Here is a 56,614-nt window from a genome sequence, read left to right on the forward strand (position 1 = left end):
CGCGGACCATGCGGGAGATCTTCCGGCTGGGCACCAACGACACCCGGTACGGCCTGCTCTCGGTCGGCCTCTTCGTCGTGATGACGGTGCTCGGCCTGGACGGCGCGGTGCTGCCCTGGCTCTGGGCCGACCTGGTCGGCGGCGGCGACCCGTGGCTGCCCGCGCTGGGCATCGTGGCCGCGCTGCTCGTGGTGCTGCCGCTGCCGTACCTGACCAACCTGTGGTTCCCGCAGTGGTGGATCCGGCAGATGCTGCGGATCAGCGCCCGGCTGGTGCACGGGCAGACCGGCGCGCGCCGGGTCAGCGGGCACACCCCGGCCGAGGTGGTGGCCCAGGGCGGTGACACGGACCGGGTGGTGCACCTGGCCGACAACCTCATGGACCAGTTCATCTCGCTGGTCATCGTGGTCGCCATGACGCTGGTGACGGGCAGTCTCGTACCGGCGATGTTCTTCGTCGGCACGATGGTGGTGTCCGGCCTGGCGGCGACGCTGTTCGGGCCGCGGCTGGAACGCACCGCCGCCGGCACGGTGAAGGCGCGCGCCGCGTTCGCCACCGCGCTGGTCTCCGCGCTGTCAGCCGCCCGTACGGTGAAGCTGGCCGGCGCCACCCGCCCGGTGCTGCGCCACCTCGCCCGGCTGGACGAGGTCCGCAGCGAGCGGCAGCGGCGCGAGATCGCCATGCAGGTGTGGGCCCGGTCCACCCCGTCGGTCGCCAGCGGCCTGCTGCCGATCGGCGCGTGGGCGCTCTACCTGGCCGGGGAGCTGTCGGCGGGTGCCACGCTGGTGGCCGTGTCCACCCTGGCCGCGGCCCGGTGGTTCGCGTGGACCACCGCGTCGCTGGTGTCGCAGTACCCGTCGGCGCGGGTGTGGACGAAGCGGACGGTGGCGATGACCGGCGAGGCCGTGTACGCGGCGCCGGTGCCCGGCCTGGACCTGGTCGCCGGCACCGCGCCCGCGCCCGAGCCGCCGCCCCGGCACCCGCTGCGCCGCCTGGAGCTGGCCGGCTTCGGTGCGCTGCACTCCGACGGCACGCTCGCCGTCCGCGACGTGGACCTGGTGGTCGAGCGCGGGCAACTGGTGCTGGTCGTCGGCCCGGTCGGGTCCGGCAAGTCGTCGCTGCTGCGCGCGCTCGCCGGGATCGTGCACCACGTCGGCGAGCTGCGCTGGAACGGTGACCCGGTGACCGAGCCGGAGATGTTCCTGCGTCCCAACCAGGTCGGGTACGTGGGCCAGATGCCCCGGGTGCTCTCCGGCACGGTGGCCGACAACATCGCGCTCGGCCACCAGGTGGACGCCGCCGGGGCGGTCACCACCGCCCAGCTCGAACACGACCTGGCCGCGGCCGGGGGCGGGCTCGGGTTGCTGATCGGGCACAAGGGCACCCGGCTGTCCGGCGGTCAGCTCCAGCGGCTGGCGCTGGCCCGGGCGCTCGCCCCGCGTACCGAGCTGCTGGTGGCCGACGACGTGTCGTCGGCGCTGGACGTCAGCACGGAGCTGGCGCTGTGGTCGGCGTTGCGCGAGCACGGCGTGACTGTGGTCGGCTCGACCGCGAAGCGGGCCGCGCTGGTCCGGGCCGACCACGTGGTGGTGCTGATCGACGGCACGGTGGCCGACCAGGGCACCTGGACCGACCTGGAACCCCGCTGGAACCACCTGGCGGGCTGACCGCCTCGGGGGTCCTCCCCGTCGATCATGAAGTTGGCGGCGACAAATCGGACGCAGAACGCCGCCAACTTCATGATCGACGCGCACGGTCAGAGGGCTCGGGCGTACTGGTTGGGCCAGGTGGGGGTGGCGCCCAGCTTGGCGGCGGCGCGGTGCGGCCAGTACGGGTCGCGCAGCAGTTCGCGGCCCAGCAGCACCAGGTCCGCCTCGCCGCCGGCCACGATCTGCTCGGCCTGCTCGGGCTCGACGATCAGGCCCACGGCGCCGGTCGGCACCCCGGCGTCGCGGCGGATCCGGGCGGCCAGCGGCACCTGGTAGCCGGGTCCGACCGGGATGGACGCCTGGACCGCCGCGCCGCCCGAGGACGTGTCGACCAGGTCCACACCGGCGGCGGCCAGTTCCCCGGCGAGCACCACGCTGTCGTCGACGGTCCAGCCGTCGTCGGTCCAGTCGGTGGCGGAGATCCGGGTGAGCACCGGCACCGACTCGCCGACGGCGGCGCGTACCGCGCGGGCCACGTCGAGGGTGAGCCGCATCCGGGCGGCCCGGTCACCGCCGTAGCCGTCGGTGCGCCGGTTGGTCAGCGGGGACAGGAACTCGTGCAGCAGGTAGCCGTGCGCGGCGTGGATCTCCACGGCGGCGAACCCGGCGTCCAGCGCCCGCCCGGCGGCGGTGGCGAAGGCGTCCACCACCGCGGCGATGCCCGCCTCGTCCAGCGCGGTCGGCGTGCGGTACTCCGGTACGAACGGCTGGTCGCCCGGGCCGACCGGGGTCCAGCCGCCCTCGGCGTCCGGCACGCCGCCGCGCGCCGGTGCCCACGGCCGGTACGTGGACGCCTTGAACCCGGCGTGCGCGAGCTGCACGGCCGGGACCGCGCCGTGCGCGGCGACGAACGCGGTGATCGGCCGCCACGCGTCGACGTGCGCGTCGGACCAGAGCCCGGTGTCCTGCGGGCTGATCCGGCCCTCGGGCACCACTGCCGTCGCCTCGGTGATGACGATCCCGGCCCCGCCGACCGCGCGGGAGCCGAGGTGGACCCGGTGCCAGTCGGTGGGCAGGCCGTCGGGCCCGGCGCTGTACTGGCACATGGGCGCCAGCGCGATCCGGTTGGGCAGCGTGACGCCGCGCAGGGCGAGCGGGGTGAACAGGACGCTCATTGTCGAAGATCCTCCGGTCATGGCAACGGGTGCGTCCCCGTTCCGAGGGACGCACCCGTTGAGTGTGGGTCAGGCGGGTACGGGGTCGAGCCGCTCGGTCTCGGCCGGCTCGATCAGGTCGCGCTTGCCGGCCGAGTCGTACGCGGCCCGGTCGAGCGTGCCCTCCCGGGCGGCCACGATGGTCGGCACCACCGCTTGCCCGGCCACGTTCGTGGCGGTACGGATCATGTCCAGGATCGGGTCGATGGCCAGCAGCAGGCCGGCCCCGGCCAGCGGCAGGCCCAGCGTGCTCAGGGTCAGCGTCAGCATGACGATCGCGCCGGTCAGGCCGGCGGTTGCGGCCGAGCCGACCACCGAGACGAACGCGATCAGCAGGTAGTCGGTGACGCCCAGGTTCACGCCGAACACCTGCGCCACGAAGATCGCGGCGAGCGCCGGGTAGATGGCGGCGCAGCCGTCCATCTTCGTGGTGGCACCGAACGGCACCGCGAAGGAGGCGTACTCGCGGGGGACGCCGAGGCGCTCGACCGAGCGCTGGGTCACCGGCATGGTGCCCACCGACGAGCGGGAGACGAACGCCAGCTCGATGGCGGGCCAGGCACCGGCGAAGAAGCGCAGCGGGTTGAGCTTGCCGGCCACCGCGAGCAGCACCGGGTAGACCACGAACAGCACCAGCGCGCAGCCGACGTAGACGGCCGTGGTGAACTTCGCGAGCGGGGCGAGCAGGTCCCAGCCGTACGAGGCGACGGCGTTGCCGATCAGGCCGAGCGTGCCGATCGGGGCGAGCCGGATGACCCACCAGAGCGCCTTCTGCACGATCGACAGCAGCGACCGGTTGAGCGACACGAACGGCTCGGCGGCGTCGCCGACCAGCAGCGCGGCGGCGCCCACCACCAGGGCGAGGAAGACGATCTGCAGGACGTTGCCCTCGACGAACGCGCCGACCGGGTTGGTCGGGACGATGCCGGTGAGGAAGTCGATCCAGGAGCCGGTGGTCTTCGGCGCGCTGGCGCCGGCCGGGTCCAGGTCGACGCCCCGGCCGGGGTCGGTGAGCAGGCCGATGCCGATGCCGATGCTCACCGCGATGAGCGCGGTGACGGCGAACCAGAGCAGCGTCTTGACGGCGAGCCGGGCGGCGTTGGCGACGCCGCGCAGGCTCACCACGCTGACCACGATGGCGGTGAAGACGAGCGGCGGCACGGCGAGCTTGAGCAGTTGGACGAAGAGGCCGCCGACGGTGTCGAGCGTGCTGGTGAGCCAGGCGAGGTCGGCGGCGCGGGCGAGGAAACCGAGCGCCACGCCGAGCACGAGGCCGAGCAGGATCTGGACGGAGAAGGGGATTCTGCGCAGGGCGGAAGTCATGGGGACAGATCCAAGGTCTGGAGAGGGAAGGCGGGCGTCGGGGGCGTGGAGCTACGCCGGACAGACGCCGCTGGCCTGCCGTCGCAGATCGACGTACAGGCGCTCGGTGAGGCACCAGACATTGGTCATCGTCGCGACACGTTACTCCCGTCGCGGGCCGGAACGGAAGGACCGTCGCCGGTGAGGCTCCTTACAGCCAGGTAGCCGGAGGTGACCAGTCCCCAGGCCGCCACCACGACCAGCAGCACCCGTTCCGACACCCCGAGCAGCGCGCTGCGGCCGACCAGCAGCAGTGCCGCCGCTACCACGGCGGCCACCGGCAGCGCCAGTGCCGCGCCGACCGCGGCGATCCGCCGCAACCCCCGATCCGCCGCCGGGGAGAACAGCAGGACGAGCATGGCCAGCACCACCGCGGCGGTCGCCGCGATGCTGGCCCCGCCGTGCACCAGGTCGGCCACCGTCGTCGCCTCGAACGGCGGCAGCGGGCAACCCTCGCTGCACGTGACAGCGCCGGAGAGCACCGTGGCGACCGCGCCGACGCCGAGCAGCCCGGCCGCCGCGCGTACCCCCGGTGGCAACGCCCCGGCGAGCAGCAGCAGCGACGCGGCCACCGAGAAGATCCCGATCCGGTACGCCCCGGCGTACCCGCTGTCGGTGATGCCCGCCTCACTCACGTACGCGATGGGGCCCGGACCGGGACCGGCGATCACCGCGACAGTCACCGCGGCCGCGCCGGCGGCCAGGCAGACGGCGGCGAACGCGGCGGCGATCCGGCGGGCCGTGTCCTCAGCCACGTCCGTGCGGGGTGGTCCAGCCGGACAGGTCGGGGCCGAGCGGCACGATCCGGGTCGGATTGATCATGTCGTGGGTGGCGTAGTAGTGCCGCTTGATGTGGTCGAAGTCCACCGTCTCGCCGAAGCCGGGCGTCTGGAACAGGTCCCGCGCGTACGCCCACAGCACCGGCATCTCGGTGAGCTTGCGCTGGTTGCACTTGAAGTGCCCGTGGTACGCCACGTCGAAGCGCACCAGCGTGGTGAACAGGCGCACGTCCGCCTCGGTGATCGCGTCGCCCATCAGGTAGCGCCGGCCGGCCAGCCGCTCGCTCAGCGCGTCCAGGCGGGCGAACAGCGCGGTGAACGCCTCGTCGTACGCCTCCTGCGAGGTGGCGAAGCCGCACCGGTAGACGCCGTTGTTGACGTCCCGGTGGATCTCCGCCATCAGCGCGTCCATTTCCGGGCGCAGCTCGACCGGGTAGAGATCGGGCGCGTCCGGCGCGTGGAACCGCCGCCACTCGGTCGAGAAGTCCAGCGTGAGCTGCGGATAGTCGTTCGTCACGACCCGTCCGGTGAGCGTGTCCACGAGCGCCGGCACCGTCACCCGGCCGGTGTAGTCCCTGTCGGTGGACAGGTACGCCTCGGACAGGAAGCCGATGCCGAGCACCGGGTCGAAGCCGTCCGGGTCGAGCGCGAACCGCCAGCCCCGCTCGTCCCGGATCGGGTCGACGGTGCCCAGCGAGATCACCTCGTCCAGCCCGAGCAGGCCGCGCACGATCCGGGCCCGGTGCGCCCACGGGCAGGCCCGGCACCAGATCAGCCGGTACCGGCCCGCCTCCAGCGGCCAGCGTCCCGCCTCGTCCGGCCCGCCGCCCTCGGGTGACGTGGAGTGCGGGGTGACCCGGCCGGTGAACCGGTTGGGCTGGCGGACGAACGCGCCGCCGCCGCTGGTCTCTGCGCTGAACTGGGCCCCGGACATGCGGCAAACCTATCCGCTCCGGTCACGGATATCCTGGCGCCGGGTACCCCCACCGACCCCTTCCCACCCCCGAAGGACGTACGCGCGATGACAGTGGCCTATCTCGTTGCCGGAGTCCGCACCCCGATCGGCCGGTACGCCGGCGCCCTGGCCGGGGTGCGCCCGGACGACCTGGCCGCGCACGTCGTCCGCGAGCTGGTGGCCCGCCACCCCTCGGTCGACTGGGCCCGCACCGACGACGTGATCCTGGGCTGCGCCAACCAGGCCGGCGAGGACAACCGCAACGTGGCCCGGATGGCCGCGCTGCTCGGCGGCCTGCCCGAGGAGGTGCCGGGCAGCACCGTCAACCGGCTCTGCGGCTCCGGCCTGGACGCGCTCGCCTCCGCCGCCCGCGCGATCGTCGCCGGGGAGGCCGACCTGGTGGTGGCCGGCGGCGTGGAGAGCATGAGCCGCGCGCCGTTCGTCATGCCGAAGGCGGCCACGCCGTTCGCCCGCACCGCCGAGGTGTACGACACCACGATCGGCTGGCGGCTGGTCAACCCGCTGATGCGCAAGGGCTGGGGCATCGACTCGATGCCGGAGACGGCCGAGAACGTGGCAGCCGAGTTCGGCGTGGACCGGGCCGCGCAGGACGCCTTCGCGTACCGGTCGCAGCAGCGGGCCGCCGAGGCGCAGGCCGACGGCCGGCTGGCCGAGGAGATCGTCCCGGTGACCGTGCCGGCCGGCAAGCGCGAGACGAAGCTGGTCGAGACCGACGAGCACCCGCGCGAGACGACGCTGGCGAAGCTCGCCGCGCTGCCCACCCCGTTCCGTGAGGGCGGCACCGTCACCGCCGGCAACTCCTCCGGCGTCAACGACGGCGCCGTCGCGCTGCTCGTCGCCTCCGCGGCCGCCGTCGAACGCTACGGCCTCACCCCGCTGGCCCGGGTACGCGGCGCCGCGTCGGCGGGCGTACCGCCACGGATCATGGGCATCGGCCCGGTCCCGGCGACCCGCAAGCTGCTCGACCGGACGGGCCTGTCGCTCACCGACGTGGACGTGATCGAGCTGAACGAGGCGTTCGCCGCACAGTCCGTGGCGGTGCTGCGCGAGCTGGGCCTGCCGGAGGACGCCGAGCACGTCAACCCGGGCGGCGGGGCGATCGCGCTGGGTCACCCGCTCGGCGCCAGCGGCGCCCGGCTGGCGTTGACCGCCGCGCTGGAACTGCGCCGCCGGGGCGGCCGGCGGGCGCTCGCCACCATGTGCATCGGCGTCGGCCAGGGCATCTCGCTGCTGCTGGAATCGGCCGCCTGAACCGGGCCGCCGGCATCGCCTCCAGTGGATCTCCCGAACCCGGCCGTACCGGCCTAGAGTGGTCTGGACCACATGATCCGCCATCGACGGCGGACGACGACCTGGGGGACCGAGCGATGCAGACGCCGGAGAGCCTGCCCACCGAGATCGACCTGAGCCGGCCGAGCGCCGCCCGGGTCTACGACTACTTCCTCGGTGGGGCGCACAACTTCGAGATCGACCGGCAGCTCGCCGAACAGATCGCGGCCATGACGCCGAACCTGGCCGCCACCATGCGCTCCGGGCGGGAGTTCCTGCGCCGGGCCGTACGGGTGCTGCTCGACGCCGGCATCGACCAGTTCCTCGACATCGGCTCCGGCATCCCCACCGTCGGCAACGTGCACGAGGTCGCCCAGGCGGCCGACCCGGACGCCCGGATCGTGTACGTCGACATCGACCCGGTCGCCGTGGCGCACAGCCACGAACTGCTCGCCGGCAACGACCGGGCCACGGCGGTCCTGGCCGACCTGCGCGAGCCGAAGCTGATCCTGGACCACGCCGCCGCCAGCGGCCTGATCGACTTCGACCGGCCGCTGGGCATCCTGCTCGCCGGCGTGGTGCACTTCGTGCCCGACGCCGACCGCCCGGCCGACATCCTGGCCACCCTGCGCGCCGCCGCCGCGCCCGGCAGCTACCTGGTCATCTCCCACTCGACGTTCGAGGACCAGCCGCAGGAGATGCTGGACGCGCAGCGGCTGTCGGCGCGTACCGCCACGGAGATCACGCTGCGCTCGCGGGCCGAGATCACCGGCTTCTTCGGCGACTGGACGATCCTCGAACCGGGCGTGGTGCACATGCCGCTGTGGCGGCCCGACTCCCCGTCGGACGTGGACGAGCACCCGGAGCGCTTCGGGGCGTTCGGCGGCGTCGCCCGGCACGACCGCGCCGCCGGCTGAACCCCGTGCGCGCCCCGGACAGCGACGGGGGAGACGTCAGCCGGCCCGGCGCCGCCGCGTACGCCGCCGAGTGGGCTCGCGCGGTGCGCCGCATCGGGTTCGTGCCGCTGAGCGCGGCCGAGACCGAGCGCCTGCTGGTACCGCTCACCGAGCGCCTCGGTGAGGCCCTGCTCGCCCCCACCTTCTCCGCCGGCCCGGCGGAGGAGGTGGGGCGTGCCCTGGTCCAGGCGCACCTCACCGAGCCGGGGGTACTCGACTGGTCGGTGCAGGCGCTCGGTGACCGGTTCCTGCCCTGGGTGCTGCCGTCACGCACCGAGTCGCCGGAGCTGCGCGAGCGGGTGGCGCTGCTGCAGGGCGCGTTCGCCGCCGGGTTCGCCCGCGCGCTGCGCGACCGGGTCTTCAGCCAGCAGGAGCGGATCGCCCGGTCGGCGTGGCAGGCCCGGGACACCGTCGAGCAGGCGCTACGGGACAGCGAGGCCCGCTTCCGGGCGGTCTTCACCGGCGCCGCCATCGGCATCGGCATCGCCGGTGTCGACGGGCAGATCATCGAGGTCAACCAGGCGTTCGCGGACATGCTCGGCTACACCGTCGCGGAGATGCGGCGGATGAACGTGTCGGCGTTGTTCCACCCCGACGACGCGGCCGGGATGTGGGAGCTGTACAAGGAGCTGATCGAGGGCAAGCGGGACAGCGCCCGGGTGGAGAAGCGCTACTACCGCAAGGACGGCAGCGTGGTCTGGACCGACCTCGCGGTCTCGCTGATCCGGCACGACGACGGCCGGCCCCGGTTCACCGTCGCCATGGTGGAGGACATCACCCAGCGGTACGAGTTGCAGCAGCGGCTGCGTTTCCAGGCGCTGCACGACCCGCTGACCGGCCTGCCCAACCGCACGCTGTTCTTCGACGAGCTCGGCGCGGTCTTCGACGCCGCCGGCCCGGACCAGCGCGTCGGGCTCTGCTTCATCGACCTGGACGGCTTCAAGGCGGTGAACGACAGCCTCGGCCACGACCTGGGCGACCGGCTGCTCAAGGTGATCGCCCGCCGGCTCAGCGACTGCGTGGCCGGACGCGGCCACCTGGTCGCCCGGATGGGCGGCGACGAGTTCGTCATCCTTGTCGACTCCGACGGCGGAATCGACGACGCGGTGGAGGTCGCCGAGCTGGCCCTGGCCGCGGTGTCCGCGCCGGTGCACGTCGGTGACCAGCAGCTCGCCGTGTCGGCGAGCATCGGCATCGTGGAGTGCCCGGCGGCGGAGACGAGCGTCGGTGACCTGATGAAGGCCGCCGACACCACGCTGTACTGGGCCAAGGCGGAGGGCCGGGGCCGCTGGGCGGTGTACGACCCGGAGCGCAGCGCCGCCGACATCGCCCGGTCCGCGCTGGCCGCGAACCTGCCCGCCGCGCTGGACCGGGGCGAGTTCGTGCTGCACTACCAGCCGATCGTGTCGCTGCTGGACGGCACGATGGTGGCGGTCGAGGCGCTGGTGCGCTGGCAGCACCCGGAGCTGGGACTGATCGGCCCGGACCGGTTCATCGGGCTGGCCGAGGAGACCGGCCTGATCGTCCGGCTCGGCGCCTGGGTGCTGCGCCAGGCGTGCCGTGACGCCGAGTCGTGGCGGCGCGCGTACCCGGACACCACGCCGGTGGTCAGCGTCAACCTGGCCGCCCGGCAGGCCGACGATCCGGCCATCGTGGAGACGGTGGCCGAGGCGTTGCAGCACACCGGCCTGCCGGCCGAGCTGTTGCAGCTGGAGCTGACCGAGAGCGCCGTCATGGGCAGCGCCGGCGAGCCGCTGCGGACGCTGCACCAGCTCGCCGGCCTCGGGCTGCGGCTGGCCATCGACGACTTCGGCACCGGCTACTCGAACCTGGCGTACCTGCGGCGGCTGCCGATCCACTGCGTGAAGCTGGCCGGCCCGTTCGTCGAGGGGATAAGGGGTGACGGCGCGGACGCGGTCGCCGACCACCGGGACGAGCGGATCGTGGACGCGCTGGTCCGGCTGGCGCACGCGCTGGAGCTGTCGGTGACGGCCGAGGCGGTGGAGACCGAGGTGCAGGCCGAACGGCTGCGGGCGCTGCGCTGCGACACCGGGCAGGGCCGGCTGTTCGGCGCTCCCATGCCCGCCGACGGCATCCGCGCCCGCCTGGGCGGGTAAGGAAGGGCCCCCTCTTAACGCCTCCGGTAGAGCAGGGGGCCCCGCTTAACACCTCCCGCGAACGCGGCAGGCGAGGAAGGGAGAACCGGTGAGTCTCACCGATTCGCAGGCCGTGGTGTCGGTGGTCGCCGCGCTGGCGATCGTCGCCGGCCTGGCCGGGGTGGTGGTGCCCGGGTTACCGGCACTGCCGCTGTGCTGGGGCGGCGTACTGGTGTGGACGCTGTTCGGCGACGCCGGACCGGGCCGCTGGGCGGTGCTCGCCGCCGCCACGGTGATCGCGGCCGGCGGCACCGTGCTCAAGTACCTCTGGCCGGGGCGCAACCTGAAGCGGACCGGCGTGCCCACCACCTCGCTGCTGGCGGGCGGGCTGCTCGGCGTGGTCGGGTTCTTCGTGATCCCGGTGATCGGGCTGCCGATCGGCTTCGTCGGCGGCATCTTCGGCGCCGAACGGCTGCGGCTCGGCGACACCCGCCTGGCCTGGCCGGCCACGGTGCAGGCACTCAAGGCGGCCGGGCTGTCGATGGTCCTGGAGTTCACCGCCGGTCTGATGATCGCCGCGCTGTGGGTCGCGGGGCTGCTGTTCGTCTGACCGTCGCCGGGCCACCCGGCGAGCACCCCACCGGTACGGTCGACCGGATGCGGACAACCGTCCTGGGCGGCCTCGGCGCCTACCCCACCGCCCACCAGGCCTGCGCCGGCTTCCTCGTCGAACACGACGGCTTCCGGCTGCTGATCGACCCCGGCTACGCGACGCTGCAACCGTTGCTGGCGCTCACGCGGGCGGAGCACGTCGACGCCGTCTACGTCAGCCACGGCCACCCCGACCACTGCGCGGACCTGCAACCGCTGATCCGCGCCCGGGTGCTCGCGAACCGGTCCGGGCCGCCCCTGCCGGTGTACGCCCCCACGGGCAGTCTCGCCGGGCTGCTCGCGATCGACGAGCCGGGTCTACTCGAACCCGGGTACCGGCTGACCGGGTTCACCCCGGGGGAGACGCTGCGTCTGGGGCCGTACGAGGTGCGGACGTTCGCGTTGCCGCACTGGGTGCCGAACGCCGGAGCCCGGTTCTCGGCGGCGGGCCTGGTGCTCGCCTACACCGGGGACACCGGACCCAGCCCGGCGCTGGTGGAGCTGGCCCGCGACGCGGACCTGCTGATCGCGGAGGCGACCTATGCGGACGAACTCCCGCAGCGGCACGAGGGCAACCTGTCCAGCGCCGTCGAGGTCGGCCGGTACGCCACCGAGGCCGGGGTGCGGCGCCTGCTGCTCACCCATCTGTGGCCGGGGACGGAGCCGCGGGAGGCGCTGACCGCCGTACGGCGCGGGTTCGCCGGCCCGGTGGAGGTGGCAGCGCCCGGGCTGACGCTGACAGTCGGCCGTTAGGGAGCGGCGGCGCGGGGCGTCCGGAGGGTACGGCCGATCGCCGTACTTCAGTGAGAGAGAGGTGGACGCCGCGCGCCGCCGCGGACCGGGCGTTGCCGAGCGCCCGGTGCCGGCCCGTCGGGTCGGGCCTGGTCACGCCCACAATGATGCCCCGGGTGGGATCGGGCGACAACGCAATTACCGGCGTACGTATTGACCGCCTTGATCGGCCGGGAGCACACTGCGAGCACTCGCACGAGCATCGCCTCGAGGAGGTGTGCAGTGGCCACGACGCCCGCGCCGACCGCCGAGCAGCCGATGGACGACGACGCCCGACGACTCGCCGAACTCGGCTACAAACAGGAGCTGCGCCGCAAGTGGAGCGGCTTCTCCAACTTCGCGATCTCGTTCTCCATCATCTCGATCCTGGCCGGCTGCTTCACCACGTTCGGCCAGGCGTGGAACAACGGCGGCCCGGTGGCGATCTCCTGGGGCTGGCCGCTGATCTCGCTGTTCATCCTGATCATCGGCTTCTGCCTGGCCGAGCTGGTGTCGGCGTACCCGACGGCGGGCGGGATCTACTGGTGGGCGGCGACGATGGGCCGGCCGGTGCACGGCTGGTTCACCGGCTGGCTCAACCTGATCGGGCTGGTCGCGGTGACCGCATCGGTCGACTACGGCTGCGCCACGTTCCTCAACCTGACGCTGTCGGCGCTGTTCGACGGCTGGGCCGGCACCGGGCACCAGACGTTCGGGCTGTTCGTGGTGATCCTCGCGCTGCACGGGCTGATCAACATCTACGGGCACCGGATCATCGACGTACTCCAGAACGTCTCGGTCTGGTGGCACGTCGCCGGCGCGGCCGCCGTGGTGCTGATCCTGGTCCTGGTCCCGGACAACCACCAGAGCTTCCAGTTCGTCTTCACCGAGCGGTTCAACAACTCCGGCTTCGGTGACGGCGACACCGGCGGGCTGGCGTTCTGGTTCTACGTGCTGCCGCTGGGTTTCCTGCTCACGCAGTACACGATCACCGGCTTCGACGCCTGCGCGCACGTCTCCGAGGAGACCCGGGGCGCGTCCAAGGCCGCCGCGCAGGGGCTGTGGCGGTCGATCTTCTACTCGGCGGTGGGCGGCTGGATCCTGCTGCTGGCGTTCCTGTTCGCGGCCACCGACGTGGACGCGATAAACGAGGCGGGCGGCTTCTCCGGGGCGATCTTCGAGTCCGCGCTGACGCCGTTCTTCTTCAAGGCCGTCATCATCATCTCCACCATCGGGCAGTTCTTCTGCGGCATGAGCTGCGTGACGTCGATGTCGCGGATGGCGTACGCGTTCAGCCGGGACCGCGCGGTGCCCGGCTGGAAACTCTGGTCGAAGGTGAACCGCAACGGCACGCCCGTCAACGCCATCATCGGCGCGACGCTGGCCGGGCTGGTGCTCACGCTGCCCGCGCTCTACCAGCGCGGCGGCATCCCTGTGGCGTTCTACGCGGTGGTGTCGGTCGCGGTGATCGGGCTGTACCTGTCCTTCATCATCCCGATCTTCCTGCGGCTGCGGATGGGCGACCGGTTCACCCCGGGCCCGTGGACGCTCGGCCGCCGCTACAAGCTGCTCGGCTGGATCGCGGTGGTCGAGATCGCGGTCATCTCGGTCTACTTCGTGCTGCCGATCGTCCCGGCGGGTGTACCAGGCAACCCCGACTTCAGCTGGACGGCTGTCAACTACGCGCCCATCGCCATCGGTGGCGTGCTGCTCGGCGTCGCCATCTGGTGGTACGCCTCGGCCCGCAAGTGGTTCACCGGCCCGCGCCGCACCGTCGACCAGGCCGAACCCGAGCCCGAGCCCGCCGAGCCGTCGTAGCTGTCGGTGGGGCCTGCCATGATCCGGCCATGGAGACGGAAGCGGTGGTACGCGCGTTGTGGGATCGCATGCAGGCCCGCGACTGGACCGGCGTCGGCGAGCTGCTGGCCGACGACGTGGTGGTCGAGTGGCCGGTCAGCGCCGAGCGGATCGTCGGCCGCGACAACTACGTGAAGGTCAATGCCGAGTACCCGGAGGGCTGGTCGATCCGGGTGCTGCGGGTGGTGGCATCAGGCGACACTGTGGTGTCCGAGGTGGAGGTGCCGCACGAGGGAATGGGCGTGCATCGGGTCGCGTCGTTCTGGACCGTGCGCGACGGGCGGATCGTCGAGGGCCGGGAGTACTGGACGAGCCTCGGCGCGGACCCGTCCCCGCAGTGGCGGTCCGCCTGGGTCCAGTCGATGTGACCGCCGGCTGTCCGCGTACCCCAAGGGTCAGATCGTGGGGCGGCGGTGGGTGAGCGGGAAGCGGAGGATGCGGTCGTCGCCGGCCGCCGGGGTGCCGCGGCCGTCGCGGTTGCTGGTCGCCACCCAGAGCGCGCCGTCGGGCGCCACCTCGACGGTACGCAGGCGGCCGTAGGTGCCGGCCAGCTCCGCCACCGGTACGCCGACGCGGCCGGCGGCGTCGACGGGCACCGCCCAGAGCCGGGCGCCGCGCAGCGCGGCGACGTAGAGCGTGCCCCCGGTGAACGCGGCGCCGCTCGGGGACGCCTGCGCGGGCGGCCAGACGACGACCGGGTCGCGGAACCGGCGGTCACCGGCGACGCCCTCGACGAGCGGCCAGCCGTAGTTGCCGCCGGGCACGATCCGGTTCACCTCGTCCCAGGTGCTCTGCCCGAACTCGGTGGCGAACAGCCGCCCCTGCCGGTCCCAGGCGAGGCCCTGCACGTTGCGGTGGCCGTAGCTGTAGACGAGCGAGCCGGGGAACGGGTTGCCGGCCGGCACGCCGCCGTCCGGGCGGATCCGCAGGATCTTGCCGTTGCGGCTGGTCAGATCCTGCGCGCGGGCGGACACCCCGGCGTCGCCGATCCCGGCGTACAGCATGCCGTCGGGGCCGAACGCGATCCGCCCGCCGTCATGGACGGCGCTGCGGGCGATGCCGCTCACCAGCACCTGCGGCGGCTGGGACACGCCGAGGCGGAACCGGACGATCCGGATGTCGGCAGCGGTGGTGTAGGCGGCGTAGACCCACCTGTCGCGGCGGTACCGGGGGGAGACCGCGAGCCCGAGCAGGCCCGCCTCGCCGCCGGCGGCCACGTCGGCGATCCGGGCCACCTGCCGGGCCGGACGGCCCGGGCGTACGCGCAGGATCGTGCCCTGGTCCCGCTGCGCGACCAGGGCGCTGCCGTCGGGCAGGAAGTCCAGCCCCCACGGCGCCTCCAACCCGGTCGCGACGACGCGGGGACGGGTCAGGTCGTAGCCGGACCAGCCGGCGCGCCCGTCGAAGCCGCGCAGGTCGAGCGTGACCGGTCGCGCGTCGGCGGTCGCCGGCCGGTCCGGCCCGGCGGCGGGTCGCCCCTCGGCGGGTCTGCGGTCGGCGTGCGCGTCGGTCGCTGCGAGCACGATCGCGAGGACGGCGGCGACGACCGCGACGGTACGACGGCGCATGTGCACTCCCCGGTTTCGCACCCGGCCTCGCCGGGGCATTGACGGTGATCCGGTTTGCCAGTAGACCTTGGTGATGGAGGCCCCTGATGAAACCAACGCCGCTCTCGCTGGAACAGTTGCGGGTCGCCGTCACCGAGGGTGAGATCGACACGGTGGTGCTCGCGCTCACCGACATGCAGGGCCGCCTGCAGGGCAAGCGGTTCCACGCGCCCTACTTCCTCGACCAGGTGGTCACGCACGGCAGCGAGGGCTGCAACTACCTGCTCGCGGTGGACGTCGACATGAACACCGTCGACGGGTACGCGATGTCGAGCTGGGAACGCGGCTACGGCGACTTCGCCATGCGCCCCGACCTGGACACGCTGCGCCGGATGCCCTGGCAGCCCGGCTCCGCGCTGCTGCTTGCCGACCTGGAGTGGCTGGACGGCTCCGGCCCGGTGGTCGCCTCGCCCCGGCAGATCCTGCGCCGCCAGCTCGACCGGCTGGCCGCGCACGGGCTGACCGCGTACGCCGGCACCGAACTGGAGTTCGTGCTCTACCGCGACTCGTACGAGGAGGCGTGGCGGCGCGGCTACCGCGACCTGACGCCGGCCAACCAGTACAACGTGGACTACTCGCTGCTCGGCACCGCCCGGGTCGAGCCGCTGCTGCGCCGTATCCGCACCGAGATGGCCGGCGCCGGGCTCACCCCGGAGAGCGCGAAGGGCGAGTGCAACCTCGGCCAGCACGAGATCGCCTTCCGGTACGACGAGGCGGTGCGCTGCGCCGACCACCACGTCATCTACAAGAACGGTGCCAAGGAGATCGCCGCCCAGGAGGGCATGGCGATCACGTTCATGGCCAAGCCGAACGAGCGGGAGGGCAACTCCTGCCACATCCACTTCTCGCTGCGCGACGCCTCCGGCTCGTCGGCGATGCTGGGGGACGGGCCCGCGCACCTGAGCGTCACCGGGCAGCGGGTGCTGGCCGGGCTGCTCGCCACCATGCGCGAGTTCAGCCTGTTCTTCGCGCCGAACATCAACTCCTACAAGCGCTATCAGCCCGGCTCGTTCGCGCCGACCGCGCTGCGCTGGGGCACCGACAACCGGACCTGCGCGCTGCGGCTGGTCGGGCACGGGCAGGGGATGCGGGTGGAGAACCGGGTGCCGGGGGCCGACGTCAACCCGTACCTGGCGATCGCCGCACTGGTGGCCGGGGCGGTGCACGGCATCGAGAACGAGCTGGAGCTGGCGGACGAGTGCACCGGCAACGCGTACGACGACCCGGACGCCGAGCGGGTGCCCACCACGTTGCGTGACGCGCTGGACCTGTGGCAGCGCTCGGCGGTGGCTCGGGAGGCGTTCGGTGACGAGGTGGCCGCCCACTACGCCAACCAGGCGAAGGTCGAGCTGACCGCCTTCGACGCCGCGGTGACGGACTGGGAGCTGACCCGTGGCTTCGAACGCCTCTGACCCCGCCGCCGTCCTCGCGCCCGGTTTTCGTCGCCGATCTTGCACCTACGGCCCTCGGTGCGGGCGTTGTGGAGCTTTCGCCGGGGCAGCAACTGCAAGATCGCGGGGGCGAGGGGAGGGGAGCGCGCGTGGGTGAGGTGATCTCGCCTGTGGACGGGGCGAGGATCGGGATCGTTCCGGGGTGCTCCGTCGAGGACGTGGATGCGGCTGTCGCGCGGGCGGCCGCGGCGTTCGAGACGTGGCGGCACGTGGCGCCGGGGGATCGGGGGCGGCTGCTGCGACGGTTCGCCGCCGCTGTCGACGCGCACCTGGAGGAGCTGGCTCTCCTGGAGGTGCGCAACGCCGGGCACACCATCGGCAACGCCCGTTGGGAGGCGGGCAACGTCCGCGACGTGCTCGACTACTACGCGGGCGCGCCGGAACGGCTGACCGGCCACCAGATCCCGGTGCCCGGCGGGCTCGACGTCACGTTCCACGAGCCGCTGGGCGTGGTCGGCGTGATCGTGCCGTGGAACTTCCCGATGCCGATCGCCGGCTGGGGATTCGCCCCGGCGCTCGCCGCCGGGAACACGGTGGTGCTGAAACCGGCCGAGCTGACCCCGCTCACCGCGCTGCGCCTGGCCGAACTGGCCCGCGACGCCGGCCTGCCCGACGGCGTGTTCACCGTGCTGCCCGGTCGGGGCAGTGTGGTCGGCGAGCGGTTCGTCACCCACCCGGCGGTCCGCAAGATCTGCTTCACCGGCTCGACCGAGGTCGGCACCCGGATCATGGCCGGCTGTGCGGCCCAGGTGAAGCGGGTGACGCTGGAGCTGGGCGGCAAGTCGGCGAACGTCGTCTTCGCCGACGCGGACCTGGAGAAGGCGGCGGCGACCGCGCCGTACGCCGTCTTCGACAACGCCGGCCAGGACTGCTGCGCCCGCTCCCGGATCCTGGTCCAGCGCCGGGTGTACGACAGGTTCCTGGAACTGCTCGAACCGGCCGTACGGGCGGTGCGGGTGGAGGACCCGGCCCGGGACACGGCCGAGATGGGCCCGCTGATCTCCGCCGCGCACCGGGACCGGGTCGCCGGGTACGTCGACGGGGCGGACGTCGCCTTCACCGGCTCGTGCCCCGACGGCCCCGGCTTCTGGTACGCCCCGACCGTGCTGCTCGCCGGCTCCCCGGCCGACCGGCACTGGCGGGAGGAGGTCTTCGGCCCGGTCGTCTCGGTGCTGCCGTTCGACGACGAGGCGGACGCGATCCGGCTCGCCAACGACACCGAGTACGGCCTCTCCGGCTCGATCTGGACCCGGGACGTCGGGCGGGCGGTGCGGGTGGCCCGCGCCGTCGAATCGGGCAACCTCAGCGTCAACTCGCACTCCTCGGTGCGCTACTGGACCCCGTTCGGCGGGATGAAGCGTTCCGGCCTGGGCCGGGAGCTGGGTCCGGACGCGCTGCACGCCTTCACCGACGTCAAGAACGTGTTCATCGGCACCGAGGAGTGATCACAGTGCAGGGACGGCTTTCCGACCGGGTGGCGGTCGTGACCGGCGCGGGCAGCGGCATCGGGCTGGCCACCGTACGGCGCTTCGCCGCCGAGGGTGCCCGGGTGGTGTGCGTGGACATCGACGCCGACGCCGGTGCCCGGGCCGCGCAGGAGGTGGGCGGTGAGTTCGTCGCCGCCGACGTGGCCGACGAGACGGCCGTGCGTGACCTGTTCGACGGGGTGGTGCAGCGGCACGGCCGGGTGGACGTGTCGTTCCACAACGCGGGCATCTCGCCGCCGGACGACGACTCGATCCTGGAGACCGGCCTGGACGCCTGGGAACGGGTGCTGCGGGTCAACACCACGAGCGTCTACCTGTGCTGCAAGTACGTCATCCCGCACATGCGCCGGCAGGGCAAGGGCTCGATCATCAACACCGCCTCGTTCGTGGCACTGATGGGCGCGGCGACGTCGCAGATCGCGTACACGGCGAGCAAGGGCGGGGTGCTGGCGATGACCCGGGAGCTGGGCGTGCAGTTCGCCCGCGAGGGCATCCGGGTCAACGCGCTGTGCCCCGGGCCGGTGGCGACGCCGCTGCTGCTGGAGCTGTTCGCCAAGGATCCGGAGCGGGCGGCCCGTCGGCTGGTGCACGTGCCGATGGGCCGGTTCGGCGATCCCACCGAGATCGCCGCCGCGGTGGCGTTCCTCGCCAGCGACGACGCCTCGTTCATGACCGCCGCGCAGTTCGTCGTCGACGGCGGCATCACCGGCGCGTACGTCACTCCGCTATGACGCGACCTGTCATCGGCATCACCGCGTACGTCGAGCCGGCCGGCTGGGCGGTGTGGCGGGACGTGCCGGCGACGCTCGTGCCGCACGCGTACGTCCGGGCGGTCACCGCGGCGGGCGGCCGGGCCGTGGTGCTGCCCCCCGACGACGCCGACGCGGACGTGCTGGGGCTGCTGGACGGGCTGCTGCTGGCCGGCGGCGCGGACGTCGGCCCGGAGCGGTACGGCGAGCCGCCGGACCCGCGCACCGAGAGCCGCCCGGAGCGCGACGCGGGGGAGACGACGCTGCTGACCGCCGCGCTCGCCGCCGACCTGCCGGTGCTGGGCGTGTGCCGGGGGATGCAACTGCTGGCGGTGGCGTACGGCGGCCTGCTGCACCAGCACCTGCCGGACGTGGTCGGGCACGACGGGCACCGTCCCGCGCCGGGCGTGTACGGCTCGCATCCGGTGCGCTTCGCCGCCGGCAGCCGGACCGCCGAGGTGATGGCCGGGGTGGACCGGGTCAACTCGTACCACCATCAGGCGGTGGCCGACCCCGGCGGCCTGGCGGTGACCGGCTGGGCCGACGACGGGGTGGTCGAGGCGGTGGAGGATCCGGCGCGGCGCTTCGTGCTCGGGGTGCAGTGGCACCCGGAGAACGAGCCGGACCCGCGGCCGGTGGCCGCGCTGGTCCGGGCCGCGGTGTCGGCCAGATCACACACCCGCGTTTCGTAGGTGCGCGGACAGCCGAATCGGCGGTCCCGCCGACCAGGCGAGGACCGCCCGAGTCGCCCCGGGGCGCCGGTTACGCCAGGATGAGGCGGAGGTAAGCAGCGTCGAACGGTGCGGGTGCGTTACGTTGCTCGACCGTCGGGGTAGTAGGCGGGGACGGTCGGCGTGACAGCGCCGACCGTCGTGATCATGGCCGGAGCGGGAGGCTGCATGAGCTCGGCCCAGGGGGGCGGGGGCGACAGTCGTTCGTCCCCGGCGGCCGGCGAGACGTCACTGTCGCCGCTGCTCGCCGCGGCGTTCGCGGCCGGCGGCGAGATGGGCGAGCGGCTGCGCGGCTTCGACTGGTCCGCCACCCCGCTCGGCAGCCCGGACCGCTGGCCCGCCGCGCTCAGCCACGCGATCAGCACCATGCTGTCGTCCCGCGCCCAGATGGTGGTGTTCTGGGGCGAGCAGCACCTCGCCTTCTACAACGACGCCTACCGGCCCACCATCGGCGACAAGCACCCCGCCGTGATCGGGCAGGCCGCGCACCGGCACTGGGCCGAGACCTGGGACGTGCTCGGCCCGCTGCTGGACGGGGTGCGCCGCACGGGCGTGCCCTACCGGGGTGAGAACCACCCCTTCGTGCTGAACCGGCACGGCTTCCTGGAGGACGTCTACTTCGACGTCTCGTACGACCCGATCCGCGACGTCGACGGCACCGTCAGCGGGATCTTCTGCTTCGTCAACGAGACCACCGGGCGGGTGCTCGGCGAGCGCCGGCTGCGCGCCCTGGCCGAGCTGGGCAACGAGCTGGGCGACGTGCCGAGCATGCTCGAACTGGGCCGGGCCGTCACCCGCGTGCTCGACGCCCACCGCGCCGACGTGCCGTTCAGCGCGCTGTGGTTCGCCGACGAGCGCGGCACGCTCGTGCCGGGCGGCTGCTCCGGCGTGGATCCGGCCACCGTCGCCGATCCGCCGCCCGGCCTGCCCGAGGGCGAGCCGTTCACCGAGCCGCGCTGGATCGCCACCGCCGACCTGCCGGGCGCGGTGCCGCCGGACGCCGCCGGCCAGGCGCTCCTGCTGCCGCTGACCGCGACGAACGAACCGGCCGGTGTGCTGCTGCTCGGGGTGTCGCGCCGGCTGCCGTTCAGCGACGACTACCGCGACTTCGTCGACCTGGTCGCCGCGCAGGTGTCCCGGGCCGTCGGCAAGCAGCGGGCGTACGAGCAGGAACGCGCCCGCGCCGCCGAGCTGGCCGCGCTGGACCGCGCCAAGACCAACTTCTTCGCCAACGTCAGCCACGAGTTCCGGACTCCGCTGACGCTGGTCCTCGGGCCGATGGAGGAGATGCTCGCCGACCGGGAGCTGCCCGAGTGGTACCTCGACCGGCTCACCGTCATGCACCGCAACGGGCTGCGCCTGCTCAAGCTGGTCAACACGGTGCTCGACTTCTCCCGGCTGGAGTCCGGCCGGCTGGCCGCCCGCTACCAGCCCACCGACCTGTCCGACTACACCTCCCGGCTGGCCAGCACGTTCCGCTCGGCCACCGAGCGGGCCGGGCTGCGCCTGGTGGTGGACTGCCCGCCGCTGCCCGCGCCGGTCTACGTCGACCGGGACATGTGGGAGAAGATCGTCCTCAACCTGGTGTCGAACGCGGTCAAGTTCACCTTCGACGGCGAGATCCGGGTGCGGGTCCGCGCGACCGACGGCGCCGCCGTCCTGGAGGTGACAGACACCGGCGTCGGCATCGCGCCGGAGGAACTGCCGCAGGTCTTCGAGCGGTTCCACCGGGTGGCCGGCGCCCGCTCCCGTACCCACGAGGGCACCGGGATCGGGCTCGCCCTGGTGCGCGAGCTGGTCGAGATGCACGGCGGCACGGTGACCGCGCACAGCGTCGTCGACCGGGGCACCACCTTCGCGGTGACCATGCCCTTCGGGTACGCGCACCTGCCCGCCGACCGGGTGGCCGCCCTGTCGCCGGTGCCGCTGACCGAACCGGAGCAGGCCCGCCTGTACGTCGCCGAGACGGCGCTCTGGACCGACGAGGTGGCCCGCCCCACCGGGCTGCCGGAGCCGTCCGGCTCACCCGGTGGGGCCGGCCGCATCCTGTTCGCCGACGACAACCCCGACCTGCGCGAGCACGTCGCCCGGCTGCTCTCCCCGGCGTACGAGGTGGTCGCCGTGCCGGACGGCGTGGAGGCGCTGCGGCTGGCCGTCGAGACACCGTTCGACCTGGTGCTGACCGATGTGATGATGCCCCGGCTGGACGGCTTCGGGCTGGTCGCCGCGCTGCGCGCCGAACCGGCTACCCGGCACGTGCCGATCGTGCTGCTCTCCGCGCGGGCCGGCGCCGCCGAGGAGGTCGCCGGCCTGTCCACCGGCGCGGACGACTACCTGACCAAGCCCTTCTCCAGCCAGGAGCTGGTGGCCCGGGTGCGGGCCAACGTCGAGCTGGGCCAGTTGCGCGGGCAGATCATCCGCCGCCTGCGGGCTCTCGCCGACGCCGCCGTGGAGATCAACACCGCCCGGTCCACCGCCGAGGTGGTGCGGGTGGCCGCCCGGCACGCGCTGCGCCTGGCCGAGGCCGGACGCGTCCGGGTCACCGCCACCGGGGCCCGCCACGAGGAGGACGCCGGCGGTGACCTGCCCGTCGAGCCGACAGTGGTGCTGCCGCTCACCGGCACCGCCGGCGAGCAACTCGGCGAGCTGCGGGTGTGGCGCCGCGAGGGCGGCGGCACCGAGGAGGCGGCGCTGGCCCAACTGGCCCGGCTGATCGGCGTACGGCTGGAGAACGCCCAGCTCTACGAGGCCGAGCACCGCATCGCCACCACGCTTCAGCACAGCCTGCTGCCGCATACGCTGCCGCAGCTGCCCGGCGCGGTGATCGCCAGCCGCTACCTGGCGGGCAGCGCCGACGTGGAGGTCGGCGGCGACTGGTACGACGTGATGGCCACCGCCGACGACGACCTGGTGCTGGTCATCGGCGACGTGGTCGGCAAGGGCGTGCGGGCCGCCGCGGCGATGGGCCAGCTCCGCAACGCGCTGCGGGCGTACGTCCTGGAGGGCTACGACCCGGGTGAGGCGCTGACCCGGCTCAACCGGCTGGTCCACTCCGCCGGCAGCGGCTTCTTCGCCACTGTGGTCTGCCTCGGCTTCTCGCCGCGCACGGGCCGGATCCGGTACGCGAGCGCGGGCCATCCGTCACCCCTGCTGATCCGAGGAGACGACGTGGCGTTCCTGCACGATCGGGCCCTCGGACCGCCGATCGGGGCGATCCCCGGCGCCGTCTACCCGGCCGCCGAGGGCGAACTCGCGCCGGGCAACCGGCTCCTGCTCTACACCGACGGCCTGATCGAGGACCGGTCCGCGGGCATCGACGCCGGGCTGGGCCAGTTGCGGGCCGACGCGACGGCGCGCGCCGCGCACGTGGCGGACCTGGTCGACGCCGTCATGGCCCGGGTGGCCGGGCGGTCCCGGCACGACGACGTGGCGGTGCTCGCGCTGGAGGCGGCCGAGCTGAACCGGTTCGCGCTGCGTCTGCCCGCCGACCCGACCCGGCTCAGCGTGCTCCGCAAGCGGCTGGAGGACTTCCTCGTCGCCCACCACGTCGGCGAGACCGACCTGTTCGACCTGACCGTGGCGGTCTCCGAGGCGGCGGCGAACGCGATCGAGCACCCGGTCGACCCGGTGGACCCGACGATCGAGGTCGAGGTGACGATCGCCGACCGTACGGTCACCGCGACCATCCGGGACAGCGGACGCTGGCGGGAGTCGAGCGGGTCGAGCTTCCGGGGGCGCGGGCTGGCGCTGATCCGGGCGCTGGGGGAGATGGACGTGACCCGTACCGCGAACGGCACCGAGCTGACGCTGCGCCGCCGGCTGGCCGACTGACACCGGCGCGGCGGCGCAGCGGCGCCTAGAGGGTGACCTCCGCGTCCTCGGCGAGGGTGAAGAGCCCGGCGTCGAACACCAGCTTCACGAGCTTCGTCCCCTTCGGTACGTCGAAGTAGACGTTCGCCTTCACGGCGTTCCCCGGGTTGATCTCGTCGAGGAAACCCTCGCCACCCTCGTTGCCGTAGATCGCGGCCTCGCCGTCGGCCTCGTACTCCCGGCCGGTTGCGTCGAGGGCACTGACGGTGCCGTCGGCGTGGAACAGCTTCGCCTTCTTGGTGACGTTCTTCGCGGTCAGGACGACCCGGCAGAAGCTTCCCTGCGCCTTCTTGTTCAGGAAGTCACTGCCCACCTTGGCTATGCCGCACTTCATGCTGTGCACGGTGAACGCGAAGTCGCCCCCGCGTACCGTGTCGCCGATCCGGTAGGCCTTCGGCGCGTCGGCGGGCTTCTCGCTCTTGGCCGGCGGCGGTGCGGCGGCCGAGGTGGGAGCGGAGGTCGTGGTCAGCCCGGCACCGTCGGCGGCGGGGGCGACGGGAGCGCTGCTGCCGGCCGCGTCCGGGCTCTTGTCGTCGCCGGTTAGGGCGAGCAGGGCCGGCCCACCGCAGCAGAACACCACCACGACGGCGACGCCGATGAGCACCGGCATGAGCCAGTTCTTCTTCGGCGGGGGTCCGAAGCCGGGCTGGCCGGGCGGCGGCGGATACGTGCCGGGCGGACCGGGCGGCGGGGGATAGGAGCCCGGAGGACCGGGCGGCGGGTACGAGCCAGGGTTATGTGGTGCGGTCATGGTGATGCGCTCCCAGGTGATGTGCCCCCGCGCCCCGCGGAGGCGATCACCGACGCTTCCACATCGCCCTCGGCCCGCATAGATCGTTCACTGTCCGGTGCCCGACGCCGTTCACCCGAACAGTCCGTGCCCCGTGACCTCGGCGGTTGCCAGAATTCCACGGCAGTCGTACCGGTCTGGCCGGAACGGGCGAGTGCGCCTCCGGAATCCGGACAGCTTCCGTACCGTCAGGGCCGGGCGAGCCAGTCCTGGTCGCCCAGGCCGGAGATGTCCAGTACGCGCCGGACCTGCGGGGACGGCAGCACGGTCAGCGCGTCCGGGAACCGCTGGGCGAGCCGGACCACCGCGTGGATGGCGGCCGAGTCGAAGAAGGTGACCGCCCGCAGGTCGAGCGTGAGCTGCTTGGTGGGCTCGCGGAGCGCGGTCTGGAACATGGTGTCGGCGGTCGCCATGTCGACCTCGCCGGTCACCTGGACGCGCAGTCGATCGCCGTCGACCTGCGCCGTCACGGAGAAGACGGGCGCCGCGCCCCCTTGATCCACGGAGCAACAATGGCACAGCGTTTGCGGCACGGCAACAACCTGCCCGGCGGGCCTGTGGCGGGGGGCACACCACCCCCGGCGATAGGCTTGGGCCATGACCGTCCGTGCGCCGCTGACCCCCGGCACGCTCTCCCCGTGGCGAGCGGTCCCCGCCCACATCCCGCGCCCGGAGTACGTGGGTAAGAAGCGCCCCCAGGAGTGGCGCGGATCGCACGTGCAGACGCCGGAGACCATCGAGAAGATGCGCGTGGCGGGGCGTCTCGCCGCCCAGGCCACCCAGCTCGCCGGTGAGCACTGCAAGCCCGGGGTGACCACCGACGAGATCGACAGGGTGGTGCACGAGTTCCTCTGCGACCACGGCGCCTACCCGTCGACGCTCGGTTACCGGGGCTTCCCCAAGTCGTGCTGCACCAGCCTCAACGAGGTGATCTGCCACGGCATCCCGGACACCACGGTGCTCCAGGACGGCGACATCATCAACGTCGACGTCACCGCGTTCCTGAACGGCGTGCACGGCGACACCGACGCCACGTTCTGCGTGGGCGAGGTGAGCGAGGAGGCCCGCCTGCTGGTCGAGCGGACCCACACGGCGATGATGCGCGGCATCAAGGCCATCGCGCCGGGCCGGCAGATCAACGTCATCGGCCGGGTGATCGAGTCGTACGCGAAGCGTTTCGGCTACGGCGTGGTCCGCGACTTCACCGGGCACGGCATCGGCGAGGCGTTCCACAGTGGCCTCTACGTGCCGCACTACGACAGCCCGCGCCCCACCGACGTGATGGAGCCCGGCATGACGTTCACCGTCGAGCCGATGATCACACTCGGCACCTACCAGTACGACATGTGGGACGACGGCTGGACCGTGGTCACCAAGGACCGCCGGTGGACGGCCCAGTTCGAGCACACCATCGTCGTCACCGACGACGGCTACGAGATCCTGACACTGCCGTGACCGACACCCCTGCGGCACTGCGCGAGGCGCACCACGCGGACGTCTCCGGCGGCTGGCTGCGCCCGGCCGTCTTCGGCGCGATGGACGGGCTGGTCACGAACATCGCGCTGATCGCCGGTGTGGGCGGCGGCGGGGTGTCGCCGCGCAGCGTGGTGCTCACCGGCACGGCCGGCCTGGTGGCCGGCGCCATCTCGATGGGCCTCGGCGAGTACACGAGCGTCCGGTCCGCGAACGAGCAGGTCGCCGCCGAGGTGGCCAAGGAGCGGCGCGAGCTGGAACGCCACCCGGAGGCCGAGGCCCGGGAACTCGCCGACGCCTGGGTCGCCCGTGGACTGCCCCGCGAGCTGGCGACGCAGGTCGCCGAGGCGGTACGCGCCAACCCGGAGGAGGCGCTGCGGGTGCACGTACGGGAGGAGCTGGGCGTCGACCCCGACGACCAGCCGAGCCCGTGGGCCGCCGCGATCTCGTCGTTCGTCTGTTTCTCGATCGGCGCGCTGGTGCCGCTGCTGCCGTACCTGCTCGGTTTCACCAGCCTCTGGCTGGCGCTCGCCGTCGGCGGCGTCGGCCTCTTCGTCGCCGGTGCGATCGTGGCCCGGTTCACCAACCGCGCCTGGTGGCGTGCCGGTCTGCGGCAGTTGCTGCTCGGCGCGCTGGCGGCCGGTGCGACCTACCTGATCGGCGCGCTGATCGGCGTCGGCGGCGGCATCGGCTGACGAGGGCCGCCCAGCGGGGCATCAGCCGGACAGCAGGTCGTCGATCGTGCCGTCGACCGGCCGGCCCCGGGCGGCCAGTTCCTCGGCCTGGCGGGTCAGTGCCGCGCCCACCTCGGTCATGTGCGCCCCGGCCAGCCCGGTACGCCGCACCGCGTCCCCGGGGTCGCGGAAGTAGGTGCGGCTGAACAGGCCCTGCACTGTCGCGGCGGCCAGCCGCGCCTCGCCGAGCATGAGCAGCGCCTGGTCCGTCTCGTACCACTCGGCCAGCCGCAACGCGCGGGCGTGCGCCGCGCTGCCCCGGTACCACGCCTGCCGCGCGGCGCCGGTGAACTCCGCCGGCCGGGCCCGCGCCAGGCGCGCCAGGTGCTCGTCTCGTAGCTTCGGCAGCCAGCCGGTCGGATCGTGCAGGGCGCGGGTGGTCACGTACCGGTCCGCGGCCAGCGGCCAGCGGGACGTGATCGTCGTCGCCCGGCGCAGGTAGTCGTCCGCCCCGGCCACCGTGAGGTCGACGAGTACGCCGTCGACCCGCCGGATGGCGGGCGGCGGTCCGGCGCCGGGCCGGTAGGTGACGACGAGCAGGCCGACCTCGCGGTCCCCGCCGCCGTCGTCGTCGCCGTGCGCGAGCGGACCGTGTACGGCGACCGCCAGCACGTCGGCCGGGAACCGCCGCAGGACGGCGTCACCGACCCGCTCGGCCACCTGCCATCGCGGGTCGTCCCGACGCCGCTCGGCGTTCACGTCGAGCGCCACGGTCCACCTCCGTCCGAGCGCTCGCCTGCGGCAACCCTAGCCAGATCGCGGACCAGCAGTTCCATCGAAGAACCCCACGGCAGCTCGGAGTGCCCGGCAACTCGCCAGCCGTTGCGGCGATAGATGCCGTTCGCCAGGCTGCGCGGATCGGAGGCAAGGGTCGCCCAGCTCTCCGGGCGCCCCTGAAGGAGCCGACGCATCAACTCAGCGCCGATGCCGTGAGACCGATGCCGCGGATGGACGATCCATTCCAGTACGGCGAACTTGTCGCGATCCCGCACCTCGGTCGGGGGTTCCTCCTTCGCCCGCGACCACCAGGTGCCGGCGGCCATGGTCCACCCGTACGCCGCTCCGATCAGTTCCTCGCCCTCTCTCGCCAGGACGAGGCGGAATCCGGGCCGTGCCGCCTCGTCGGGCAGCCCGGTCCGGAACCGGGCAACCTGTGCCGGGCCTTCGAGGTAGGGGGGCTCGGCGTAGACCAGCGCGTACAGGTCGGCGAGAGCGTCGACGACAGACGCCAGTTCCCCCGGACGGCATTGGTCGAAGGTGACGGACGGCGGAGGCGTCACCGCTGGACTCGGTCCATGAGTTCCGTGTAGAGCGGCCGGTGCCGCTCTCTGTCGGGTACCGCCGCCGTGACCTGCAGGGTGACCGCGCGCACGAGTTCGTTGTGTTGTTCCCGAGGCAGGCGGTCCAACAGATCGGCCGCCGCCGTCAGACCGTCGGTGATGTCACCGGCCCGGACCGTGGCCGCCGCCTGATGCAGTTGTACCTGCGTACGCAGCCGGATCTGGGAAGCGGGATACAACTCCAACGCTCGGGCCTGCGCTGCCTCAGCCGCCCTCCGGTCGCTGGAATGGGTGTAGACCCAGGACTCCGTGTGTCGCAGGCGATGCTCTGGCCAGCCCCACAGCGATTCGACGTTCCCGACGACGGCGGCCGGGAGTTTCTCGATCTGCTCGCTCAGATGACGCACGGTCGCGACTGCCTCGTCGTGCCGGCCGGCGAGGGAGAGTGCCTGCGCCCGGCCTGCCAGCAGACCGCAGGTGGCAGCCGATGGCCTTCCGGCGAGCGGCAGCACCTCATCGGAGATCGCTACGACGGTCATGGGCCGTCGACCGTCGTAGCAGCCGTTGACGATGTCCCAGGCGCGGGTCAGGACTCGCGTGTCGGGGTCACCGGACTCGTCGGCGGCTCTCTGGGCGCTGGCCCACCATCTCCTCGACAGCAGAGCATGTCCTGACGCGACGAGGCTGAGCGCGACGATCACCGACAGCGTCGCAGCGGCACGTAGCAACTGTGGGCGACGCCGATCGTCGCTTGCGGCGAGTTGATGCTGTAGGACGGTCAGATCCCGGCCGAGTTGTGTCATCAACTGGTCATGCGGCTGGCGATAGTAGGCCGTGCCGTAGGACGAGACGATCTCTGCCCACGCGTCGGAGTCGACGTCGACGGCGGCGTCGAGGCCGTGTCGCAGCGCCTCCCAGCCGACCATACGGTCGACTGTGGGGAGAGCAGCGAGTGAAGTCATGGCTTGGAGGACCGACCTTCTTGGCATGTCGACGTCGTCGGCACGCCCGCTGTCGTACGCCTTCCTGATCGAGCCGTCCGTCGACAGTGCCCGGTCGTAGGCGGTCACGACGGCGGGGTTGGCGGGGCGGGCGCCACGCTCGATCTGCCCGAGGTAGCCGAAGTCGTATCTGATGTGTTCGGCGAACTTCCGCAGTGACCAACCGGCGGCTACCCGGTGCCGCCCGAGTATGTCCCCGAACTGGTCCATGCCACCCTCTCCAGTCGTGGGCCGGCGTGTGGGCCCACTGCTCACCGCTGCCGCCTGCGCTCCGTAATCGGGATGCTACCGAGGCCGACCCATTCGGCGCGGCCTGTGTGAGCCCTGTCGGCGTACCGCGATCACGCTGCGACGGCAGGCGCCGGGAGCGGGCCGTCATCGGCCCGCTCCCCACGGCCGGATGGCACCGACGAAGGACGGGTTCGATGAGGATCATCCCTTTCCGGCGCCGACGCAACCGTCGGCCCGAGCGCCGTGCGACGTGCTATCGCTCCGCGGTCTACCGGCCGCTGCGACCGTGGCAGGTTCGCGAGCGAACGTTCAGCTCCGCACCGCTGGGCCGACGCGGGCTCGACCCCGAACAGGTCCGGGAGTTCCTGGACCTGGTGGCAGGCGATCTCGCGACGGTCTATGACGCGTTGGCCGAGAGCCGCCGGGAGACCGACCGGGTGAAGGACGCCCTGCGGTGCTGGCAGTCCGAGCAGGCGCGTGCCCGGGCCGAGCGGGAGCAGGAACGATGACCGAACGGTGGGTCATCCATCTGCCGATGGTCGTCAACGACCTCGTGTCGGCGCAGCGCCTTGCCCGGGTAGTGGCACATTGGAGCCACGTCCTCCCGCAGACCGAACCCGGTGGCACCAGCGTCTCGCCCGAGGACGACCAGAACGTACGGCACTGGGTCTTCTGCGACCGCAACCTGTCCGAGGGACGACGCTGCCTGCTCCGGCCGGATCACGACGGCGACTGCTCGCCGCGGTACCGGCCACGGTGAGCCGGCGCTCAGGCGTTCGGGACCAGGCGGAACACGCGGATCTCGCGGCCACCGGCCCGCTCGACGTACGTGCGGTACGCGGGCCACTCCTGCACCAGCCGCTGGAACAGCCGTTCCCGTTCCTCGCCGGTGACCTGCTCGGCGGTGACCGGGATCCGGCATCCCTTGACGTCCACCTCGGCGGCCGGATTAGCCATCAGGTTGAACGTCCAGGACGGCTGGTGCTGCTGCCCCCAGTTCGAGCCGATCACCACGTAGGCGTCGCCGTCCGGGACGTACACCAGGGGGTTGCTGCGGGGCTTGCCGGAGCGGCGGCCGGTGGAGGTGAGCACCAGCGTGGGCACGAGCCCGAAGGCGACCACTCGGCCCTTCGTCATCCGGCCGACCAGCCGGTCGGCCGGGACGAGCAGGCGCATGGTGGCGCCGAACCAACGCTGGTGACCGAGACGGCGGGTGAGGGTTCCCAGGGCTGACATCCGACAAGTGTGCCGCCCACACCGCGCCCCGTCACCCCCTCGGACGGTCAGTCCGCCCCAAGGTCGACTCCATGTCCCCGAAGTGGTGGCATCCACCCCGCCGCGATGCCGCCACTCCGGCGACATGGTGTCGATCATGACCAGGTGGCCCGGGCGGCCGGCTCAGTCGAGCCGGCGTTCGATCGGCAGGCGGGACCGGGTGAACAGCGCCGCGCCGCCCATCGCCACCAGCGGCACCACGACCAGCACGGCGAGCGTCACGCCGGGCACCGTCACCGGGTACGGCGGCTGCACCGGCCAGGATTCGGCATACCGCTGGTTGAGTGAGGCCAGGACGACCACGGCGGAGCCGAGCCCGGCGACGATGCCCAGTGCCGAACCGAGCACCGCGATCACCCCGGCCTGGCAGAGCGACAGCAGGCGGCGTACCCGGGGATCGGCGCCGACCGCCGCGAGCGTGGACAGGTCCCGGCGGCCCTCGGCTGCGGCGAGGCCGGTGGCGACGGCGGCAGCGCCGAGCGTGATCACGCCGGAGGCCACCGCGAGCAGGAGCAGCATCGGGCGCTGGTCCGACGGCGGGTCGGCGGTCGCCACCTGCGCCGACATGGGACCGATGTCGAACAGCTCGTCGGTCAGCATCTCCATCTGCCGGTCGGTGGGCGAGCCGGCGGTGTCCAGCAGGTAGCCCATCGGCACGGCGGTCAGGCCGAGCGCGTCCGCGGCGGCGGGGGAGAGCACCAGCCGGTCGACCGTGAGACCGCCGCGCAGCGCGTACGCGGGCAGGAGACGCCCGGTGGGCGGACCGCCGGAGTTGTCGTTCACCTCCACCCGGACCTGCCCGTCCACCACCCGCCGGGCGTCGGTGACCACCACGCCACCGGCGGCGAGCGTCCGCCGCGCGGCGGCCAGTTCGTCCGCCGGCGCCCCGGTGAGCGCGGCCAGCGCGCCGCCGTCGTCCACGAGCGCCGGCAGGTAGACGTCGACCGGTTCCTGGAAGGGGCTCACGCAGCGCGGATCCCGCCGGGCCGTGTCGGGGACCGGGCCGGCGGCGTCGTACGGGCAGCGCTGCTCGGGCGGGACGAGCGCGTACGCGGTGCAGTCGTTCTTGTCGCGGACGTCGCCGACGCACCCCGGGGTCGCGACGGACACCACTGTGGTGCCGGGCAGGACCGCGCGGGCCCGGTCGGCGACGACCTCGGCCGACGGCGGGTCCGCCGGGGTCTCACCGGAGTGGGTGAGCAGCACGTTCCCCGGCGGCAGGCCGGGTTGCCAGAGCGCCTGCGACCGGGTCTCGTCGCTCGCCACGTAGACGCCGAGCGCGACGCTTCCGGCCACCGCCGCCATCACCGCCGAGATGGCGGGCGCGGCCGAGGACCGGTTACGGCTGGCGTCACGCAACGCGAGCCGGGGGGTCAGCGGCAGCAGCCGGCCGGCCCGGCCCAGCACGCCGACGAGCGACGGGGTGCAGAACACCAGCCCCAGTTCGCCCAGCGCGACGCCGGCCAGCACTCCGGTCTGCGAGGTGCGGCCGGCGGCGAACGCGGCGATCGCGGTCCCGGCGACGGTGAGCGCCACCCCGACCAGCAGCCAGCGGCGGCGTGGCCGGGTCGCGTCGCGCCGGCCGGCCAGGCCGGTCGCCACGTCCTGCCGGGCCGCCGTCCAGGCCGGCGCCATCGCCGCGAGCACCCCGGCGAGCACCGCCGTCGCGGCGATCGCCACCAGCGCGGCCGGGAAGATCCGGTACGCCCCGAGGCGCTCCCCGAGCAGGTACTGCTCGACGATCGGCCGGCCGGCGAACGCCGCCCCGATGCCGAGCAGCATGCCCAGGGCGGCCCCGCCGGCGCCGAGCACCACCCCGTCGGCGAGCACGATCCGGCGCAGGTGGGAGGCGTCGCCACCGGCCACCGCGACGAGTGCGAGGTCCCGCCGCCGGCGCCGGACGCTCACCGCGAAGGCCGGACCGACCAGCAGCACCACCTCCAGCAGGCCCAGCCCGCCGACGACGCCGACGACGCCCGCCTCGTCGGCGTCCGGTACGGACATGCCGCGGCTGAACTCCTGCCGTCCCGGCAGCGGGCTGCGGGCGACGACCTGGACGCCCTGCGCGTTGAGCCGGTCGGCGAGCCCCGGTTCCAGCGGGCCGGGCAGGTCCACCAGCCAGGTGTCGCTGCCGGCCGTGCCGTCCGGAGTCACCCCGGGCAGCGTGATGACGTCCCGGAGGTTGTCCGGATACTCCACCACCCCGACCACGCGGTACGTGGCACCGTCGATGGTGCGTACCGGATCGCCGATGCGGGTCTCCAGCCGGCGCAGCGCCGTCGGGCTGACCGCGATCTCGTCGGGGCGTACCGGCGGCCGGCCGTCGCGTACCCGGGCCAGCGGCCGGGTGAGCGGGTCGGTCAGGTCGACGGCGCGCGCCTCGATCGACTCGACGTGCCGGTTCACCCGCGTCGAGAACGTCATCCACCAGCGGGTGCGCGCCAGCCGGCTGCCCTCGGGCAGCAGCGCGCGCACCTCCTCGGCGGTCGCCGGACGGGTCCGGCCGACCCAATCGCCCTCGACCGGCCAGGCCGACTCGCCCCAGGCGTCCTGGGTCACCGGCGTCAGGCTGTCCCAGCGCAGGGCGATGTCGGCGCCGCCGAGCTGGCGCTCGATGCGCTCGGCGCGGGTCAGATCACCCATGTCGTAGCTGACCGCGGCGAAGCTGAGGCCGAGCACCGGCAGCGCGATCATCACCAGCACCAGCAGCGTGCGCCGCCGGGACCGCCGGGCCTCCCGGCGGGCGATCCGCAACGCGGTCCGCCACGATCCGCGTACGGCGGCGAGGCGGCCGCCGGTCACCGGCTGCTGCCGCTGAGCAGGTGGTCGACGCCGATCAGCGGGGCGGTCGAGTCGACCATCACCCCGTCGCGCAGGAAGACCACCCGGTCCGCCCAGCCGGCGTGCCGGGCCTCGTGGGTGACGAGCACCCCGGCCGCCCCGGCGTCCACCCGGCGGCGCAGCAGGTGCAGCACCGCCTCGCCGGTCTGCGAGTCCAGCGCGCCGGTCGGCTCGTCGGCGAGGACCAGGCGGCGTTCGCCGACGAGGGCCCGGGCGATCGCCACCCGCTGCTGCTGGCCGCCGGACATCTGGTCCGGGAAGCGGTCGGCCAGGTCCTCCAGGTCGACCTCGCGCAGCGCGGCCAGCGCCGACTGGCGGGCCGCCCGTACGCCGGTGCCGTCCAGTTCCAGCGGGAGCGCCACGTTCTCCACGGCGGTCAGGCTGCCGAGCAGGTTCAGGTCCTGGAAGACGTACCCGATCCGGCGGCGCCGCAGCCGGGCCAGCTCGCGGGCGGACAGCCCGCGCAGCGTCTCGCCCTCGACCACCACCTCGCCGCCGGTGGGCCGGTCCAGGCCGCCGGCGAGCGCCAGCAGCGTGGACTTGCCGGACCCGGAGGGGCCCATCACCGCCACGAGTTCGCCGGCGCGCACGGTCAGGCTCACGCCGCGCAGCGCGTGCACGGCGGCCTCACCGGCGCCGTGGGTCCGGCGGACGTCACGCAGTTCCAGCACCCCGTCGATCGGGTCCATCAGCGCCTCCCGTGCCGGGTCACCGGCGGGCTTCGTCGCCGGCCCGGTCCACCGCCTCGGGGTGGTCGACCGCCCGGATCGGCGCCGGGCGGTGCCGGACCAGGCTCGTCTCGCAGTGGTCGAGCCACCGCACCTCGGCCTCGGTCTGGAAGATCATCGCGTCCAGCACCAGCCGCCAGGGTAGATCCTCCGGCTTGTCGCTCGTGTACTTCAACCGGGTGAACTCCTGGAGCGCGCGCATGGTCGCGGTGCGCTGGGTCTGCACCACCGACCGCACGTCGACGCCGGGGGTGGTCAGCGCCAGTGCCAGTTTGATGGACAGCTCGTCCCGGGGGCGGTCGGCGCGGCTGATCGGCGTGGCGAACCACAGCGCCAGGTCCGCCCGTCCGGCGTCGGTGATCTCGTACGGCCGCTGCCCGCTCTCGTTCTCCGGCAGCGGGCGGACCAGTCCGTCACGTTCCAGCCGGGCCAGCGTCGTGTAGACCTGTCCGATGTTCAGCGGCCAGGTCGACCCGGTCGACTCCTCGAACGCGGCGCGCAGCTGGTAGCCGTACATCTGGCCGCGTTCGAGCAGGGCGAGCAGGCCGTGACGGATGGACATGACCGCGAGTATGCATACCTGGTATGCGCAACGCAACCGGAGGGTTCCGCCGGGTGACCGGCGCCGCGCTCAGGCCGGGCGGCCCGGGAACGGAACGGTGACCGGCGTCACCCCCGCCGTACGCCGCCAGCGGGTGGCGCGCAACGCGCAGTCGGTGAGCGCGGCGAGCGCCGTGTTCCGGTCCGCGCCGGTGGTGTGCGGCAGCGCGGCCCGCCAGTGCCCGGCCGTCCGCTCCTCGATCTCCACCGCCAGGCGCAGCGCGCTCGCCCGGTCCGTCACCGGGTAGGGCAGCGCGTATCCGGCCCGGTCGGCGGGCACCTGCCCGGAGCCCTCGGCGAGCTGGAGCAGCAGCGCGTCGCGGCGGGACCGGTGGGCCGCCTCGGCGGCACGGGCCGCCGTACGCGCCGCCTCGGTCAGGTGCACGCCGATCACCCCGTACGCCCAGATCGCCGCGTACTCGGCGGCGAGCGCGTCGGCGAGGGCCGAGGCCGGGCCGGTCGTCGGGTTCACTTGAGCGCCTCCACGTGTGTGGCCCGCGCGGCCGCGATCGAGCCGAGCAGCGCGGCCCGCTCGGCCGGCGCGGCGGCGCACGCCTTGGCCGCGTTCGTCCGGCCCTCCTGCTCGGCCCGGCGCAGCTCGGTGAGCGCGGCGTCGGGCGCGGGCGCGCTCGCCGAGCCGGCGGGCGCCGGTGTGCCGGAGGGCGCGGGCCTGCCGATCACGCGGCGTAGCTCCTCGGCGTGCGCCCGGTGGGCGTCGGCGATCGGGGTGAGCCGCCCGGCCAGCGCCGGGTCGGCGGTGGCGGCGGCCCGGTAGCGGGCCTCCAGCGCGAGCGCCTCGGCCACCAGCGGCTCCAGCGCGTCCGGCTCCGGTGGCTCCTCGTCGCGGTCGAAAAGATCACAGCCGGTCAGCGGCGCGGTCGCGCCGCCGAGCGCCACGAGCCCGCCGGCGCGCAGCAGCCAGCGCCGGGAATGCCCCGCTCTGACCTGGTCGGATGGTGTTCTGCCGATCCCCACCTGACAGAGTCAACACCATTCGCGCCGTCCCGTGGGTCAGGGTCTCGGTGCGCCGCCGGGTCCGTCGGCGGTCGTTAGCGTTACGCTCTGCGCAACCACCGGGCGCGGACGCCCCGGTGGCGTGCCGGTATGGCGGGCCGTTCGTCCGCACCGGCCCGGGACAACACGGCCTGCGGGTCGTGGCAACAGCAGGAGAGGTGCGCGCAATGACGCAGCGTGGCCGTGCCACCCGGTCGACGGGGCCCGCCGGGCGGCCCCGCCGGTCCGACGGCCCCCGCGGCACGGACCGGAGCGGCGCACCCCGCGGCGATCTCGCCGCCCGCCGCAACCGGCTGCGCGAGGTGATCGAACCGGTCGTCACGGCGGCCGGTTACGACCTGGAGGATCTCTCCGTCTCCCGCGCCGGCCGCCGGCACGTGGTCCGGGTGATCGTGGACGCCGACGGCGGGATCAACCTGGACGCCGTGGCGGACGTCTCCCGCGCGGTCTCGGCGGCGCTGGACGCGGCCGAGGAGGCCGGCGGCGACATCGTGGCCGGCGAGTACCAGCTGGAGGTCAGCTCGCCCGGCGTGGACCGCCCGCTCACCCTGCCCCGGCACTGGCGGCGCAACGCCGGGCGGCTGGTCAAGGTCACCGTCCGCGGTGACACGGGGGACCGCCAGCTCACCGGCCGGATCACTGCTGCCGACGACGAACGCGTGGTGCTGGAGACCGACGCCGGCCCCGCCGAACACCCGTACGCCGAACTCGGGCCCGGCCGGGTCCAGGTGGAGTTCAACCGCCTGGACGACCTGGCCGACGAGGACTTCGGTGACGACACCGACGACGACGAAGATCTGGAGGACGAGGAGAGGTGAACATCGACCTCGCGGCGCTGCGCGCCCTGGAGCGCGAGCGGGAGATCCCGTTCGACACGATCCTCGCGGCGATCGAGACCGCGCTGCTGACCGCCTACCGGCACACCGACGGCGCCGAGCCGCACGCCCGGGTGGAGATCGACCGTAAGAGCGGGGCCGCCTCGGTCTACGCGCAGGAACTGGACGCCGACGGCTCGGTGACCCGGGAGTGGGACGACACCCCGCACGACTTCGGGCGGATCGCCGCCATGACCGCCAAGCAGGTGATCCTCCAGCGGCTGCGGGAGGCCACCGACGAGGTGCACTTCGGCGAGTACGTCGGCCGCGACGGTGACCTGGTCACCGGCGTGGTGCAGGCGCACGAGACCCGCCGGGAGAAGGGCATCGTCAGCGTCGACCTGGGCAAGCTGGAGGGCGTCCTGCCGCAGTCCGAGCAGGTCCCCGGCGAGCGGTACGAGCACGGCGAGCGGATCCGCTGCGTGGTCGTGCACGTCGCCAAGGGAATGCGCGGCCCGCAGATCACGCTGTCCCGGTCGCATCCCGCGCTGGTGAAGAAGCTGTTCGCGCTGGAGGTGCCGGAGATCGCCGACGGCACCGTGGAGATCGGCGCGATCGCGCGTGAGGCAGGTCACCGTACGAAGATCGCCGTGCGTTCGACCACCTCCGGCGTCAACGCCAAGGGTGCCTGCATCGGCCCGATGGGCCAGCGGGTCCGGGCCGTGATGAGCGAGCTGCACGGCGAGAAGATCGACATCATCGACTGGTCGGACGACCCCGCCACCTTCGTCGGCAACGCGTTGTCGCCGGCCAAGGCGCTGCGGGTCGAGGTGGTCGACCTGGCCTCCCGTACCGCCCGGGTGACCGTGCCGGACTTCCAGCTTTCGCTCGCGATCGGCCGGGAAGGGCAGAACGCCCGCCTCGCGGCCCGGCTGACCGGTTGGCGCATCGACATCCGGTCCGACGCGGAGACCGCGGCCCCGCAGAGCCGGGGCGGAGCCGATCACGTCCCGGAGCCGGGCGGCGCGATCTCGGGAAGCTAGGGGTAGACTTTCTCAGTGGTACGACGCGCGCTGCCGGAGCGCACCTGTGTGGGCTGCCGGAAGCGAGCGCCGGCCAGCGAGTTGTTGCGGGTCGTCGCGATCGGTGACGAGGCTGGTCACACCAGTCTCCGGCCCGATCCGGCCCGCAGACTGCCGGGTCGGGGAGCGAACATGCACCCTGATCCGGCCTGCTTCGCGCAGGCGTTGCGGCGTCGCGCCTTCGGGCGAGCACTGCGCCTCACCGGGGTCCCCGACCACGGTGCGCTTGCGGAGCACGTCGACGCGCAACCCCCGACGACCGGTCAAGCCCGACCGGTCGAGGGTCGCTAGCAAGGTAGGACGACCGACATGAGCACACGATGAAGTCCCTGAAATGACCAGGCTTCAAGTGCACGAGTGAGGTCGCTGCGGGTGCTGCCCGCACGACCTCGGAGTGAGGAGTGCAGTGGCAGGAAAGGCCCGCGTACACGAGCTTGCCAAGGAGCTCGGGGTCGAAAGCAAGACCGTTCTCGCCAAGCTCAAGGAAATGGGCGAGTTCGTGAAGTCCGCGTCCAGCACCGTCGAGGCGCCTGTCGCCCGGCGGCTGCGTAGCGCGTTCGTCGCCGGTTCGTCGGCGCCAGCCGGCCCGCCGGCTGCCGCGCCCAGTGGCCCGGCACCGACCCCGACGCCCACCCCGACCCCGGGTGCCCCCCGGGTCTCGGCCAAGCCGATGCCGCCCCGGCGTCCGGCCGCGCCGACCCCTGGACCGAAGCCCAAGGGGCCGGTCCCCGGCCCGCCGCAGCCGGCGACTCCGGTCGCCAAGCCGGCGAGCGCGCACGACATCGAAGTGGCGGCCGCCGAGGCGCGTGCCGCCGCGCTCAAGGCTGAGCAGGAGGCCGCGGTCAAGGCCGCCCAGGCCGCCCGCCAGCAGCAGCGCGAGACCGTACGCCGGGAGCCCCCGGCCGAGGGCGGTCCTCGCCCGGGTCCGCGTCCCGGCCCGAACGCCATGCCGCCGCGTCCGGGTTCCCCGGCCGCCGGTCGTCCCGGCGGTCCGGGCCAGGGTCAGGGCCCCGGTGCCCGGCCCGGCGGTCGTCCGCCGGCGCGCGGCGCCGGTAACAACCCGTTCGGCATCCAGGGCGGCCAGCAGCAGCGGCCCCCGGCCGCCGGTGCGGGCGGTCCCCGTCCCAGCCCGGCCGGCATGCCGCCGCGGCCCAGCCCGGCGTCGATGCCGCCGCGGCCGAGCCCGGCCTCGATGCCGAGCCAGCGTCCGACCACCGGCCGTCCCGGCGGCCCCGGCGGCGGTCGTGGCGGACCCGGCGGTGGCGCCGGTCGTCCCGGCGGCGGTGGCGGTGGCTACCGCGGTGGACCCGGTGGTGGCGGCGGTGGCGGTGGCTACCGCGGCGGTCCCGGTGGTGGCGGCGGTGGCGGTGGCTACCGCGGCGGTCCCGGCGGCGGTGGCGGTGCGCCCGGCGGTGGTTTCCGTCCGGGTGGTCCGGTCGGCGGCGGTGGCCGTCCCGGCGGCGGCGGCCGTGGCCGTGGCGGTGGCGCGGCGGGTGCCTTCGGGCGTCCCGGCGGCCGGCCGACCCGCGGTCGCAAGTCCAAGAAGCAGCGCAGACAGGAGTTCGACAACCTGTCGGCCCCGACCATGTCCTCGGGCGCGCCCCGCGGTCAGGGTCAGGTCGTCCGGTTGTCCCGTGGCGCCTCGCTGTCGGACTTCGCCGACAAGATCAACGCCAACCCGGGTTCGCTGGTCCAGGAGATGTTCAACCTGGGCGAGATGGTGACGGCGACCCAGTCGTGCTCCGACGAGACCCTGCAGCTGCTGGGTGAGCACCTCGGCTTCGACGTGCAGATCGTCAGCCCGGAGGACGAGGACCGCGAGCTGCTCGCGCAGTTCAACATCGACCTCGACGCCGAGGTCGCGGCGGACCGCCTGGTCAGCCGTGCGCCGGTTGTGACCGTCATGGGTCACGTCGACCACGGTAAGACCAAGCTGCTCGACGCGATCCGTAAGGCGAACGTGGTGGCCGGCGAGGCGGGTGGCATCACCCAGCACATCGGCGCCTACCAGGTCCACGTCCCGCACGAGGGCGAGGACCGCGCGGTGACGTTCATCGACACCCCGGGTCACGAGGCGTTCACCGCCATGCGTGCCCGTGGTGCCCAGGTCACGGACATCGTGATCCTGGTGGTCGCGGCCGACGACGGCGTCATGCCGCAGACCATCGAGGCGCTCAACCACGCCAAGGCGGCGGACGTGCCGATCGTGGTCGCGGTCAACAAGGTCGACAAGCCCGAGGCGAACCCGGACAAGGTCCGCCAGCAGCTGACCGAGTACGGCCTGGTCGCCGAGGAGTACGGCGGCGACACCATGTTCGTCAACGTGGCGGCCAAGCCCGGTATCGGCATCGAGGAACTGCTCGAGGCCGTGCTGCTGACCGCCGACGCGTCGCTGGAGCTGACCGCTCCGATCGACGGGCCGGCGCAGGGTGTCGCGATCGAGGCGCACCTGGACAAGGGCCGTGGTGCGGTGGCGACCGTGCTGGTGCAGAAGGGCACCCTGCGTGCCGGTGACTCGATCGTCGCCGGTGGGGCGCACGGCCGGGTCCGGGCCATGCTGGACGAGAACGGCAAGCCGGTCGACGAGGCCGGTCCGGCCCGTCCGGTCATGGTGCTGGGTCTGACCACGGTGCCGGGTGCGGGTGACACCTTCCTGGCCGCCGAGGACGACCGCACCGTGCGGCAGATCGCCGAGCAGCGGCAGGCGCGGAGGCGGGCGGCGTCGTTCGCCAACTCCCGTGGCCGGGCCACTCTCGAGACGCTCATGGAGCAGCTCAAGGAGGGCGAGAAGACCTCGCTCAACCTGGTGCTCAAGGGCGACGTCTCCGGTTCCGTGGAGGCGCTCGAGGACGCGCTGTTCAACCTCGACATCCCGGAGGAGGTCCAGCTTCGGATCATCCACCGGGGCGTGGGCGCGATCACCGAGAGCGACGTCATGCTCGCGAGCGCCTCGTCCGAGGCGGTCACGATCATCGGCTTCAACGTGCGGGCCTCGAACAAGGTCCGCGAGATGGCCGACCGCGAGGGCGTGGAGATTCGGTACTACACCGTCATCTACCAGGCCATCGAGGAGATCGACGCCGCGCTCAAGGGTCTGCTCAAGCCGGAGTACGAGGAGGTCGAGCTGGGCACCGCGGAGATCCGCGACGTCTTCCGCTCGTCCAAGATCGGCAACATCTCCGGCTGTATCGTCCGGTCCGGCCTCATCCGCCGCAACGCCAAGGCGCGGCTGCTGCGGGACGGGGCGGTCGTGGCGGACAACCTCACGATCAGCTCCTTGAAGCGGTTCAAGGACGACGCGACCGAGGTCCGCGAGGGCTTCGAGTGTGGTCTGACGCTGGGCGGCTACAACAACGTCCAGGTCGGCGACGTCATCGAGACGTTCGAGATGCGCGAGAAGCCGCGCGCCTGACGACCACGCGTACGACCGGCCGACGGCCGGGGCCTTCGGGCCCCGGCCGTCGCCGTCTGCGCAGGCTGCGACAATCTGCGGCGTGACCGGGTACGCACTGCTCCTCGCCCCCTCCGCCAACCGCGTCTACGCCGACGCGGCGGCCCGGCTGGCCCGCGCCGAACTGGCCGTGTTCGCCGGTTCCGGCGTGCTGGACGTCGTACCGGCCGACGCGGAGGTGACGCGGATCGGCGGAGTGGAGTACCTGACGTTCACCACCGGCGGCCCCGGGCTGGGCGAGCGGGATCTGGCCTACCTGGCGAACCTGTCGGCCGCGTACGCGCTGTTCGAGCGGGTCGGCGACGAGCTGCTGCGGCCGGTGCCGCTGCGCCCGCTGGCCCGGTACGACTCCGACCTGATCACCATCCCCAAGTACGCCGGCAAGACCAACGAGCAGTTCACCCGCCTGCTGCTCAACGTCACTGTGCTCGCCTCCGCCGCCGCGCCGCGGATGCTGGACGGGCCGGTGGTGGTGCTGGACCCGCTCTGCGGCCGGGGCACCACGCTCAACCAGGCGCTGATGTACGGCTACGACGGCATCGGCGTGGAGCGGGACAGTCAGGACGTGGAGGCGTACGCGGCGTTCCTGCGCACCTGGCTGCGCCGCAAGCGGCTCAAGCACACCGCGGAGACCACGTCGGTGCGCCGGGACCGCAAGCTGGTGGCCCGCCGGTTCGAGGCGGTGCTCGCGCCGTCGCGGGACGAGCACCGGGCCGGGGCCACCCAGCGGGTCGTCGTGCTGAACACCGACACCACCCGGGCCCGGGAGGCGCTGCGCCCCCGGTGCGCCGACGTGATCGTGACCGACGCGCCGTACGGGGTGGCGCACGGCAGCCGTACCGATCAGGGGTTGTCCCGCAGCCCGCTGGAGCTGCTCACCGCGGCCGTGCCGGTGTGGCGGGAGCTGCTCCGTCCCGGCGGCGCGATCGGGCTGTCCTGGAACACCCACGTGGCGCCGCGGGCGCAGGCGGAGGCGGTGCTGGCCGCCGCCGGGCTGCGGGTGCTCGACGGCCCCGGCTTCGGTGACTTCGCGCACCGGGTCGACCAGGCGATCGAGCGGGACGTGCTGGTGGCCGTCGCGCCTTAATCGCGTGCCGGGCCGGGCCGCCCGGCGTACCGTTGCTCGCCGTGTATACCGGAACCGCACTGTTCGACCTGTTGCTCCCGGGTGACTCCCGGTCCCTGAAGGCCAAGCGGTCCTACGTCCGGCCGATCGTCGCCGCGCTGCGCAAGTTCGAGGTCTCCGCCGCCGAGGTGGGGGCGCTGGACCTGCACGGCCGGGCCGAGATCGGGGTGGCGGTGGTGGCCGCCGAGCCGGCCCACGTCCGCGAGGTGCTCGACTCCTGTGAGCGGCTGGTCGCCGCCCGCCCGGAGACCGAGCTGCTGTCGGTGCGCCGTCGCCTGCACGGCGAAGACGACTGACGGCGCGTCGCGCCGCACTCCGGCCGTGCCGCGCGACGGCCGGCCGGGCGCGGGTAGTGTTCTTCAGCGTTGGGCGGTCGGACCCGGCGGCGCCCACGCGCTCGCCGTCTCCGGCCGACGGCCCGGGTCGTACGGTGACCCGGCGTCGTCATGGGTACAGGTGATCCCGGAGGTGGGGGACATGACGGATCAGGCAAAGGTTCGCCGGCACGCGGAGCGCATCCGGGAACTCGTCGCGTCGGTGGTGCGCAGCCAGATCAAGGATCCCCGGCTCGGCATGATCACGATCACCGACGCCCGGATCACCGCCGACCTGCGCGACGCCACTGTCTTCTACACGGTGCTCGGCGACGCGGCGGCTCAGGCGAGCACCGCCGCCGCGCTGGAGAGCGCCAAGGGCATGCTGCGCAGCACCGTCGGCAAGGCGCTCGGGCTGCGGCACTCGCCGACGCTGACCTTCGTCCTGGACGACGTGCAGGACCAGGTCAAGCACATCGACGACCTGCTGGCCGCCGCGCGTACCGCCGACGCCGAGGTGCAGCGGCTCGCCGCGAAGTCCTCGTACGCGGGTGACGCCCAGCCGTACCGGGTCGAGGACGACGAGGACGCCGACGACGCCTCGGCGGAGGACGAGGACGACGACGAGCCGCGCGCCGGCGAACGCCGGTGACCGAGGCGGCCGGGCCCACCGAGACCGCGTGGGCGGCCGCCGTCGCGGCGGTACGCGACCTCCCCGCCGACGCGCGGGTGCTGCTGATCTGCCACGTGAACCCGGACGGGGACGCGCTGGGCAGCATGCTCGGCTTCGGGCTGGGCCTGCGCCGGCTCGGCGTACGCGATCTCCAGGCCACCTTCCCCGGCCCTCCGGAGGTGCCGGAGCCGTTCCGCTGGATGCCCGGGGTGGACCTGCTGGTGCCGCAGGACGACGCGTACCCGGCTCCGGACCTGGTGATCTGCTTCGACGCGGCGAGCGAGTCCCGGCTGGGTGACCTGGTCGACCGGCTGGACACGGCGGGCACGTCGCTGGTGCTCGACCACCACGCCTCGAACAGCGGGTTCGGCCGGATCAATCTGGTCGACCCACACGCCGCCGCGACCTCCGTGGTCGCGTTGGAACTGCTGGACCGGCTCGGCGTGACGCTGGACGCGGAGATCGCGACCGGGTTGTACGTCGCGCTGACCACCGACACCGGCTCGTTCCGGTTCGAGGCGACCACCCCTGCGGTGCACGAGACGGCGGCGCGCCTGATCGCGACCGGCATCCGGCCCGGCGACATCTCCCGGCGGATCTTCGACACCCGCCCGTTCGGCGCCGTCCGCCTCTTCGGCGAGGTGCTGGGCCGGGCCACGCTGGAACCGGCGGCCGCCGCCGGGCACGGGCTCGTCTGGACGTACGCCACCCGCGCGGACCTGGTCCGCCACGACCAGCCCGCGTACGTGCTGGAGGCGCTCATCGACTCGGTGCGCTGCACCGCCGAGGCGGACGTGAGCTGCGTGGTCAAGCAGGCCGGCGAGGCCGAGTGGGCGGTGTCGCTGCGCAGCAAGGGCGCGATGGACGTGAGCCGGGTGGCGGTGGCGCTCGGCGGCGGTGGGCACCGGTTCGCCGCAGGCTTCACCGGGCGGGGATCCCTCGACGAGGTGGTGGGGCGGATCCGCGCCGAGCTGGCCACGCTCTAGGCCCTTTAGGGCTTGTATTGCCCCGGTATGTCTGCCGCGCCGAGGTGTGCCGACGATCCGAGGTGTGAGCTGATCGGTGGCATTTCCGGGGATTACGAGGCGTGCCAGCCTTTCCGCCGTGCGTGACGCTGGGGACAATCGGGTGATGGATCATCCCCGTGAGCTCACCGTCGAGGCGCCCCGGGCCTGGGACCGGCCGGTCGTCTCCGTGCCGGTGCTGATCTGCCTGTCCCTGGTCGGGGGCCAGATGCCGTCCTTCTCGACCGCGGCGAACCTCTACATCCTCACCACCGGCGGGGGGTTGATCTGGGTCGGCCTGAGCAACCGGGTGCCCCGGCGTCCGGCGCCGCGCCGGTTGCCGTCGGTCGCGCTCTGGTGGCTGGTCCCGGTGACCGTCTTCGGGGTCTTCGAGGGGGCCACGTTCGTGATGGCGGCGGGCGACGACTTCCCCACCTTCTCCCGGCTGGCCGATCCGCTGCTGGAGGACAACCTGGTCCGTTCGGCGGCCTGGTTCGCGTGGCTGTCCGCGTTCTGGGGACTGGTGCGCCGATGATGCGCGCACTGGCGATCGGCGGGTTCGGAGTCTCGATCGTGTTGTTCGCCGTGGTCGAGTGGGCCGCGCGCCGGGAGGGGTCGCGCATCCCGTCGCTGGCCGACGTCTGCGCGTTCGTCATGCGGTACGAGGTGGGCCCGGTGCCGGTCGGCCGGATCGGGTTGTTCGGTTTCTGGTGGTGGCTGGGCTGGCACTTCCTGGCCCGCTGACCGCCCTCGCCAGGGCGGGACGACGACGTTGATCTTTCCGCATTTCGGGAACTGTGGGCAGTATCTGGAAAGTGAACGTTAATTTGGGTGCGGGACCGGCGCTTCGCGGCGCTGGTCACGGGCGGTGGTGCCGCACCCGGCCTCGCCTCCCTCCAGGGTCAGACCGACCCGGGCTCCCGCTGCCAGGCGAGCCGCTCCGGTGATCCCGGACCGCTGCCGGGCGCTCAGCCGCCGACGACGTCCGGTCGCGGCGCGATTCGCCGTCGCGTCGATCCGGAGCGCCGGGCGCCCGTAGGACCGCCACGTCCCGGCGGTCCGCACCCTGGAAGGACCTCAGATGCCCAGCAAGCGCAAGCCGCAGACCGAGACCACCACCGACGAGGCGCGCGAGCAGATGCGCCGCGCGCTGCAGACCTCGATGGACACCCGTCAGTGACGGACGCCGTCCGGCGGTGACGCCGGCCGGGCCCGCGGACCACACCCCGGCCCGACGCCGACGTCACCGCCGCTCGGGAACCGCCCGCTTCCTGGCCGACGTGAGTAAGTAGTCCGCCGCCTTGCGGACCTTACTAGGAGCGTGCCAGGATCGGCGGCGATGAGCACCACCGCCGCCCCCGCCGTCACCGCCTCACCGCGGCGGATCGCCGCGCTCGCGCTCCCAGCCCTCGTGGTGCTGGCCGCCGAGCCGCTCTACGTCCTCGTCGACACCGCGGTGGTCGGCCACCTCGGCCGGGTGCCGCTGGCCGCGCTCGCAGTCGGCGGCACCGTCATGACACTCACCGCCTGGGTCGGCACCGTCGTCGCGTACGGCACCACCGGCCGCTCGGCCCGCCGCTTCGGGGCGGGGGACCGGGCCGCCGCGGTGGCCGAGGGCGTCCAGGCGTCCTGGCTCGCGCTCGCCACCGGCGTGCTGGTGGCGGTCGCCATCGGCATCGGCGGCGGCGCGCTGGCGCGTACCCTTGTCGGCGGCCCCGGCGAGGTGGCCGACGCCGCCGCCGGATGGCTGCGGATCGCGGCGCTCGGCGCGCCCGGCCTGCTACTCGCCGCCGCCGGCAACGGCTGGCTGCGCGGCATCCAGGACACCCGCCGCCCGCTGCTGTTCGTGCTCGGCCCGAACCTGCTCTCCGCGGTGCTCTGCCCCCTGCTCGTCTACCCGGCCGGGCTCGGCCTGGTCGGCTCGGCGGTGGCTAACGCGATCGCGCAGACGCTCTCCGGGGTGCTGTTCGCGGCGGCGCTGGTGCGGGAGCGGGTCGCGCTGCGGCCCCGGCCCCGGGTGATCGGTCAGCAGCTCGTGCTCAGCCGGGATCTGCTCGTGCGGGGCGTCGCGTTCCAGGCCAGCTTCCTGTCCGCCACCGCCGTCGCGGCCCGCTTCGGCGCCGCCGCCGTGGGCGCGCACCAGATCGCCCTGCAACTGTGGTTCTTCACGGTGCTGGTGCTCGACGCCCTGGCCATCGCCGCGCAGTCGCTCGTCGGCGCCGCGCTCGGCGCCGGCGACGCGGCCGGTGCCCGGTTCCTGGCCCGCCGCATCGCGCTGCTCGGCGGGCTGTGCGGCGTGGCCTTCGCGGTGCTCATCGCCGCCGGCGCCGGCCTGGTGCCGTCGTGGTTCAGCTCCGATCCGCAGGTACGCGAACAGGCCATGACGGCCTGGCCCTGGTTCGTCGCGCTCCAGCCGATCGGCGGCGTGGTGTTCGCGCTCGACGGGGTGCTGATCGGCGCGGGCGACGTGCGCTACCTGCGCAACCTCACCATCGTGTGCGCGTTCGGCGGGTTCCTGCCGGCGATCTGGCTGGCCTATGCGTTCGACCTCGGGCTGGGCGGGATCTGGGCCGGGCTGACGCTGTTCGTGGTGCTGCGGCTGGTCGGCCTGCTGCTGCGGATGCGCTCGGGGGCGTGGGCGGTGGTCGGCGCGGTCCGCTGACGCCGGTCAGCATGAGACCGGCAGCTCGATCGGGTGCTCCGGGTCGTACAGCGCGTCGGGGTCCTCGGGGGAGCCGATGCCGGCCGGGTCCAGGCCGCCGGGGCGGATCAGCCCGAGCTTCACGGCGTCGCAGTCCACGCCCGACCCGTAGCTCGACATCCGGTGCAACCAGAGCCCCCGGTCCGCCCGTGCCACGTCGCTGGCGTGTGGCAGCCGCCAGACGATCTCGTCGTGCAGCACCACCACCGAGTCACCGGATCGGGAGGCGAGGTCGCGGAATCCGTAGACCCAGACGAAGTTGCTGGTCACCTCCAGCATCCGTACGCCGTCGGCCTGCCGGACGGCGCGGTAGGTGAACCGGCCCTTCGTCCGCGGCTGGTCCGGGGTGAGCCGGGCGTCCGGGGCCAGCCGGGTCGCGTACGTGGCGATCGTCTCGGTGGACCAGTCCTTCCGCACCGACTCCCGGGCAGCCGGCGCGAAGTGACGCAGCAGCGGGGCCGGGCTGCCGCCGGTCATGAACGCGCGGTCCAGGCGGGCGGTCAGCATGGCGGCCCGGACCCGCGCCAGCCCGGCGGACACCTCGGCGCCGGTGAAGCCGCCGGTCGGCCGGGCCGGTGGCAGCACGATCCCGGCCGCCCCCGCCGGCCAGTCCGCCGCCGGCGTGCCGGCGAAGACGTCCGGCGGGGCAGTCGGTCCCGCGGTCGCCGGAGCGCCGGTGACCGCCGGGGACGGCGCGGCTGCCGGACGCCGGAGCTGCCGGTAGCCGTAACCGGTGGCACCGGCCGCGGCGGCCAGCAGCAGCACCACGCCGAGCGCGGCCGTCAGCCGGCGGGCGCGCCGCCGGCACCAGATCCGCAGGCGTACGGCGAGACTCGGCCGGATCTCCCGCTCCAACCGGTCCAGCCAGTCGGGGTAGCCGTCCCGCTCGGATCCCGTCGGGCTCAGCACGGGTCCGCGACCTTCAGCGAGCGGTCCAGGTCGTACACGGCGTCCGGGTGTTCGGCGTCGGTGCCGGCGCCCCCGTAGGTCGGCGTGATCTCCAGTTCCAGCAGACCCTTGCTCAGACCGGCGCACTCCACGTTCGTCACGTAGGACTCCGCGTCCCGCATCCACAGACCTCGGGAGCCGGTGACGACGTCCGCCGGGAACGGCACCTCCCAGACCACCGTGTCGTGCACCAGGATGACGTCCGGGACCGACGGGGCGCGGTTGCTCCGGACGGCGTAGACCCAGACGAAGTTGGTGGTGATCTCCAGGACACGGATGTCGTCCGCGTCCCGGGTGGCGCGGTACGAGACCCGTCCCTGCACCCGGGGCGGGTCGTTCGTCAACCGGGTGCCGGGCCCGAGCCGGGTGGCGTAGTTGGCGGCGCCGCCGGCCGTGAAGTCCTTCCGGATGTGGGCGCGGGTGTCCGGGGCGAACTGGCGCACCAGCCGATCCGGGCTCTTCTCGGTGAAGAACGTGCGGTCCAGCCGGGCGGTGACCAGGGCCTTGCGTACCTTGGCCAGACCGTCGGCCACCTGCTTCTCGGTGAACGGCCCGGTCCGCTTGACCCGGGGCAGCGCGATCCCGGCCGCACCCTCCGGGAAGCCGGCCGCGGGGGTGCCGTCGAACGGGCCGGCGGCCGGCGGAGGCGACGCGGAGCTGACCGCCTGCTCACCGCTCGGCGGGCTCGTCGTCGGGTATGCCGTCGAGATCTCGCGCCAGCGCTGGAAGCCCTGGTAGCCGAGGCCGCCGACGAGCCCGAAGAACGCGAGCAGCGCCAGCACGAGGGCGCCGCCGAGCAGCTTGCCGGAGTGCCCGCCGAGCGCGATCCGCAGGCGGTCGCCGCGGCCCGGCTCGACCTCGGGCGCGGGCCGGCGCAGCCACTCGGGTACCCGTCCCAGATCGTCCTCCGGCGAGTGGCCGGTGGGGTAGGGGTCGGGGGCGGGGCGGTGATCGGTCATCGGACTTCCCGGGCAGACGGGTCGGGGGCGCACGATCTTGACACCCCGCCGAAGCTGGGCGGTATCCCCCGCAGGGCCGATCACCGGCGTCTGGCAGGCTTGGCGGTCGTGAGCACAGACGGTCTGATCGTGGTCGACAAGCCCGGCGGCATGACGTCGCACGACGTGGTGGCCCGCATCCGGCGGCTGGCGCGTACCCGCCGCGTCGGTCACGGCGGCACGCTCGACCCGATGGCCACCGGCGTCCTCGTGATCGGGGTCGGCCGGGCGACCCGGCTGCTCACGTACGTGATCGGCGCCGGCAAGAGCTACGCCGCGACGATCCGGCTGGGACAGGCCACCGTCACCGACGACGCCGAGGGCGAGGTGGTCGCGACCACCCCGGCCGGCACGGTCACCGACGACGGGGTACGCGCCGCGCTGGCCGCCCTCACCGGCGAGATCGACCAGGTGCCGAGCGCGGTGAGCGCCATCAAGATCGACGGTCGGCGGGCGTACAAGCGGGTCCGTGACGGCGAGGCGGTCGAGCTGCCCGCCCGCCGGGTCACCGTGTCGCGGCTGGACGTGCTGGCGATCCGCCGGGACGTCCCGGACGTGGTGGACGTGGACGTGGACGTGACCTGCTCGTCCGGGACGTACATCAGGGCGCTGGCCCGCGACGCGGGCGCGGCCCTCGGCGTCGGCGGCCACCTCACCGCGCTGCGCCGGACCGCTGTGGGCGGCTTCACGCTGGCCGAGGCGGCCACGCTCGACCAGCTCGAGGAGCGCGCGCCGGACGTGGTGAACCTGCCGCTGGACGCCGCCGCCGCGCGGTTCTTCCCGCGCCGGGACGCCACCGCCGACGAGACCCGGGTGCTCTCCCACGGCGGGCCGCTGGCGCCGGCCGGGATCACCGGGCCGTACGCGGTCTTCGACCCGGCGGGCGGGCTGATCGCTATCGTCAGCGAGCGGGACGGTCGGGCCCGCGCGGAGATCGTGCTGGCCCCGGCCTGAACGGCGCGCGGGCGGACAGGGGGAGGAACGGCATGCAGCGGTGGCGGGGGTACGAGGCGGCGCCCGGCGGCTGGGGACGCTCGGTGGTCACCATCGGCGTCTTCGACGGCGTGCACCGGGGGCACCAGGCCACCATCGGTCACGCCGTGGCGCGCGCCCGGGAACTGGGCGTCAAGTCGGTGGTGGTGACGTTCGACCCGCACCCGGCCGAGGTGGTACGCCCCGGCTCGCACCCGGCCGTGCTGACCGAGCCGGCCCGCAAGGCCGAGCTGATCGAGGCGCTCGGCGTGGACGTGCTCTGCGTGGTGCCGTTCACCGTCGAGTTCTCCCGGCTGCCACCCGAGGCGTTCGTGCACGACGTCCTGGTGGCGCACCTGCACGCCGCGCTGGTGGTGGTCGGCGACAACTTCCGGTTCGGGCACCGGGCCGCCGGTGACGTGCCGCTGCTGGAGCGGCTGGGCCGTACCTTCGGGTTCGCCGTCGAGGGGGCGCCGCTGGTCGCCGAGGCGGGGACGGTCTTCTCCTCCACGTACATCAGGTCCTGCGTCGACGCGGGCGACGTGGGCGCGGCGGCGGCGGCGCTCGGCCGCCCGCACCGGGTCGAGGGCGTGGTGGTCCGCGGCGACCAGCGCGGACGTGAGCTGGGTTACCCCACCGCCAACCTGCTGACCCACAGGTACGCGGCGGTGCCCGCCGACGGCGTGTACGCGGCCCGCCTGGTACGCCGCGACGGCGAACCGCTGGCGGCGGCCGTGTCGATCGGCACCAACCCGACGTTCTCCGGCCGGGAACGGCGGGTGGAGGCGTACGCGCTGGACTTCAGTGGCGACCTGTACGGCGAGCGGCTGGCCCTGGACTTCGTGGCGCACCTGCGTGAGCAGCGGACATACGACGCGATCGAACCGCTTGTGGCCCAGATCGCCGAGGACGTGGAACGCACCCGCCGGGCGGTGCTCTGACCGGCGCGGGGCACCTTGACCGGCCGTCCGTCCCGAGGGCTGGTAGGCTGACGGAGACGTCGGCTGACCGACGGGGGCCTCGCGTGCCTGCACGACGCCGCGGGTGCGAGGAACCGGTCCGTTGCACCGGTCACCACGACCGCTCCGGACCTCATCGAATGACCCACGAAACAGGGAGAACATGGCGCTCGACCAGGAAGCCAAGGCCAAGATCCGCCAGGAGTACGCCACCGCCGAGGGCGACACCGGCTCGCCCGAGGTGCAGGTCGCGGTCCTGACCAAGCGGATCGCGGAGCTCACCGAGCACCTGAAGGTGCACAAGCACGACCACCACAGCCGCCGTGGGCTGCTGCTGCTGGTCGGCCGGCGCCGCCGGCTGCTGAACTACGTCCAGAAGAAGGACATCAACCGCTACCGGTCGCTCATCGAGCGGCTCGGCCTGCGCCGATGACCTGACGGGGGAGTGGCCGCCTGGCCGCTCCCCCGTTCCGGTACCACCGAAGAACCCGGCCGCGCGACACCCGAGAGGGAGCCGGTCAGCACCGGTCTCCGGTAGTGGCCCCCGGGAATCCCGGCACGACGCCGGCCGTCCCGGGCGCTTCGATCGAAGACCGGCCGCCTGAGCAGTTCCCGTGTCGTCGGCCGACGACGCGAAGGAGCACCACAGCACATGACCGAGACCAACCTCGGCACCGAATCCCGCACCGCGGTGATCGACAACGGGGCCTTCGGCACCCGTGAGATCACCTTCTCCACCGGCCGCCTGGCCCGCCAGGCCGCCGGCTCCGTCGTCGCCCAGCTCGGCGAGACGGTCGTCCTCTCCGCGACCACTGCCGGCAAGCAGCCGCGCGAGTCGTTCGACTTCTTCCCGCTGACGGTGGACGTCGAGGAGCGGATGTACGCCGCGGGCCGCATCCCCGGCTCGTTCTTCCGCCGCGAGGGCCGGCCCAGCGAGGACGCCATCCTCACCTGCCGGCTGATCGACCGGCCGCTGCGCCCGTCGTTCGTCAAGGGCCTGCGCAACGAGGTCCAGGTCGTCGAGACCGTACTGGCGCTCGACCCGCAGCACCCGTACGACGTGGTGGCGATCAACGCCGCCTCGATGTCGACCAAGCTGTCCGGCCTGCCGTTCTCCGGCCCGATCGGCGCGACCCGGGTCGCGCACGTCGACGGCCAGTGGGTCGCCTTCCCGACCCTGGAGGAGCTGGAGCGGGCCACGTTCGACATGGTCGTGGCCGGCCGCACCCTGGCGGACGGCGAGGTCGCGATCATGATGGTCGAGGCCGAGGCCACCCCGAACGCCGTGACCCTGATCTCGGGCGGCGCGACCGCGCCGACCGAGGAGATCGTGGCCAGCGGCCTGGAGGCCGCCAAGCCGGCCATCCGCGAGCTGTGCCGGGCGCAGAGCGAGCTGGCCGAGGTGGCCGCCAAGCCGGTCGCCGAGTTCCCGATCTTCCTGGACTATCAGGACGACGCGTACGACGCGGTGGCCGAGGTGGCCCGCGCCGAGGTCGCCGAGGCGCTGAAGATCGCCGGCAAGGCCGACCGCGAGGAGGCCCTGGACCGGATCAAGGCCAAGGTCGCCGAGGAGCTGACCGGCCGGTTCGAGGGTCGCGAGAAGGAGCTCTCCGCCGCGTTCCGTTCGCTGACCAAGTCCGAGGTCCGCAACCGGGTGCTGCGCGAGCAGGTCCGCATCGACGGCCGCGGCCCGCGTGACATCCGTCCGCTGACCGCCGAGGTCGGCGTGCTGCCGCGGGTGCACGGCTCGGCGCTGTTCGAGCGCGGCGAGACCCAGATCCTGGGCGTCACCACGCTGAACATGCTGCGCATGGAGCAGATGGTGGACACGCTGTCCCCGGAGAACCGCAAGCGCTACATGCACAACTACAACTTCCCGCCGTACTCGACCGGTGAGACCGGCCGGGTCGGCTCGCCGAAGCGGCGCGAGATCGGCCACGGCGCGCTCGCCGAGCGGGCGCTGATCCCGGTGCTGCCCTCGCGCGAGGAGTTCCCGTACGCCATCCGGCAGGTCTCCGAGGCGCTCGGCTCCAACGGCTCCACCTCGATGGGTTCGGTCTGCGCCTCGACGCTGGGCCTGCTCTCGGCCGGTGTGCCGCTGAAGGCGCCGGTCGCCGGCATCGCCATGGGCCTCATCTCCGACGAGGTCGACGGCAAGACCCAGTACGTGACGCTGACCGACATCCTCGGTGCCGAGGACGCGTTCGGCGACATGGACTTCAAGGTCGCCGGCACCCGTGACTTCGTCACCGCGCTCCAGCTCGACACCAAGCTGGACGGCATCCCGTCGGACGTGCTGGCCGCCGCGCTCCAGCAGGCGCACGAGGCCCGGCAGACCATCCTCGACGTGATGCAGCGGGCCATCGAGGCGCCGGCCGAGATGTCGGACTACGCCCCGCGGGTGACCACCGTCAAGATCCCGGTCGACAAGATCGGCATGGTGATCGGCCCGAAGGGCCAGACCATCAACGCGATCCAGGACGAGACCGGCGCCGAGATCTCCATCGAGGACGACGGCACGATCTACGTCGGCGCCACGAACGGCCCGTCCGCCCAGGCCGCAGTCGACCGGATCAACGGGATCGCCAACCCGACGCTGCCCAAGGCCGGCGAGCGGTTCCTCGGCACCGTGGTGAAGACCGCCGCGTTCGGCGCCTTCATCTCGCTGCTGCCGGGCCGTGACGGCCTGCTGCACATCTCCAAGGTGGGCGACGGCAAGCGGGTCGAAAAGGTCGAGGACTACCTCAACGTCGGCGACAAGGTCGAGGTGGAGATCGCGGACATCGACGCCCGCGGCAAGATCTACCTGGACAAGGTCCGCCCGGAGGGTGCCGAGGCGCCGGCCGCCGCCGAGGGTGGCGACCGTCCGTCCGGCCGGGACCGCGGCGGCGACCGCGGCCCGCGTGACCGGGGCGACCGGGAGCGTCGCTCCGAGGGTGGCGAGCGCCGCTCCGAGGGTGGCGAGGGCGGCGGCGAGTCCCGTCCGCGTCGCCGGACCCGGCACAGCTGATCCACCGACCGGCCCGGGTGACGTCCGCGTCACCCGGGCCGGCCCACGGCTCCAGGTCGCCTGCGCGAGCTGGAGCCGTCGTACGTCCCGCCGTTCCTCGTCATCCGGAGAGCAGGTTTCTCGTGAGTTCGTCAGGCGCCTCGACGGGACGGGGGGTGGCGCCGGCCGGCTCGGCGGCCCGCGCGGTCACCCGTACGCTCAGCGACGACCCGCTCGGCGGCACCGTCCGCCGTACCGTGCTGCCCAGCGGGCTGCGGGTGCTCACCGAGGCGATCCCGGCGATGCGCAGCGTGTCGTTCGGCATCTGGGTGGCGGTCGGCTCGCGCGACGAGACCGGCACGCAGGCCGGCGCCGCGCACTTCCTGGAGCACCTGCTGTTCAAGGGCACCAACAAGCGCAGCGCGCTGGAGATCTCGGCGCAGATCGAGGCCGTGGGCGGCGAGACCAACGCCTTCACCACGAAGGAATACACCTGCTACTACGCGCGGGTGCTGGACGAGGACCTGCCGCTGGCCATCGACGTCATGTGCGACCTGGTCGCCGACTCGGTGCTGGCCCCGGCCGACGTGGAGACCGAACGCGGCGTCATCCTCGAAGAGATCGCCATGCACGACGACGAGCCCGGCGACGAGGTGCACGACCTGTTCGCCCGCGCCGTCTACGGCGACCACCCGCTGGGCCGGCTCATCTCCGGCACCGAGGAGACGGTCACGCCGATGACGCGGCGGCAGATCCAGGGCTTCTACCGCCGTCGCTACACCGCGCCGCAGATCGTGATCGCCGCCGCCGGGAACCTCGACCACGCCGCAGTGGTCAAGCTGGTCCGGCAGGCGCTGCGCGGCACCCCGCTGGACACCGACCCGGCGTCGCCCGCGCCGCACCGGTCGGCCACCCCGGCGGTACGCACCAAGCCGGCCACCACGCTCGTCGAGCCGAAGGAGACCGAGCAGGCGCACGTCATCCTCGGCTGCCCGGGGATCGACCGCACCGACGACCGGCGGTTCGCCCTCGGCGTGCTGAACAACGTGCTCGGCGGCGGCATGTCCAGCCGGTTGTTCCAGGAGATCCGGGAGCAGCGCGGCCTGGCGTACTCGGTCTACTCGTACGCCAGCCAGTACGCCGACAGCGGCGTGTTCGCCGTCTACGCCGGCTGCGCGCCGGGAAAGGTCGACGAGGTGCTGGACCTGACCCGCGCGGAGATGGCGCGGGTGGCCGCCGAGGGGATCACCGAGGCGGAGCTGGCCCGGGGCAAGGGGATGAGCAAGGGCTCGTTCGTGCTCGGGCTGGAGGACACCGGCTCGCGGATGAGCCGGCTCGCCAAGGGCGAGCTGCTCTACGGCAACCTGATGCCGGTGGACGACCTGCTGTCCCGGGTGGACGCGGTGACGCTCGACGACGTGAACGCGCTCGCCGCCGACCTGCTCGGCCGGCCGATGTCCCTCGCCGTGGTCGGCCCGTTCGACTCCGGCAGCTTCGCGGCCACGAGCTGAGCGACCCACCGGTCCGCCGGATCCCGTGCCGGGCGCTGGGATAGGTTGTGGGCCGTGACTGAGCAGCAGAGGACGGCGGCCCGGGTCGGTGTGCTGGGCGCCCGGGGCCGGATGGGCATGGAGGTCTGCAAGGCGGTCGACTCCGCCGCCGACCTGGAACTGGTCGCTGCCGTCGACCAGGGCGACGACCTGGACGCGGTGGCCCGGGCGGGTGCCGGGGTGGTCGTCGACTTCACCACCCCCGACGCGGTCATGGACAACCTGCGCTGGTGCGTCGAGAACGGCGTGCACGCGGTGGTCGGCACCACCGGCTTCACCGAGCAGCGGCTCGCCGAGGTGCGGGACCGGCTCGCCGACCGGCCCGGCGTGGGCGTGGTGATCGCTCCCAACTTCGGCATCGGCGCGGTGCTGATGATGCAGTTCGCGGCGCGCGCCGCCCGCTACTTCGAGTCGGTCGAGATCGTCGAGCAGCACCACCCGCGCAAGCTGGACGCGCCGAGCGGCACCGCCACCCACACGGCCCGGCTGATCGCCGCGGCCCGCGCCGAGGCCGGTCTGGGGCCCGCGCCGGACGCCACCCGCGACGAGGTGGCCGGCGCCCGCGGCGCCGACATCGACGGGGTACGCGTGCACGCGGTACGCGCCACCGGCCTGGTCGCCCACCAGGAGGTGCTGTTCGGCACCACCGGTGAGACGCTCACCATCCGGCACGACTCGTACGACCGGGTGTCGTTCATGCCCGGCGTGCTGCTCGCGGTCCGCGAGGTGGGTCGCCGGCCCGGTCTGACGGTCGGCCTGGACGCCCTGCTCGACTGACCGGCCGCGGTGTCCCCCGGCCCGCTGCGGGAAACCGTTTTGCCTGGTCGGGGGCGTCGACCTAAGCTGTTTCCATGATCGATTCCGGACACTCCGACCGTACCGGCCGCCGGGTGACGCTGCGCCCGGTGGACGACGGCAACTGGCGGGCCGTGGCGGACGTCGCGCCGCACGACGACCAGCGCGCCTTCGTGGCCGCGCTCGCCGCCCGCTACCTTCTTCTCACCGAACGCTCGGACGTCTGGAACTCGCTGGCCGTCTACGCCGACGAGACTGTCGTCGGCCACGTCATGTGGGGCGTGGACGACGACGAGTCGCGCTGGATCGGTGGCATGGTGATCGACGCCGCCGAGCAGGGCCGGGGCCTGGGACGCGCGACGGTGCGGACGCTCGCGGACTGGCTCGCCGAGGCGGGCCGGCCGATCCGCCTGAGCTACCACCCCGACAACAAGCCCGCCGCCGCCCTCTACACGTCCCTGGGCTTCCACCCCACCGGCGCGATGGAGGACGACGAACTGGTAGCCGAACTCCGCCCGGCCTGACCGCGCCGTCGATCATGGAGTTGACGGCGTTCCGAGAGATCCACGACGCCGTCAACCTCATGATCAACCCGTCGGGGCGGTGGGGGCCAGGGGGGACGGGGTGCGGGGGCGGGGGATCTGGGGCAGGTGGTGGGGGTGCAGGAAGGCGGGCAGGTCCTTCAGGGTGGGGTGGCCGGTGTGGTCTACCGCCGCCGACACCGGGGTGCCGGCGATGCGCAGGTCGGCCGCGCTCAGCGCGCCCAGCTCGGGGCCGGCCAGGGGGCGCAGGTCG

53 protein-coding genes and 1 pseudogene (1 of these 54 cut by a window edge) are annotated in these 56,614 nt (G+C 73.3%); 35 read left to right on the forward strand and 19 right to left on the reverse strand.

Features of this window, described 5'->3' with window-relative positions:
• Positions 1-1,667, forward strand: a 1,667-nt coding sequence (locus ACPCK6_RS02020; protein WP_423480172.1) for an ATP-binding cassette domain-containing protein, incomplete at its 5' end; no start/stop codon positions are given.
• Positions 1,668-1,756: 89 nt separating this feature from the next.
• Here ACPCK6_RS02020 and ACPCK6_RS02025 read toward each other — a convergent pair.
• The 4 genes from ACPCK6_RS02025 to ACPCK6_RS02040 all read right to left on the reverse strand — a co-directional run bounded on the left by ACPCK6_RS02025 (position 1,757) and on the right by ACPCK6_RS02040 (position 5,938).
• Complete coding sequence (locus tag ACPCK6_RS02025; RefSeq protein ID WP_423480173.1) at positions 1,757-2,824, reverse strand: NADH:flavin oxidoreductase/NADH oxidase; 1,068 nt, start codon at positions 2,822-2,824, stop codon at positions 1,757-1,759.
• A gap of 69 nt (positions 2,825-2,893) precedes the next feature.
• Positions 2,894-4,174: a dicarboxylate/amino acid:cation symporter gene (locus ACPCK6_RS02030; protein WP_423480247.1), complete on the reverse strand. Its 1,281-nt coding sequence runs from the start codon at positions 4,172-4,174 to the stop codon at positions 2,894-2,896.
• A 137-nt stretch (positions 4,175-4,311) separates the two neighbouring features.
• Positions 4,312-4,980: a DUF998 domain-containing protein gene (locus ACPCK6_RS02035; RefSeq protein ID WP_396880330.1), complete on the reverse strand. Its 669-nt coding sequence runs from the start codon at positions 4,978-4,980 to the stop codon at positions 4,312-4,314.
• Positions 4,973-5,938: a glutathione S-transferase family protein gene (locus ACPCK6_RS02040; RefSeq protein WP_396880331.1), complete on the reverse strand. Its 966-nt coding sequence runs from the start codon at positions 5,936-5,938 to the stop codon at positions 4,973-4,975. Before ACPCK6_RS02040 ends, ACPCK6_RS02035 begins: the two co-directional genes overlap by 8 nt.
• Positions 5,939-6,025: 87 nt before the next feature.
• On the opposite strand from ACPCK6_RS02040, the gene pcaF reads away from it, so the two are divergent.
• The 7 genes from pcaF to ACPCK6_RS02075 all read left to right on the forward strand — a co-directional run bounded on the left by pcaF (position 6,026) and on the right by ACPCK6_RS02075 (position 13,948).
• Positions 6,026-7,231: a 3-oxoadipyl-CoA thiolase gene (gene pcaF / locus ACPCK6_RS02045; RefSeq protein WP_377624955.1), complete on the forward strand. Its 1,206-nt coding sequence runs from the start codon at positions 6,026-6,028 to the stop codon at positions 7,229-7,231.
• A gap of 116 nt (positions 7,232-7,347) precedes the next feature.
• The gene (locus ACPCK6_RS02050) at positions 7,348-8,166 is read left to right on the forward strand and encodes an SAM-dependent methyltransferase (RefSeq protein ID WP_121686128.1); all 819 of its coding nucleotides are present in this window, start codon (positions 7,348-7,350) and stop codon (positions 8,164-8,166) included.
• A 5-nt stretch (positions 8,167-8,171) separates the two neighbouring features.
• Positions 8,172-10,322, forward strand: a complete 2,151-nt coding sequence (locus ACPCK6_RS02055) for a putative bifunctional diguanylate cyclase/phosphodiesterase (protein ID WP_151014381.1) — start codon at positions 8,172-8,174, stop codon at positions 10,320-10,322.
• 88 nt (positions 10,323-10,410) lie between these two features.
• The gene (locus tag ACPCK6_RS02060; protein ID WP_184977164.1) at positions 10,411-10,911 is read left to right on the forward strand and encodes a DUF456 domain-containing protein; all 501 of its coding nucleotides are present in this window, start codon (positions 10,411-10,413) and stop codon (positions 10,909-10,911) included.
• A 47-nt stretch (positions 10,912-10,958) separates the two neighbouring features.
• Positions 10,959-11,705, forward strand: a complete 747-nt coding sequence (locus tag ACPCK6_RS02065; protein ID WP_423480174.1) for an MBL fold metallo-hydrolase — start codon at positions 10,959-10,961, stop codon at positions 11,703-11,705.
• Between the two features lie 261 nt (positions 11,706-11,966).
• Positions 11,967-13,541 carry an amino acid permease gene (locus tag ACPCK6_RS02070; protein WP_013284642.1) on the forward strand — a complete coding sequence of 525 codons (1,575 nt, stop codon included), beginning with the start codon at positions 11,967-11,969 and terminating at the stop codon, positions 13,539-13,541.
• Between the two features lie 29 nt (positions 13,542-13,570).
• Positions 13,571-13,948 carry a nuclear transport factor 2 family protein gene (locus ACPCK6_RS02075; RefSeq protein ID WP_423480175.1) on the forward strand — a complete coding sequence of 126 codons (378 nt, stop codon included), beginning with the start codon at positions 13,571-13,573 and terminating at the stop codon, positions 13,946-13,948.
• A gap of 27 nt (positions 13,949-13,975) precedes the next feature.
• Here the strand turns inward: ACPCK6_RS02075 and ACPCK6_RS02080 are convergent, their stop codons facing one another.
• Positions 13,976-15,148, reverse strand: a complete 1,173-nt coding sequence (locus ACPCK6_RS02080; protein WP_423480176.1) for a PQQ-dependent sugar dehydrogenase — start codon at positions 15,146-15,148, stop codon at positions 13,976-13,978.
• A gap of 86 nt (positions 15,149-15,234) precedes the next feature.
• On the opposite strand from ACPCK6_RS02080, the gene ACPCK6_RS02085 reads away from it, so the two are divergent.
• From ACPCK6_RS02085 to ACPCK6_RS02105, 5 genes are all read left to right on the forward strand, one after another.
• On the forward strand, positions 15,235-16,599 hold the full coding sequence (locus ACPCK6_RS02085; protein WP_423480177.1) for a glutamine synthetase family protein: 1,365 nt from the start codon (positions 15,235-15,237) through the stop codon (positions 16,597-16,599).
• A 128-nt stretch (positions 16,600-16,727) separates the two neighbouring features.
• Positions 16,728-18,083 (forward strand): aldehyde dehydrogenase family protein, encoded by a 1,356-nt coding sequence (locus ACPCK6_RS02090; protein WP_514132348.1) that lies wholly within the window; start codon positions 16,728-16,730, stop codon positions 18,081-18,083.
• A gap of 5 nt (positions 18,084-18,088) precedes the next feature.
• Complete coding sequence (locus tag ACPCK6_RS02095) at positions 18,089-18,856, forward strand: 3-oxoacyl-ACP reductase (protein WP_396880342.1); 768 nt, start codon at positions 18,089-18,091, stop codon at positions 18,854-18,856.
• The gene (locus ACPCK6_RS02100; RefSeq protein ID WP_396880343.1) at positions 18,853-19,566 is read left to right on the forward strand and encodes a gamma-glutamyl-gamma-aminobutyrate hydrolase family protein; all 714 of its coding nucleotides are present in this window, start codon (positions 18,853-18,855) and stop codon (positions 19,564-19,566) included. Before ACPCK6_RS02095 ends, ACPCK6_RS02100 begins: the two co-directional genes overlap by 4 nt.
• 207 nt (positions 19,567-19,773) lie before the next feature.
• Positions 19,774-23,436 carry a SpoIIE family protein phosphatase gene (locus ACPCK6_RS02105; RefSeq protein ID WP_423480178.1) on the forward strand — a complete coding sequence of 1,221 codons (3,663 nt, stop codon included), beginning with the start codon at positions 19,774-19,776 and terminating at the stop codon, positions 23,434-23,436.
• Positions 23,437-23,461: 25 nt separating this feature from the next.
• Here the strand turns inward: ACPCK6_RS02105 and ACPCK6_RS02110 are convergent, their stop codons facing one another.
• Both ACPCK6_RS02110 and ACPCK6_RS02115 read right to left on the reverse strand, forming a co-directional pair.
• Positions 23,462-24,226, reverse strand: coding sequence for a DUF4352 domain-containing protein (locus tag ACPCK6_RS02110; protein WP_423480179.1), 765 nt, complete (start codon positions 24,224-24,226; stop codon positions 23,462-23,464).
• A 227-nt stretch (positions 24,227-24,453) separates the two neighbouring features.
• Positions 24,454-24,768: an STAS domain-containing protein gene (locus ACPCK6_RS02115; protein WP_318332939.1), complete on the reverse strand. Its 315-nt coding sequence runs from the start codon at positions 24,766-24,768 to the stop codon at positions 24,454-24,456.
• Between the two features lie 94 nt (positions 24,769-24,862).
• On the opposite strand from ACPCK6_RS02115, the gene map reads away from it, so the two are divergent.
• Positions 24,863-25,720 (forward strand): type I methionyl aminopeptidase, encoded by an 858-nt coding sequence (map, locus tag ACPCK6_RS02120; RefSeq protein WP_073830294.1) that lies wholly within the window; start codon positions 24,863-24,865, stop codon positions 25,718-25,720.
• Positions 25,717-26,433, forward strand: coding sequence for a VIT1/CCC1 transporter family protein (locus tag ACPCK6_RS02125; protein ID WP_396880348.1), 717 nt, complete (start codon positions 25,717-25,719; stop codon positions 26,431-26,433). Before map ends, ACPCK6_RS02125 begins: the two co-directional genes overlap by 4 nt.
• Before the next feature lie 21 nt (positions 26,434-26,454).
• On the opposite strand, the gene ACPCK6_RS02130 is transcribed toward ACPCK6_RS02125, so the two are convergent.
• From ACPCK6_RS02130 to ACPCK6_RS02140, 3 genes are read right to left on the reverse strand one after another with little or no spacing between them, the layout of a single operon-like run.
• The gene (locus tag ACPCK6_RS02130) at positions 26,455-27,183 is read right to left on the reverse strand and encodes a nucleotidyltransferase domain-containing protein (protein WP_423480180.1); all 729 of its coding nucleotides are present in this window, start codon (positions 27,181-27,183) and stop codon (positions 26,455-26,457) included.
• On the reverse strand, positions 27,168-27,752 hold the full coding sequence (locus tag ACPCK6_RS02135) for a GNAT family N-acetyltransferase (protein ID WP_423480181.1): 585 nt from the start codon (positions 27,750-27,752) through the stop codon (positions 27,168-27,170). The genes ACPCK6_RS02130 and ACPCK6_RS02135 overlap by 16 nt, the downstream gene beginning before the upstream one ends.
• Positions 27,749-28,963, reverse strand: a complete 1,215-nt coding sequence (locus ACPCK6_RS02140) for a helix-turn-helix domain-containing protein (protein WP_423480182.1) — start codon at positions 28,961-28,963, stop codon at positions 27,749-27,751. The genes ACPCK6_RS02135 and ACPCK6_RS02140 overlap by 4 nt, the downstream gene beginning before the upstream one ends.
• 215 nt (positions 28,964-29,178) lie before the next feature.
• On the opposite strand from ACPCK6_RS02140, the gene ACPCK6_RS02145 reads away from it, so the two are divergent.
• Positions 29,179-29,493: a DivIVA domain-containing protein gene (locus ACPCK6_RS02145; protein WP_396880351.1), complete on the forward strand. Its 315-nt coding sequence runs from the start codon at positions 29,179-29,181 to the stop codon at positions 29,491-29,493.
• On the forward strand, positions 29,490-29,744 hold the full coding sequence (locus tag ACPCK6_RS02150) for a hypothetical protein (RefSeq protein ID WP_423480183.1): 255 nt from the start codon (positions 29,490-29,492) through the stop codon (positions 29,742-29,744). The genes ACPCK6_RS02145 and ACPCK6_RS02150 overlap by 4 nt, the downstream gene beginning before the upstream one ends.
• An 8-nt stretch (positions 29,745-29,752) precedes the next feature.
• On the opposite strand, the gene ACPCK6_RS02155 is transcribed toward ACPCK6_RS02150, so the two are convergent.
• The 6 genes from ACPCK6_RS02155 to ACPCK6_RS02180 form a co-directional block, all read right to left on the reverse strand.
• Entirely contained in the window at positions 29,753-30,220 is a 468-nt protein-coding gene (locus tag ACPCK6_RS02155; RefSeq protein WP_423480184.1) for a nitroreductase family deazaflavin-dependent oxidoreductase, read from the reverse strand.
• A 162-nt stretch (positions 30,221-30,382) separates the two neighbouring features.
• Positions 30,383-33,061 carry an FtsX-like permease family protein gene (locus ACPCK6_RS02160; RefSeq protein WP_423480185.1) on the reverse strand — a complete coding sequence of 893 codons (2,679 nt, stop codon included), beginning with the start codon at positions 33,059-33,061 and terminating at the stop codon, positions 30,383-30,385.
• Entirely contained in the window at positions 33,058-33,789 is a 732-nt protein-coding gene (locus tag ACPCK6_RS02165) for an ABC transporter ATP-binding protein (RefSeq protein WP_318332945.1), read from the reverse strand. Before ACPCK6_RS02165 ends, ACPCK6_RS02160 begins: the two co-directional genes overlap by 4 nt.
• A 19-nt stretch (positions 33,790-33,808) precedes the next feature.
• A complete protein-coding gene (locus ACPCK6_RS02170; protein ID WP_013284661.1) occupies positions 33,809-34,390 on the reverse strand; it encodes a PadR family transcriptional regulator in 582 nt (193 codons plus the stop codon).
• 69 nt (positions 34,391-34,459) lie between these two features.
• Positions 34,460-34,900, reverse strand: a complete 441-nt coding sequence (locus ACPCK6_RS02175; protein WP_396880355.1) for a ferritin-like domain-containing protein — start codon at positions 34,898-34,900, stop codon at positions 34,460-34,462.
• The gene (locus tag ACPCK6_RS02180; protein ID WP_423480249.1) at positions 34,897-35,346 is read right to left on the reverse strand and encodes a hypothetical protein; all 450 of its coding nucleotides are present in this window, start codon (positions 35,344-35,346) and stop codon (positions 34,897-34,899) included. Before ACPCK6_RS02180 ends, ACPCK6_RS02175 begins: the two co-directional genes overlap by 4 nt.
• 263 nt (positions 35,347-35,609) lie before the next feature.
• Here ACPCK6_RS02180 and rimP point away from each other — a divergent pair, with 263 nt between their 5' ends.
• The 11 genes and pseudogenes from rimP to ACPCK6_RS02235 all read left to right on the forward strand — a co-directional run bounded on the left by rimP (position 35,610) and on the right by ACPCK6_RS02235 (position 46,569).
• The gene (gene rimP, locus ACPCK6_RS02185) at positions 35,610-36,260 is read left to right on the forward strand and encodes a ribosome maturation factor RimP (RefSeq protein WP_396880356.1); all 651 of its coding nucleotides are present in this window, start codon (positions 35,610-35,612) and stop codon (positions 36,258-36,260) included.
• Complete coding sequence (nusA, locus tag ACPCK6_RS02190; RefSeq protein ID WP_194799785.1) at positions 36,257-37,300, forward strand: transcription termination factor NusA; 1,044 nt, start codon at positions 36,257-36,259, stop codon at positions 37,298-37,300. Before rimP ends, nusA begins: the two co-directional genes overlap by 4 nt.
• A gap of 15 nt (positions 37,301-37,315) precedes the next feature.
• A pseudogene (locus ACPCK6_RS02195) lies at positions 37,316-37,652 on the forward strand (YlxR family protein).
• A gap of 93 nt (positions 37,653-37,745) precedes the next feature.
• Positions 37,746-40,751 (forward strand): translation initiation factor IF-2, encoded by a 3,006-nt coding sequence (gene infB, locus ACPCK6_RS02200; protein WP_069089329.1) that lies wholly within the window; start codon positions 37,746-37,748, stop codon positions 40,749-40,751.
• Positions 40,752-40,833: 82 nt separating this feature from the next.
• Positions 40,834-41,877 (forward strand): TRM11 family SAM-dependent methyltransferase, encoded by a 1,044-nt coding sequence (locus ACPCK6_RS02205; RefSeq protein WP_423480186.1) that lies wholly within the window; start codon positions 40,834-40,836, stop codon positions 41,875-41,877.
• Between the two features lie 41 nt (positions 41,878-41,918).
• Positions 41,919-42,212, forward strand: coding sequence for a DUF503 domain-containing protein (locus tag ACPCK6_RS02210; RefSeq protein WP_043325814.1), 294 nt, complete (start codon positions 41,919-41,921; stop codon positions 42,210-42,212).
• A gap of 181 nt (positions 42,213-42,393) precedes the next feature.
• Complete coding sequence (rbfA, locus tag ACPCK6_RS02215) at positions 42,394-42,882, forward strand: 30S ribosome-binding factor RbfA (RefSeq protein ID WP_262013630.1); 489 nt, start codon at positions 42,394-42,396, stop codon at positions 42,880-42,882.
• Positions 42,879-43,889: a DHH family phosphoesterase gene (locus ACPCK6_RS02220; RefSeq protein WP_396880358.1), complete on the forward strand. Its 1,011-nt coding sequence runs from the start codon at positions 42,879-42,881 to the stop codon at positions 43,887-43,889. Before rbfA ends, ACPCK6_RS02220 begins: the two co-directional genes overlap by 4 nt.
• A gap of 145 nt (positions 43,890-44,034) precedes the next feature.
• On the forward strand, positions 44,035-44,442 hold the full coding sequence (locus ACPCK6_RS02225; protein WP_357824502.1) for a hypothetical protein: 408 nt from the start codon (positions 44,035-44,037) through the stop codon (positions 44,440-44,442).
• On the forward strand, positions 44,442-44,651 hold the full coding sequence (locus tag ACPCK6_RS02230; protein ID WP_175438725.1) for a DUF6186 family protein: 210 nt from the start codon (positions 44,442-44,444) through the stop codon (positions 44,649-44,651). Before ACPCK6_RS02225 ends, ACPCK6_RS02230 begins: the two co-directional genes overlap by 1 nt.
• 595 nt (positions 44,652-45,246) lie before the next feature.
• Complete coding sequence (locus tag ACPCK6_RS02235) at positions 45,247-46,569, forward strand: MATE family efflux transporter (RefSeq protein ID WP_396880359.1); 1,323 nt, start codon at positions 45,247-45,249, stop codon at positions 46,567-46,569.
• Between the two features lie 6 nt (positions 46,570-46,575).
• Here ACPCK6_RS02235 and ACPCK6_RS02240 read toward each other — a convergent pair whose 3' ends face one another.
• A complete protein-coding gene (locus ACPCK6_RS02240) occupies positions 46,576-47,517 on the reverse strand; it encodes a hypothetical protein (RefSeq protein WP_423480187.1) in 942 nt (313 codons plus the stop codon).
• The gene (locus tag ACPCK6_RS02245) at positions 47,511-48,515 is read right to left on the reverse strand and encodes a hypothetical protein (protein WP_423480188.1); all 1,005 of its coding nucleotides are present in this window, start codon (positions 48,513-48,515) and stop codon (positions 47,511-47,513) included. The genes ACPCK6_RS02240 and ACPCK6_RS02245 overlap by 7 nt, the downstream gene beginning before the upstream one ends.
• Before the next feature lie 108 nt (positions 48,516-48,623).
• Here ACPCK6_RS02245 and truB point away from each other — a divergent pair, with 108 nt between their 5' ends.
• The 7 genes from truB to ACPCK6_RS02280 all read left to right on the forward strand — a co-directional run bounded on the left by truB (position 48,624) and on the right by ACPCK6_RS02280 (position 56,343).
• Positions 48,624-49,508 (forward strand): tRNA pseudouridine(55) synthase TruB, encoded by an 885-nt coding sequence (truB, locus tag ACPCK6_RS02250; RefSeq protein ID WP_423480189.1) that lies wholly within the window; start codon positions 48,624-48,626, stop codon positions 49,506-49,508.
• Positions 49,509-49,540: 32 nt separating this feature from the next.
• Complete coding sequence (locus tag ACPCK6_RS02255) at positions 49,541-50,467, forward strand: bifunctional riboflavin kinase/FAD synthetase (RefSeq protein WP_013284677.1); 927 nt, start codon at positions 49,541-49,543, stop codon at positions 50,465-50,467.
• A gap of 181 nt (positions 50,468-50,648) precedes the next feature.
• Positions 50,649-50,918: a 30S ribosomal protein S15 gene (gene rpsO, locus ACPCK6_RS02260; RefSeq protein WP_013284678.1), complete on the forward strand. Its 270-nt coding sequence runs from the start codon at positions 50,649-50,651 to the stop codon at positions 50,916-50,918.
• A 219-nt stretch (positions 50,919-51,137) separates the two neighbouring features.
• Positions 51,138-53,495: a polyribonucleotide nucleotidyltransferase gene (locus ACPCK6_RS02265; protein ID WP_423480190.1), complete on the forward strand. Its 2,358-nt coding sequence runs from the start codon at positions 51,138-51,140 to the stop codon at positions 53,493-53,495.
• A gap of 122 nt (positions 53,496-53,617) precedes the next feature.
• Positions 53,618-54,985 carry a M16 family metallopeptidase gene (locus ACPCK6_RS02270; protein WP_396880364.1) on the forward strand — a complete coding sequence of 456 codons (1,368 nt, stop codon included), beginning with the start codon at positions 53,618-53,620 and terminating at the stop codon, positions 54,983-54,985.
• Positions 54,986-55,039: 54 nt separating this feature from the next.
• The gene (dapB, locus tag ACPCK6_RS02275) at positions 55,040-55,801 is read left to right on the forward strand and encodes a 4-hydroxy-tetrahydrodipicolinate reductase (RefSeq protein ID WP_423480191.1); all 762 of its coding nucleotides are present in this window, start codon (positions 55,040-55,042) and stop codon (positions 55,799-55,801) included.
• 74 nt (positions 55,802-55,875) lie between these two features.
• Complete coding sequence (locus tag ACPCK6_RS02280) at positions 55,876-56,343, forward strand: GNAT family N-acetyltransferase (protein WP_396880366.1); 468 nt, start codon at positions 55,876-55,878, stop codon at positions 56,341-56,343.
• Between the two features lie 63 nt (positions 56,344-56,406).
• Here ACPCK6_RS02280 and ACPCK6_RS02285 read toward each other — a convergent pair whose 3' ends face one another.
• Positions 56,407-56,614: the 3' end of an amylo-alpha-1,6-glucosidase gene (locus tag ACPCK6_RS02285; RefSeq protein WP_423480192.1), read on the reverse strand. Its footprint extends 1,916 nt past the window's final position; 208 of the gene's 2,124 nt are visible here — the last part of the coding sequence; its start codon lies beyond the right edge, outside the window — the gene reads right to left on this strand; it ends in the stop codon at positions 56,407-56,409.

This window comes from Micromonospora sp. AB353 (assembly GCF_049538395.1).
GTDB lineage: Bacteria > Actinomycetota > Actinomycetes > Mycobacteriales > Micromonosporaceae > Micromonospora > Micromonospora aurantiaca.

What these genes read in the sequence shown, in the direction of transcription:
- ACPCK6_RS02255 (WP_013284677.1), top strand. Translation starts at nt 49,541, where the DNA reads ATGCAGCGGTGGCGGGGGTACGAGGCGGCGCCCGGCGGCTGGGGACGC.
- ACPCK6_RS02245 (WP_423480188.1), bottom strand. Translation starts at nt 48,515, where the DNA reads ATGACCGATCACCGCCCCGCCCCCGACCCCTACCCCACCGGCCACTCG.
- ACPCK6_RS02225 (WP_357824502.1), top strand. Translation starts at nt 44,035, where the DNA reads ATGGATCATCCCCGTGAGCTCACCGTCGAGGCGCCCCGGGCCTGGGAC.
- ACPCK6_RS02265 (WP_423480190.1), top strand. Translation starts at nt 51,138, where the DNA reads ATGACCGAGACCAACCTCGGCACCGAATCCCGCACCGCGGTGATCGAC.
- ACPCK6_RS02100 (WP_396880343.1), top strand. Translation starts at nt 18,853, where the DNA reads ATGACGCGACCTGTCATCGGCATCACCGCGTACGTCGAGCCGGCCGGC.
- ACPCK6_RS02040 (WP_396880331.1), bottom strand. Translation starts at nt 5,938, where the DNA reads ATGTCCGGGGCCCAGTTCAGCGCAGAGACCAGCGGCGGCGGCGCGTTC.
- pcaF (WP_377624955.1), top strand. Translation starts at nt 6,026, where the DNA reads ATGACAGTGGCCTATCTCGTTGCCGGAGTCCGCACCCCGATCGGCCGG.
- ACPCK6_RS02230 (WP_175438725.1), top strand. Translation starts at nt 44,442, where the DNA reads ATGCGCGCACTGGCGATCGGCGGGTTCGGAGTCTCGATCGTGTTGTTC.
- rpsO (WP_013284678.1), top strand. Translation starts at nt 50,649, where the DNA reads ATGGCGCTCGACCAGGAAGCCAAGGCCAAGATCCGCCAGGAGTACGCC.
- ACPCK6_RS02170 (WP_013284661.1), bottom strand. Translation starts at nt 34,390, where the DNA reads ATGTCCATCCGTCACGGCCTGCTCGCCCTGCTCGAACGCGGCCAGATG.
- ACPCK6_RS02050 (WP_121686128.1), top strand. Translation starts at nt 7,348, where the DNA reads ATGCAGACGCCGGAGAGCCTGCCCACCGAGATCGACCTGAGCCGGCCG.
- ACPCK6_RS02065 (WP_423480174.1), top strand. Translation starts at nt 10,959, where the DNA reads ATGCGGACAACCGTCCTGGGCGGCCTCGGCGCCTACCCCACCGCCCAC.
- ACPCK6_RS02080 (WP_423480176.1), bottom strand. Translation starts at nt 15,148, where the DNA reads ATGCGCCGTCGTACCGTCGCGGTCGTCGCCGCCGTCCTCGCGATCGTG.
- ACPCK6_RS02110 (WP_423480179.1), bottom strand. Translation starts at nt 24,226, where the DNA reads ATGACCGCACCACATAACCCTGGCTCGTACCCGCCGCCCGGTCCTCCG.
- rbfA (WP_262013630.1), top strand. Translation starts at nt 42,394, where the DNA reads ATGACGGATCAGGCAAAGGTTCGCCGGCACGCGGAGCGCATCCGGGAA.
- ACPCK6_RS02280 (WP_396880366.1), top strand. Translation starts at nt 55,876, where the DNA reads ATGATCGATTCCGGACACTCCGACCGTACCGGCCGCCGGGTGACGCTG.
- ACPCK6_RS02165 (WP_318332945.1), bottom strand. Translation starts at nt 33,789, where the DNA reads ATGGACCCGATCGACGGGGTGCTGGAACTGCGTGACGTCCGCCGGACC.
- ACPCK6_RS02085 (WP_423480177.1), top strand. Translation starts at nt 15,235, where the DNA reads ATGAAACCAACGCCGCTCTCGCTGGAACAGTTGCGGGTCGCCGTCACC.
- ACPCK6_RS02155 (WP_423480184.1), bottom strand. Translation starts at nt 30,220, where the DNA reads ATGTCAGCCCTGGGAACCCTCACCCGCCGTCTCGGTCACCAGCGTTGG.
- ACPCK6_RS02145 (WP_396880351.1), top strand. Translation starts at nt 29,179, where the DNA reads ATGAGGATCATCCCTTTCCGGCGCCGACGCAACCGTCGGCCCGAGCGC.
- ACPCK6_RS02235 (WP_396880359.1), top strand. Translation starts at nt 45,247, where the DNA reads ATGAGCACCACCGCCGCCCCCGCCGTCACCGCCTCACCGCGGCGGATC.
- ACPCK6_RS02025 (WP_423480173.1), bottom strand. Translation starts at nt 2,824, where the DNA reads ATGAGCGTCCTGTTCACCCCGCTCGCCCTGCGCGGCGTCACGCTGCCC.
- ACPCK6_RS02140 (WP_423480182.1), bottom strand. Translation starts at nt 28,963, where the DNA reads ATGGACCAGTTCGGGGACATACTCGGGCGGCACCGGGTAGCCGCCGGT.
- ACPCK6_RS02150 (WP_423480183.1), top strand. Translation starts at nt 29,490, where the DNA reads ATGACCGAACGGTGGGTCATCCATCTGCCGATGGTCGTCAACGACCTC.
- rimP (WP_396880356.1), top strand. Translation starts at nt 35,610, where the DNA reads ATGACGCAGCGTGGCCGTGCCACCCGGTCGACGGGGCCCGCCGGGCGG.
- ACPCK6_RS02105 (WP_423480178.1), top strand. Translation starts at nt 19,774, where the DNA reads ATGAGCTCGGCCCAGGGGGGCGGGGGCGACAGTCGTTCGTCCCCGGCG.
- ACPCK6_RS02075 (WP_423480175.1), top strand. Translation starts at nt 13,571, where the DNA reads ATGGAGACGGAAGCGGTGGTACGCGCGTTGTGGGATCGCATGCAGGCC.
- map (WP_073830294.1), top strand. Translation starts at nt 24,863, where the DNA reads ATGACCGTCCGTGCGCCGCTGACCCCCGGCACGCTCTCCCCGTGGCGA.